Source organism: Nocardia sp. (assembly GCF_025465275.1).
Taxonomy (GTDB): Bacteria; Actinomycetota; Actinomycetes; order Mycobacteriales; family Mycobacteriaceae; genus Nocardia.
In genome coordinates this window covers 57,121-114,791 of the sequence record NZ_JAODNK010000062.1, presented here as the reverse complement: position 1 = coordinate 114,791, position 57,671 = coordinate 57,121, and the positions used below count along the sequence as shown (strand labels likewise).

51 protein-coding genes, 2 tRNA genes and 1 pseudogene (2 of these 54 only partly in view) are annotated in these 57,671 nt (G+C 66.6%); 28 read left to right on the top strand and 26 right to left on the bottom strand.

Annotated features, from left to right (window positions below):
- Window positions 1-1,361: the 3' portion of an acyl-CoA synthetase gene (locus tag JWN03_RS14050; protein ID WP_297614454.1), read on the top strand. The gene continues 82 nt to the left of window position 1, outside the view; the window shows 1,361 of its 1,443 coding nt (coding positions 83-1,443); the start codon falls outside the window, past its left edge; the stop codon is at window positions 1,359-1,361.
- A gap of 20 nt (window positions 1,362-1,381) precedes the next feature.
- On the opposite strand, the gene JWN03_RS14045 is transcribed toward JWN03_RS14050, so the two are convergent.
- Window positions 1,382-2,641: an MFS transporter gene (locus JWN03_RS14045; protein ID WP_297614452.1), complete on the bottom strand. Its 1,260-nt coding sequence runs from the start codon at window positions 2,639-2,641 to the stop codon at window positions 1,382-1,384.
- A 61-nt stretch (window positions 2,642-2,702) separates the two neighbouring features.
- Between JWN03_RS14045 and JWN03_RS14040 the strand changes: the two genes are divergently transcribed.
- From JWN03_RS14040 to JWN03_RS14030, 3 genes are all read left to right on the top strand, one after another.
- A complete protein-coding gene (locus tag JWN03_RS14040; RefSeq protein ID WP_297614450.1) occupies window positions 2,703-3,788 on the top strand; it encodes an Lrp/AsnC family transcriptional regulator in 1,086 nt (361 codons plus the stop codon).
- A 162-nt stretch (window positions 3,789-3,950) separates the two neighbouring features.
- Entirely contained in the window at window positions 3,951-5,375 is a 1,425-nt protein-coding gene (locus JWN03_RS14035; RefSeq protein WP_297614448.1) for an amidase, read from the top strand.
- A gap of 145 nt (window positions 5,376-5,520) precedes the next feature.
- Entirely contained in the window at window positions 5,521-6,351 is an 831-nt protein-coding gene (locus JWN03_RS14030) for a tyrosine-protein phosphatase (protein WP_297614446.1), read from the top strand.
- A gap of 139 nt (window positions 6,352-6,490) precedes the next feature.
- On the opposite strand, the gene JWN03_RS14025 is transcribed toward JWN03_RS14030, so the two are convergent.
- The 5 genes from JWN03_RS14025 to JWN03_RS14005 all read right to left on the bottom strand — a co-directional run bounded on the left by JWN03_RS14025 (window position 6,491) and on the right by JWN03_RS14005 (window position 13,153).
- Window positions 6,491-7,804, bottom strand: coding sequence for an MFS transporter (locus tag JWN03_RS14025; protein WP_297614445.1), 1,314 nt, complete (start codon window positions 7,802-7,804; stop codon window positions 6,491-6,493).
- An 87-nt stretch (window positions 7,805-7,891) separates the two neighbouring features.
- Window positions 7,892-9,454: a sulfatase family protein gene (locus tag JWN03_RS14020; RefSeq protein WP_297614444.1), complete on the bottom strand. Its 1,563-nt coding sequence runs from the start codon at window positions 9,452-9,454 to the stop codon at window positions 7,892-7,894.
- 58 nt (window positions 9,455-9,512) lie between these two features.
- Window positions 9,513-10,079, bottom strand: a complete 567-nt coding sequence (locus JWN03_RS14015) for a PadR family transcriptional regulator (RefSeq protein WP_297614443.1) — start codon at window positions 10,077-10,079, stop codon at window positions 9,513-9,515.
- A gap of 7 nt (window positions 10,080-10,086) precedes the next feature.
- On the bottom strand, window positions 10,087-10,695 hold the full coding sequence (locus JWN03_RS14010; RefSeq protein WP_297614442.1) for a hypothetical protein: 609 nt from the start codon (window positions 10,693-10,695) through the stop codon (window positions 10,087-10,089).
- Window positions 10,696-10,708: 13 nt separating this feature from the next.
- Entirely contained in the window at window positions 10,709-13,153 is a 2,445-nt protein-coding gene (locus JWN03_RS14005) for a beta-glucosidase family protein (protein WP_297614441.1), read from the bottom strand.
- Window positions 13,154-13,940: 787 nt separating this feature from the next.
- On the opposite strand from JWN03_RS14005, the gene JWN03_RS14000 reads away from it, so the two are divergent.
- Complete coding sequence (locus JWN03_RS14000) at window positions 13,941-14,660, top strand: hypothetical protein (RefSeq protein ID WP_297614440.1); 720 nt, start codon at window positions 13,941-13,943, stop codon at window positions 14,658-14,660.
- Window positions 14,661-14,856: 196 nt separating this feature from the next.
- On the opposite strand, the gene JWN03_RS13995 is transcribed toward JWN03_RS14000, so the two are convergent.
- Complete coding sequence (locus JWN03_RS13995; RefSeq protein WP_297614439.1) at window positions 14,857-15,696, bottom strand: formylglycine-generating enzyme family protein; 840 nt, start codon at window positions 15,694-15,696, stop codon at window positions 14,857-14,859.
- A 1,165-nt stretch (window positions 15,697-16,861) separates the two neighbouring features.
- Window positions 16,862-16,937, bottom strand: a tRNA-Ala gene (locus JWN03_RS13990).
- 125 nt (window positions 16,938-17,062) lie between these two features.
- On the opposite strand from JWN03_RS13990, the gene JWN03_RS13985 reads away from it, so the two are divergent.
- From JWN03_RS13985 to JWN03_RS13965, 5 genes are all read left to right on the top strand, one after another.
- A complete protein-coding gene (locus tag JWN03_RS13985; RefSeq protein ID WP_297614438.1) occupies window positions 17,063-17,755 on the top strand; it encodes a phosphatase PAP2 family protein in 693 nt (230 codons plus the stop codon).
- 75 nt (window positions 17,756-17,830) lie between these two features.
- Complete coding sequence (locus tag JWN03_RS13980; RefSeq protein WP_297614437.1) at window positions 17,831-18,910, top strand: serine/threonine-protein kinase; 1,080 nt, start codon at window positions 17,831-17,833, stop codon at window positions 18,908-18,910.
- A 9-nt stretch (window positions 18,911-18,919) separates the two neighbouring features.
- Complete coding sequence (locus JWN03_RS13975) at window positions 18,920-19,066, top strand: hypothetical protein (RefSeq protein ID WP_297614436.1); 147 nt, start codon at window positions 18,920-18,922, stop codon at window positions 19,064-19,066.
- A gap of 10 nt (window positions 19,067-19,076) precedes the next feature.
- Window positions 19,077-20,267 carry a hypothetical protein gene (locus JWN03_RS13970; protein ID WP_297614435.1) on the top strand — a complete coding sequence of 397 codons (1,191 nt, stop codon included), beginning with the start codon at window positions 19,077-19,079 and terminating at the stop codon, window positions 20,265-20,267.
- A complete protein-coding gene (locus JWN03_RS13965) occupies window positions 20,264-22,477 on the top strand; it encodes a GAP1-M domain-containing protein (RefSeq protein ID WP_297614434.1) in 2,214 nt (737 codons plus the stop codon). The genes JWN03_RS13970 and JWN03_RS13965 overlap by 4 nt, the downstream gene beginning before the upstream one ends.
- Before the next feature lie 76 nt (window positions 22,478-22,553).
- Here JWN03_RS13965 and JWN03_RS13960 read toward each other — a convergent pair whose 3' ends face one another.
- On the bottom strand, window positions 22,554-24,056 hold the full coding sequence (locus tag JWN03_RS13960) for a condensation domain-containing protein (protein ID WP_297614433.1): 1,503 nt from the start codon (window positions 24,054-24,056) through the stop codon (window positions 22,554-22,556).
- A gap of 395 nt (window positions 24,057-24,451) precedes the next feature.
- The gene (locus tag JWN03_RS13955; protein ID WP_297614432.1) at window positions 24,452-25,627 is read right to left on the bottom strand and encodes a cytochrome P450; all 1,176 of its coding nucleotides are present in this window, start codon (window positions 25,625-25,627) and stop codon (window positions 24,452-24,454) included.
- A 34-nt stretch (window positions 25,628-25,661) separates the two neighbouring features.
- Here JWN03_RS13955 and JWN03_RS13950 point away from each other — a divergent pair, with 34 nt between their 5' ends.
- Window positions 25,662-26,474 carry an SAM-dependent methyltransferase gene (locus JWN03_RS13950; protein ID WP_297614431.1) on the top strand — a complete coding sequence of 271 codons (813 nt, stop codon included), beginning with the start codon at window positions 25,662-25,664 and terminating at the stop codon, window positions 26,472-26,474.
- Between the two features lies 1 nt (window position 26,475).
- Here the strand turns inward: JWN03_RS13950 and JWN03_RS13945 are convergent, their stop codons facing one another.
- From JWN03_RS13945 to JWN03_RS13935, 3 genes are all read right to left on the bottom strand, one after another.
- The gene (locus JWN03_RS13945) at window positions 26,476-26,913 is read right to left on the bottom strand and encodes a hypothetical protein (protein WP_297614430.1); all 438 of its coding nucleotides are present in this window, start codon (window positions 26,911-26,913) and stop codon (window positions 26,476-26,478) included.
- The gene (locus JWN03_RS13940; RefSeq protein WP_297614429.1) at window positions 26,910-27,761 is read right to left on the bottom strand and encodes a hypothetical protein; all 852 of its coding nucleotides are present in this window, start codon (window positions 27,759-27,761) and stop codon (window positions 26,910-26,912) included. The genes JWN03_RS13945 and JWN03_RS13940 overlap by 4 nt, the downstream gene beginning before the upstream one ends.
- Window positions 27,762-28,055: 294 nt before the next feature.
- Window positions 28,056-29,129, bottom strand: coding sequence for a polyprenyl synthetase family protein (locus JWN03_RS13935; RefSeq protein ID WP_297614428.1), 1,074 nt, complete (start codon window positions 29,127-29,129; stop codon window positions 28,056-28,058).
- 419 nt (window positions 29,130-29,548) lie between these two features.
- On the opposite strand from JWN03_RS13935, the gene JWN03_RS13930 reads away from it, so the two are divergent.
- Window positions 29,549-30,757, top strand: coding sequence for a UDP-N-acetylglucosamine--N-acetylmuramyl-(pentapeptide) pyrophosphoryl-undecaprenol N-acetylglucosamine transferase (locus JWN03_RS13930; RefSeq protein ID WP_297614427.1), 1,209 nt, complete (start codon window positions 29,549-29,551; stop codon window positions 30,755-30,757).
- 32 nt (window positions 30,758-30,789) lie between these two features.
- Here the strand turns inward: JWN03_RS13930 and JWN03_RS13925 are convergent, their stop codons facing one another.
- Window positions 30,790-31,320, bottom strand: a complete 531-nt coding sequence (locus JWN03_RS13925; RefSeq protein WP_297614426.1) for a PaaI family thioesterase — start codon at window positions 31,318-31,320, stop codon at window positions 30,790-30,792.
- Between the two features lie 54 nt (window positions 31,321-31,374).
- Between JWN03_RS13925 and JWN03_RS13920 the strand changes: the two genes are divergently transcribed.
- The gene (locus JWN03_RS13920; RefSeq protein ID WP_297614425.1) at window positions 31,375-31,854 is read left to right on the top strand and encodes a winged helix-turn-helix transcriptional regulator; all 480 of its coding nucleotides are present in this window, start codon (window positions 31,375-31,377) and stop codon (window positions 31,852-31,854) included.
- A gap of 85 nt (window positions 31,855-31,939) precedes the next feature.
- Window positions 31,940-32,290, top strand: a complete 351-nt coding sequence (locus JWN03_RS13915; protein WP_297614424.1) for a ribosomal subunit interface protein — start codon at window positions 31,940-31,942, stop codon at window positions 32,288-32,290.
- 20 nt (window positions 32,291-32,310) lie between these two features.
- On the opposite strand, the gene JWN03_RS13910 is transcribed toward JWN03_RS13915, so the two are convergent.
- Complete coding sequence (locus JWN03_RS13910) at window positions 32,311-33,186, bottom strand: helix-turn-helix transcriptional regulator (RefSeq protein ID WP_297614423.1); 876 nt, start codon at window positions 33,184-33,186, stop codon at window positions 32,311-32,313.
- Window positions 33,187-33,248: 62 nt separating this feature from the next.
- Here JWN03_RS13910 and JWN03_RS13905 point away from each other — a divergent pair, with 62 nt between their 5' ends.
- The 4 genes from JWN03_RS13905 (at window position 33,249) to JWN03_RS13890 (ending at window position 37,915) form a co-directional block, all read left to right on the top strand.
- A complete protein-coding gene (locus JWN03_RS13905) occupies window positions 33,249-34,901 on the top strand; it encodes an AMP-binding protein (protein ID WP_297614422.1) in 1,653 nt (550 codons plus the stop codon).
- Entirely contained in the window at window positions 34,898-36,613 is a 1,716-nt protein-coding gene (locus JWN03_RS13900) for an AMP-binding protein (protein WP_297614421.1), read from the top strand. Before JWN03_RS13905 ends, JWN03_RS13900 begins: the two co-directional genes overlap by 4 nt.
- A gap of 45 nt (window positions 36,614-36,658) precedes the next feature.
- Entirely contained in the window at window positions 36,659-36,853 is a 195-nt protein-coding gene (locus tag JWN03_RS13895; RefSeq protein WP_297614420.1) for a hypothetical protein, read from the top strand.
- Window positions 36,854-37,198: 345 nt separating this feature from the next.
- Window positions 37,199-37,915 carry a phosphoribosyltransferase gene (locus JWN03_RS13890; protein ID WP_297614419.1) on the top strand — a complete coding sequence of 239 codons (717 nt, stop codon included), beginning with the start codon at window positions 37,199-37,201 and terminating at the stop codon, window positions 37,913-37,915.
- Window positions 37,916-38,006: 91 nt separating this feature from the next.
- On the opposite strand, the gene JWN03_RS13885 is transcribed toward JWN03_RS13890, so the two are convergent.
- Window positions 38,007-38,648 (bottom strand): TetR/AcrR family transcriptional regulator, encoded by a 642-nt coding sequence (locus JWN03_RS13885; protein ID WP_297614418.1) that lies wholly within the window; start codon window positions 38,646-38,648, stop codon window positions 38,007-38,009.
- 107 nt (window positions 38,649-38,755) lie between these two features.
- Here JWN03_RS13885 and JWN03_RS13880 point away from each other — a divergent pair, with 107 nt between their 5' ends.
- The gene (locus JWN03_RS13880; protein ID WP_297614417.1) at window positions 38,756-39,478 is read left to right on the top strand and encodes an SDR family NAD(P)-dependent oxidoreductase; all 723 of its coding nucleotides are present in this window, start codon (window positions 38,756-38,758) and stop codon (window positions 39,476-39,478) included.
- Window positions 39,479-39,512: 34 nt separating this feature from the next.
- Here the strand turns inward: JWN03_RS13880 and JWN03_RS13875 are convergent, their stop codons facing one another.
- Window positions 39,513-40,097: a TetR/AcrR family transcriptional regulator gene (locus JWN03_RS13875; RefSeq protein ID WP_297614416.1), complete on the bottom strand. Its 585-nt coding sequence runs from the start codon at window positions 40,095-40,097 to the stop codon at window positions 39,513-39,515.
- 75 nt (window positions 40,098-40,172) lie between these two features.
- Between JWN03_RS13875 and JWN03_RS13870 the strand changes: the two genes are divergently transcribed.
- Window positions 40,173-41,948 (top strand): ABC transporter ATP-binding protein, encoded by a 1,776-nt coding sequence (locus JWN03_RS13870; RefSeq protein ID WP_297614415.1) that lies wholly within the window; start codon window positions 40,173-40,175, stop codon window positions 41,946-41,948.
- Between the two features lie 162 nt (window positions 41,949-42,110).
- Here JWN03_RS13870 and JWN03_RS45480 read toward each other — a convergent pair.
- Window positions 42,111-42,369, bottom strand: a pseudogene (locus JWN03_RS45480) (DUF2306 domain-containing protein); the annotation flags it as partial.
- Window positions 42,370-42,464: 95 nt separating this feature from the next.
- Here JWN03_RS45480 and JWN03_RS13860 point away from each other — a divergent pair.
- Window positions 42,465-42,599, top strand: coding sequence for a hypothetical protein (locus JWN03_RS13860; protein ID WP_297614413.1), 135 nt, complete (start codon window positions 42,465-42,467; stop codon window positions 42,597-42,599).
- 17 nt (window positions 42,600-42,616) lie between these two features.
- Here the strand turns inward: JWN03_RS13860 and JWN03_RS13855 are convergent, their stop codons facing one another.
- From JWN03_RS13855 to JWN03_RS13840, 4 genes are all read right to left on the bottom strand, one after another.
- Window positions 42,617-43,228: a DUF6907 domain-containing protein gene (locus tag JWN03_RS13855; RefSeq protein ID WP_297614412.1), complete on the bottom strand. Its 612-nt coding sequence runs from the start codon at window positions 43,226-43,228 to the stop codon at window positions 42,617-42,619.
- 296 nt (window positions 43,229-43,524) lie between these two features.
- Entirely contained in the window at window positions 43,525-44,319 is a 795-nt protein-coding gene (locus JWN03_RS13850) for an alpha/beta fold hydrolase (RefSeq protein WP_297614410.1), read from the bottom strand.
- Window positions 44,320-44,435: 116 nt separating this feature from the next.
- Window positions 44,436-44,684: a hypothetical protein gene (locus JWN03_RS13845; RefSeq protein ID WP_297614408.1), complete on the bottom strand. Its 249-nt coding sequence runs from the start codon at window positions 44,682-44,684 to the stop codon at window positions 44,436-44,438.
- A gap of 159 nt (window positions 44,685-44,843) precedes the next feature.
- Window positions 44,844-44,916 (bottom strand) — tRNA-Ala (locus tag JWN03_RS13840).
- A 127-nt stretch (window positions 44,917-45,043) separates the two neighbouring features.
- Here JWN03_RS13840 and JWN03_RS13835 point away from each other — a divergent pair.
- The gene (locus JWN03_RS13835; RefSeq protein ID WP_297614406.1) at window positions 45,044-47,119 is read left to right on the top strand and encodes a DUF222 domain-containing protein; all 2,076 of its coding nucleotides are present in this window, start codon (window positions 45,044-45,046) and stop codon (window positions 47,117-47,119) included.
- A 367-nt stretch (window positions 47,120-47,486) separates the two neighbouring features.
- On the opposite strand, the gene JWN03_RS13830 is transcribed toward JWN03_RS13835, so the two are convergent.
- The 3 genes from JWN03_RS13830 to pgm form a co-directional block, all read right to left on the bottom strand.
- Window positions 47,487-48,224 (bottom strand): DsbA family protein, encoded by a 738-nt coding sequence (locus JWN03_RS13830; protein WP_297614404.1) that lies wholly within the window; start codon window positions 48,222-48,224, stop codon window positions 47,487-47,489.
- Between the two features lie 83 nt (window positions 48,225-48,307).
- A complete protein-coding gene (locus JWN03_RS13825) occupies window positions 48,308-49,522 on the bottom strand; it encodes an MFS transporter (RefSeq protein WP_297614402.1) in 1,215 nt (404 codons plus the stop codon).
- Window positions 49,515-51,155, bottom strand: coding sequence for a phosphoglucomutase (alpha-D-glucose-1,6-bisphosphate-dependent) (gene pgm, locus JWN03_RS13820; RefSeq protein ID WP_297614400.1), 1,641 nt, complete (start codon window positions 51,153-51,155; stop codon window positions 49,515-49,517). Before pgm ends, JWN03_RS13825 begins: the two co-directional genes overlap by 8 nt.
- A 604-nt stretch (window positions 51,156-51,759) precedes the next feature.
- Between pgm and JWN03_RS13815 the strand changes: the two genes are divergently transcribed.
- Window positions 51,760-52,932: a lipase family protein gene (locus JWN03_RS13815; protein WP_441342986.1), complete on the top strand. Its 1,173-nt coding sequence runs from the start codon at window positions 51,760-51,762 to the stop codon at window positions 52,930-52,932.
- A 148-nt stretch (window positions 52,933-53,080) separates the two neighbouring features.
- On the opposite strand, the gene JWN03_RS13810 is transcribed toward JWN03_RS13815, so the two are convergent.
- Window positions 53,081-54,583 carry an MFS transporter gene (locus tag JWN03_RS13810; RefSeq protein WP_297614396.1) on the bottom strand — a complete coding sequence of 501 codons (1,503 nt, stop codon included), beginning with the start codon at window positions 54,581-54,583 and terminating at the stop codon, window positions 53,081-53,083.
- Window positions 54,584-54,701: 118 nt separating this feature from the next.
- Between JWN03_RS13810 and JWN03_RS13805 the strand changes: the two genes are divergently transcribed.
- The 5 genes from JWN03_RS13805 to JWN03_RS13785 all read left to right on the top strand — a co-directional run.
- A complete protein-coding gene (locus JWN03_RS13805; RefSeq protein ID WP_297614394.1) occupies window positions 54,702-55,376 on the top strand; it encodes a TetR/AcrR family transcriptional regulator in 675 nt (224 codons plus the stop codon).
- 34 nt (window positions 55,377-55,410) lie between these two features.
- On the top strand, window positions 55,411-56,709 hold the full coding sequence (locus tag JWN03_RS13800; RefSeq protein ID WP_297614392.1) for a D-arabinono-1,4-lactone oxidase: 1,299 nt from the start codon (window positions 55,411-55,413) through the stop codon (window positions 56,707-56,709).
- 104 nt (window positions 56,710-56,813) lie between these two features.
- A complete protein-coding gene (locus JWN03_RS13795; protein ID WP_297614390.1) occupies window positions 56,814-57,005 on the top strand; it encodes a hypothetical protein in 192 nt (63 codons plus the stop codon).
- Window positions 57,006-57,013: 8 nt separating this feature from the next.
- Window positions 57,014-57,331, top strand: coding sequence for a hypothetical protein (locus tag JWN03_RS13790; protein ID WP_297614388.1), 318 nt, complete (start codon window positions 57,014-57,016; stop codon window positions 57,329-57,331).
- A gap of 92 nt (window positions 57,332-57,423) precedes the next feature.
- Window positions 57,424-57,671, top strand: partial view of a BCCT family transporter gene (locus JWN03_RS13785; protein ID WP_297614386.1) — the 5' portion only. Its footprint extends 1,321 nt past the window's final position; 248 of the gene's 1,569 nt are visible here — the first part of the coding sequence; its start codon is at window positions 57,424-57,426; its stop codon lies off the right edge, out of view.

Genomic DNA, 57,671 nt, shown 5'->3' with positions numbered 1-57,671 from the left:
AGCTCGAGTCGGCCGCCACGGCGCTGGCCGCACGAATCGCCGGAGCGGGGCGGGTCATGCTCTGGGCGACGCCGACCGCTGAATCCGCGGTCGCCGTCATCGGTGCGCTGCTGGCCGGAATCCCCGTCGTGCCGGTCAATCCGAAGAGCGGTGAGCGCGAACTGGCCCATATCGTCGGCGACAGCTCCCCCGACCTGATCCTGGCCGCCTCGGGCGTGCCGCTGCCCGCACCACTCTCGGCCCTGCCTCGCGTTGATATCGATATCGATGCGGGGCATCCGGAGGTGCGGAGGTTCACCGAGCCGGATCCCGAGACCCCGGCGCTGATCATCTACACCTCCGGCACCACCGGCCCGCCCAAGGGAGTCGTGCTGCCGCGCCGCGCGATTCGCGCCTCGCTGGACGGGCTCGCACAGGCGTGGCAGTGGACCGCGGCCGATGTCCTGGTGCACGCGCTGCCCCTGTTCCACGTGCACGGCCTGGTCCTCGGGATCCTGGGCCCGCTGCGGCGCGGCGGCAGCGTTCGCCATCTGGGCACATTCGACGTAGACGGGGTGGCCCGCGAATTGCGTTGCGGGGCAACGATGTTCTTCGGAGTTCCGACCATGTATCACCGGCTGGCCGATGCGGTGGCGCAGCGGCCCGAACTGGCCGAGGCGCTGGCCGGGGCGCGGCTGCTCGTCTCCGGTTCAGCGGCCCTGGCCCCGCGCGACTACGCGGCGATCAGCGCCGCGACCGGGCGCACGATCATCGAGCGCTACGGCATGACCGAGACGCTGATGAACACCAGCGTGCGCCTGGACGCCGCACCGCGCCCGGGCACTGTCGGAGTGCCACTGCCGGGCGTGGACGTGCGATTGGCCGAGGAGGACGGCCGGGTCATCGCAGGGCATGATGGCCGGACCGTCGGAGAGATTCAGGTGCGCGGGGCCAACCTGTTCACCGAATACCTGGGCCGGCCCGATGCCACGGCGGCGGCTTTCGACGGCGATTGGTTCCGCACCGGAGACATGGGCACGCTCGACGCCGACGGCACGTTGCGCATAGTCGGCCGCAAATCCACCGACCTGATCAAGAGCGGCGGCTACAAGATCGGAGCCGGCGAGATCGAGAACGTGCTACTCGAGCATCCGGGCGTCGCCGAGGCCGCCGTGACCGGCGCACCCGACAACGACCTCGGGGAACGGATCGTGGCCTGGGTGGTCCCCGTCGACCCGGTACACCCGCCGCGTACGGCGGAGCTCGCCGACCATGTCGCGAGGCGACTCGCCCCGCACAAGCGACCGCGCACAGTGCACCTGCTGAACTCGCTGCCCCGCAACGATATGGGCAAAGTGGTGAAAACAGCCCTGCGCGCGTGATCCGACGTCGAATACGGCCGTTACGAATTCTCTTGGGCAAGTGAGGAATTGGCCGGAACCCCGATGGCGGCGCGGAAGGACTCGGCGTCCTGTGGTGTCAGGATCGCCAGTGCCGCGGCGACGACGGCGCCGAGGACCAGGAAAGCGAAGGCGAACACAAACGAAAAGTGGTCGGAGAGCAGTCCGATGAGGGGCGGAGCGACGATACCCGCCAGTTGGCCTCCGACGGCGATGATCGCGCTGCCGACCCCGACGCATTCGGCAGGCAGTCCGCGCAAGGGGACAGCGAAGATCGGCATGTATGCCAGGCTGGCGGCAAAGATCGCGAGCGTGCCCAAAACCAGGAATCCGGTCACGGAGGCGGTCGCGGGCATCAGCAGCAGCGCGATCGCCGCGACGGTCATGCCCGGCACGATCACCTTGCGCTGCTGACCGCGCAGCCGGTCCGACAGTCGCCCGCCGATGACGGTGGCCAGGGCCGCGGCCACCGCCGGAATCGCGAGCAATGCACCGGCCGAGGCCAGTGACAGCCCCCGCTCCGAGGTCAGATAGGTGGGAGCCCAGGTGATCAGGCCCCAGGCGATCATGTTGTAGCCGAACATGATTCCCGCGAAGCGCCACAGCACCCACAGTCGCAGCATGTCCCGCAGCGGCGGGCGCGTGACCGGCTGCTGCGGCTCGGTCCGGGGCAGCGGCGCGGGCAGCCATCGGCGCATCAGGAATACCACGACCAGACCCAGCGCAGCGGTGGAGAAGAACGCCGAGCGCCAGCCGAACACCGCGATCAGCGGGCCGATCAGCAGCGGGCAGAGCACTGCGGCGATGGAATTGGAACTCATGACCAGGCCGTATGCGCCCATCCGCGTCGCGGGCGTGGTCCGCTCCACCAGGGTCTTCATCGCGGCGGGCGGAAACACGCCCTCGGCGACGCCGAATCCGAATCGGACCACGATCAACAGGGCGAACGACCATGCGAACCCGGTCAGTACGGTGAACAGCGTCCAAGACACCAGAGCCCAGCTCATCACCCGATGGGCGCCGAAGCGATCGGTGAGTATGCCGCCCGGAATCTGGCACAGCGCGTAAGCCAGGAAGAAGGCCGAGACCAGCAAGCCCTGCTGGCCGCGGCTCAGTGCCAGATCCGCGCCGATGCCCGGCAGGGCCAGGTTGATGATCAGGCGGTCGGCATAGTCGATGAACCAGGCGGCGAAGAGCAGCACGACCGTGATTCGAAGGGTGCGATCGGTGACGGGGATCAGGGGATTCGGCTCGGCCGACATCGGGACTCCTCTCGTTCGCGATCCAGGGCGGGTGTCGCGAACGTCCTCTACGATCTGGGAAATGAGTGATCCCACTCCTGTGACGCCAGAAAGCAGCACCGGCACGCATTCTGTGCAGGATTCCTACTTCGAGGAAGCCGACCTGGCGCTGATCGACGCTCTGCAGGCCGCGCCCCGCGCGGCATGGTCCCAGATCGGCCCGGCACTGGGGATGGACGCGACGACTGCGGCCCGGCGCTGGGAACGCCTGCGGGCGAACGGCCTGGCCTGGGTCACCGCCTACGACTCCGCTCGGACCACCACCATCGCTTTCGTCGATATCCGTTGCCTACCACAGCATCTGGATGCGGTGCAGGCGGCAGCCACCGCACTGCCCTGGGTATACAGCGTCGATGCCATTACCGGCGATTTCGACCTGATGCTCTCCGTCGCCTCGGCCGATCTGCCGACCCTCGACCGGTGGCTGCGCCGGGGCATCGGCAGCCTGCCCGGAGTCCGGTCCACCCGTACCACCGTGGGCATCACGCTGTACGGCGAGGGCAGTGAGTGGAGCATTCGCGCCATGCAGCGCGTTCGCCGCGCCGAGTTGTCCATGCCGCGTCCGCCTGGCCGGACCAGCTACAGCACTGTCGAGCACAATCGCCTCGCCCCGCCGGACCAGGCGCTGGTCGACGCGCTCGGGGCGGACGGCCGGCTCGGTTTCACCGCTCTCGCGGACGCGACGGGCATCAGTGAGCACACCGCACGCCGTCGCCTGCACCGGATGATCCGCGAAGGCCAGGTCACCCTCCGATGCGATCTCGCCTATCCGATCGCGGGCCTGCCGACCCTGGCTGTGTACCGAATGTCGGTGCCGCACAACGCACTCGAGGTCACCGGCAGCGAGCTGGCCCGGCTGGACAATGTGCGCATGTGCGCGGCGGTGAGCGGCCCGCACAATCTGCTCGTCCAAGTGCTGCTGCACGGGCTGCACGGTCTCGACGCCTTCGACACCGTGCTTGCCGAGCGGTTTCCGGCTCTGCGGGTGAAGGACCGCACGCTGGTCATGTATTCGGCCAAGCGGATCGGCTGGCTGCTGGACCGGCGGGGTCGCGCAATCGGGCGTGTCCCGTTGGGGCCGGGCGACTACACTCCGGCCACCCGGTAGGTCCGGGTCGCAGTAATCCGGCATGTGATCGCACATTTTGTCGAATTCCTGCACCTGAGTCCCTGGTTCGGTGAGCGGGCGGACGCTGTGGGCATCGCAAGCGGCACCGGTATCGATCGGCCGCTTCCGGCACCGTGCCCGCACCGACCCCGGAGAGTGTTCGTGACCGACCCGTTGCACCCAGAGATCTGTGATGCTCCCGCCACCGAACTGGCCCGCCGCCTGCGCACCCGTGAACTGTCCGCGCGCGAGGTGGTCGGCGCGCATCTGGAGCGCATCGAACAGCTCAACCCGCGGCTGAACGCGATTGTCACGCTCCGCCCCGAACAGGCCATGGCGGCGGCGGCCGCCGCCGACGAGCGCCTCGCCCGCGGTGAGCCGGTCGGCCCGCTGCACGGACTTCCGATGGCGCACAAGGACACTCACAACACCGCCGACCTGCCAACGACCCACGGCTTCCCGATGCTCGCCGACTATCGCCCCGACCACGACGATCTGAGCATCGAACGGATGCGCGCAGCCGGGGTGATCAGCGTCGGCAAAACCAATGTGCCGGAGTTCGGCGCGGGATCGCACACCTTCAACACCCTGTTCGGCGCGACCCGAAACCCGTATGACACCACGAGATCCGCGGGCGGCAGCAGCGGCGGAACCGCCGCGGCGCTGGCCGCGGGACTACAGCCGCTGGGCGAGGGCAGCGATATGGGCGGCTCCATCCGCAATCCCGCCTCGTTCAACAATGTGGTGGGGCTGCGGCCCACGCCGGGCCGGGTCCCGTTGTGGCCGAATCCGCTCGGCTGGGCCACACAGGTCGTGCAGGGCCCGATGGCGCGCTCGGTATCGGATGTGGCGCTGCTACTTTCGGTGATCGCCGGAGCCGACCCGCGCGACCCGATCTCGCTCACCGAGGATCCCCCGGCCTACGGTTCCCGGCTGACCCGCGACCCGCGCTCGCTGCGAGTGGCGTGGTCGCCGGATCTGGGCGGCGCGGTGCCGGTGGAGCCGGAGGTGGCGCAGACGGTGACGGCGGCGGCGCAGGTCTTCACGGAGCTGGGCTGCACGGTCGCACGGGACTGTCCGGACTTCACCGGCGCGGACGACGCCTTCCGGGTGCTGCGCGGCTGGCAGATGGCGACCGTGCTCGGTGCGGCGATGGGCGACCACCTCGATCAGCTCAAGCCGACGCTGCGGGGCAATGTCGAATACGGTCTCGGACTCACCGCCGCCGACCTCGGGCGCGCCGAAATCCGGCACACCGCGCTCTTTCACCGGATGCGCGAATTCTTCGCCCGCTACGACGTGCTACTCCTTCCGGTCAGCCAGCTCGCGCCGTTCCCGGTGGACATCGAGTACCCGCAGCAGATCGCGGACGTGATGATGAACGATTATCTGGATTGGATGAAGTCCGCCTACTACATCAGCGTGACGGGCTGCCCGGCGCTGGCTGTCCCCGCCGGATTCACCACCGACGGCCTGCCGGTCGGTGTCCAGCTCGTCGGCCCGCATTGCGGCGAAATGCAGGTGCTGCAAGCGGGATACGCCTTCGAGCAGGCCACCGGTCACGGCACGCGCCGACCCTCCTGGTGAGCGAACCCACCCGGCTCTACGACGCAGTGGCCCTGTCATCTGTGCGCCATTTTCGCGCCTGCCGGCGTTGTCGCGGTCCGAAACCCCGGAAGCCGTGACTTAATCAGCCTGGCAATCTGCCGGGTGCTGGAGAAAAGGAACTCTTATGATCCGACCTAGTTTGCTCGGCGCTTCGCTGATGCTGGCCTCCGCGCTGTCCTTCGGCTCGCTGCCCGCCATGGCACTGGCCGACCAGCCCGCGCCCTCGGCGGTGGTGCCGCCCGCGACCACCGGCAATGTCGTCCTTGATACGGCGGCGCGTTCGCTGAATCTGGAGAGCGTGGTGAACGCCCGTGACGCGGGCGGCTACCGGACCATCGATGGCCACACCGTGCGGACCGGCCTGGTCTATCGCACCGGAGACCTGAGCAAGGCCTCGGATTCCGATCTTGCCGACCTGGCGAGCCTCGATATGCGCGCCGTGCACGATCTACGCACCAGCTACGAGCAACAGTTCATCGGTGTGGACAAGGTTCCGGCCGGCGCCACCGAATACCACAACGACATCATCGGCCAGGCCCCACCACAGCTCTTGGTAGCATCCGCGCTGGTGGCGGGCACGGACCTGTACCGCGCGTTCATCACCGCACCGGGCGCGAGCGAGGGCTTCTCGAATGTCCTGCGCGACATCGCTTACGGCGACGGCGCTGTGCTGTTCCACTGCAGCGCGGGCAAGGACCGCACCGGCTGGGCTTCGGCTGTGCTGCTGACCATTCTGGGCGTGGACCACGACACCGTGCAGTACGACTTCCTGCTGTCGAATTACTACCGCGGCGCCAAGGACGGCGACTTGCAGAACGGCGTCACCGCCTCGTTGCTGGACGCTGCGTTCGATCAGGTGAACCAGAGCTACGGCAGCTTCGACAATTACGTGCACGCGGGCCTGAAGCTCACCGATGCGGACATCTCGGCCATGAAGGCGAAACTGCGTTCCTGACAACACCTTTCAGCATCTGACACACGCAAGCGGCCAGGCCGGAATACATATTCCAGCCTGGCCCTTCCGCTCTCCGGCCTGCTTTTGGCTTCACCGGTCACGGCGAGCACCCCCTGGTGAGCGCATCGGCAGTGCCGGGTCAGCTCCGGGGTGCGAGCCGTTCGACAGAGTGGGCGGCGCGCAGAGCCGAGGATTCCCGCAGGTAAGGCCGGTACATGACGGTCATGAATATGCCGTTGACAATGTTCAGCACCACTATCAGCCACAGGAAGGTGGTCTGCAATCCGATGCGATCACCGAGAAAGCCGATCAGCAGGGTGCTCAGCGCCCAGCCCAGCGACTCGGCGCTGATCATCAAAGAGAAGGCGGCGCCGCGTAATTCGGGTCTGGTCACTGCCATCACGATCGGGCGGTTGGTGCCCGGCACGAAGCCCTGTAGGAGGCCGAGCACCGAGAAGATGGCCGCGTAGACCCAAATCGAGGACCAGCCGATCTGCGTGGCTGCGCCAGCGGCGAGGCCCCAGCCCAGGACCGAGGTCTGCCAGACGCCCAGCCGCCCGGCACGCGGGAGCCAGCGCTGCACCCGGTCGGAGACGAATCCGCCGATTATCGTGCCCAGCACATAGGTCAGCAGGGCGAACGGGAGCACGATCGAGGCAGTGGCGGTGCTGAAGTGCCGCACGTCGACCAGGTAGACCACGCCGAAACTGGTCATTGCCAGCTGCGTGCTCGCCAGGCGCTGCACGAGGATCAGCCGCAGGGTACGTCCGGCGAGCAGCCCACGCACATCGGACCAGTTCAGCGCCTGCCGGGGGGCGACGGCGGCCTCCGATTCGGCCGCGCCGACGGCCGGTTCCTCGAAGAACCGCCAGACGATCAACCCAAATATCACGGTGATCGTCCCCGAAGCGAAGAATCCGTAGCGCCAACCATCCGGGACCCGCGAGAGCTGACCGAACAGCGGACCCAGCACCGCGCCGATCAACGCGGTGCCGCCATAGAGCCATCCGGCGGCGCGACCCCGGCGGGACTCGTCGAACAGATCGGCGAGAATGCCGTTGACCAGTGGCCCGCCCGCGGCATAACCGACCGCCGCGATGGCGTACAGCACCAGCAGCTGTGCGAAGTTCTGTGCCAGCCCGGCCGCGCACGACCACAGACCCCACACTCCGCAGAACACCACCAGGACCTTCTTACGGCCGATGCGCTGTGCGACCAACACCCAGATCGGCCCGCAGATCATCCAGATGACCTTCGAGACCGCCACCAGGACGCCCAGCGCCGACAGCGGTAGACCCAGCGCCGATCGCAACGCCGGAAAAAGCGTCGACACCACCGCGGCCTCGCTGCTGTCCATGCTGAGCAGGCCGCTCAGCAGCGCTAATTGCCGCCACCCCTTGGCCTTTGGCGCGGCGGGGAGTTCGGTACCGGGCGGCAGTACGGGCTTGGACATCGCGATGACTTCCTCGTCGAAGCAAAAGGGTATGGTTGTGCACCGCCGGTCGAGGGTGGACTCGTGCGGCGGTGCGGCGGCGATCGATCAGTGCTGTTGTGCGCCTTCGGAAAGCACCTGCATCCACCGCGCACGCAGCGCTTCGGTGCGAGGGCGGTCCGCGGGCTGCCAGGAGACCGGGATGCTCAGCGTCGCCAGCCGCTGCTCCAGGTCCTGTGCGAGATGCGCCCGGCCGGTGTCACGCAGGTGCCGGGCATAGCGGACGGGATCGTTGTAATAGGTCGGACCGGTTTGCAGGGTGGTCTGCATCGGATCCGGCAGTGCCCCCGGACGTCCGGCGTAGGTGTGCCACCATTGCGCGAGTTTGGCGCGCATCTCGGTGGCCAGTTCAGGTTCCCGGTCGAGCAGATCGGTCGTCAGATAGGGATCGGCGGTGACGTCGTAGAGCTGCTCCCACTCCGTGCGGAAGCAACCGGGATGATAGGTGCGAATGTAGAGGTGATCGCGGGTGCGCACCGCACGCTGATAGGTGTGCGCGCCGTGCCCGAAGACGAGATACTCACGGGAATCCAACGTTTCGCCGCGCACCGCGGCCGCAAACGATTCGCCCTGCCAGCCGTCCGGAATTCGGAGGCCGAGCAGCTCGCACAGGGTCGGTGCGAAGTCGATGTTGTACAGCAGTGCGTCGCTGTGGCGGGCCTCGTCGGGCAGTTCGTCGGTGAGACCGGGCCAGTAGAACACCAGGGGCAGCCGGTGCGTCGGCTCGTTGGCCAGCCCGTGCTCGGCGTAGGAACCGTTCTCCCCCAGGGATTCTCCGTGGTCGGCGCTGACGATCACCGCCGTGTCCCCTGCGATGCCCAGCTCCTCGAGCGCCGCCATCAGCTGGCCGAAGTGGTGGTCCCAGTAGGCGATGGACCCGTCGAAGCCGTTGATGAGGTGCTCGAAATCGGCACGGCCGGTGATCGCGTCGGGCATATTGTGCGGCACCGGCGATTTACCGGACCCCATCACGGTGTAATTCAGATCCAATGCGCTGCGCGGACCGTAGATTTCGGCGTGCTCGGCGATCGTGGCGGCGTCCGGCCACTCCTGTACGGGACCGGATTCGGCCATGCGCTCGGTCCATTCGACCGGCTGGATGTAATTGGTGTGCGGTTCCCAATAGGTCAGGTGCAGATACCAGTTGTCTTCCTCGGCGTGCCGGCGGATCCAATCGATCGCGGCGCGATTGACATCTGCGGCATCCTCGTCGCCCCAATTGGCGGTCGCCCGAATGGATTCCCGGAAATTGCCGTGGAAATAGTAGGCGCGATGCCGTTCGGCGAAGACCGAGACCGCGGCGGTGTAGTAGCCGCCGAATTGCAGCGCCTGCCCGAGTAGGGGCCGGTCCGGCTCCGGGGCGTGGCCCGCGTCGAGCCGGAACTGGGCAGCCGGGCCGAAATGCCCGATGACGCCGTTGGTGATGCCGAATTGGCCACTGGTGAGCGCGGTGCGCGAGGGCATGCACGGGGAGTCCGAGCAGTAGTAGCGATCGAAGACCACCGACTTGTCCGCCAGCCGTTGCAGATGCGGTGTGGTCGGACGGTGATAGCCGTAGGGGGTGGTGTGATCGGCGCGCAGCGTGTCGACGTCGACATAGATAATGCGCATGACAAAACTCCCGGGGGCGTAGGTGAGGTGAATCGAACGCCCCGGAGGGCGCGCGTGATCAGCAGGTGCGGCCGGACTCCAGCCGGACCAGCGTGAGTTGCAACCAGGCGATGTAGGCCGCGGTGGAGGCATAGCCCTGCTCGTGGGCCATGGTGTGGATGTGGCGGGCCCAATCCGGGTCGAGCTCCGGAATCTGCGGATCGTAGGTACGCGGGATCGGCGGCTCTGCCGAACCACGGTCATGCTCCAACCGGTACTCCAATTCGGTGCGCACAATGTCGATCGCGATATCGCGACCGAGCTGTCCGGCGAAGAAGAACCGCAGTTTGAAATCGGAGTCCATCGGCCGGGGCGTCGGCTCGAACGGCGAGCGCGCCCATTCCAGCAGCGCCTGCCGACCGGCCTCGGTCATCGAGTAGACCTTCGCGTCGGGCCCACCCGCACGCTGATCGACCTCGAAGTGGACCAGCCCGCGCTCGACCAGCACGCCGAGGCGGCGGTAGATCTGCGGCAACTGCACGCCGTAACCGAGATAGCGGCCCCCACCCTCCATCATCCGACGCAGGTCGTATCCGGAGCAGCGGCCGAAGGAAAGCGCGCCGAGGATCACATAGTCGAGCTGCATGAGGCCCCTATATCCGTGAGTCGGTAGTTGATGCGGAATTCGTCTCTGTGGCAAGAACATCAGCGAGTTCAGTGGCTATTGCACGGAGCTTCTCGAGGGGCATGGCGCCACGGGACACCGCCGCCAGGTCCAGCAGCGACGCCGTTCCGACCGCCTGCAGGACCTCGGAATGCGCGATGATCGGCACGTGGCGGCGTAGAATCTCACAGGCTGTCCGATCGCCCAGCAACTCGTGAATCGATGTTCGCACCGACAGCCGCCCCTCGGGGAATTCCTCCGGCCGCGGCTGCGGTTCGGTCGAGCGAGCCGCCTGGGTAGTCTGAGCCCGCACCTGCAGCTGCGCCGCGGTGACCGGACCGCGGGCGGGCAGACCGAGGCATTCGTATTGGCTGACGGGGGCGTCACTTTCGCGCATCAGCTCGACCAGATGCGTCATCATCCGCAGTTCGACCTCGTCATCCTGGATCGGATGCTGTTGCGCGGGATCGACTTCCAGATCGAACAGCAGCGTGCCGAACTGGTAGGCATCGAGCAGAGTGCGACCCGGAACCCGAATGGTGCGAACCCCTTGGTGAACGAGAACGGCTCGGTAGAACATCACCATGATCGCGCGCATCGGAGTGTCCCCCTCAGGCCGTAATGTGCAGTGGGACGGAAAGTTCGGACGCGTCGCTGTGGCGTCCGGCGTGCAACTCGTAGCGCCCGGGGACAGTCGCCCACTTGCCGGTGTGCTCGTCCCAGCGTTGAAAAGTGCGCTCCGGCAGCGCGATCGGCACTTCCACGGATTCACCGGGTGCGGCGTCGACCGTCGCGAATCCGGCGAGCCACCGGTCAGGGCGGGCCGGATCTTCATCCGCCGAGGCGGCGTACACCTGGACGATCTCACGGCCTGGACGGCTACCGATATTACGCACCCGGACATTTACCGTACCGGCAGCCGATTCGATCGACTCGTAATCCCACTCGGTGTAGCCGAGGCCGTGCCCGAAGGGGTAGGCGGGCGAGATATCGTGCCGCTGCCACGCGCGATATCCGATGTGCGGGCCCTCGGAGTACTCGAGCACACCGTGGTCGGGAACCACCTCGGTGACCGGCGCGTCGGCCAGCCGCGCGGGCCAGGTGGTCGGCAGCCGGCCGCCCGGTTCCGCCACGCCGAGCAGCACATCCGCCAGCGCGGCACCGGCCTCCTGCCCCGGGAACCAGGTCAGCAGGATTGCGGAAACCTCGGTACGCCAAGGCATTTCCACCGGGGATCCGGCATTGACCACAACGACGGTGCGCGGGTTCACCGCTGCGACCCGCCGGACCAGCTCGTCTTGGCGACCGGGCAGGCGCAGGTCGGTGCGATCGAAGCCCTCGCTCTCCACGAACTCGGTGGTCGACACCACCACGACCGCGACATCAGCCGCCGCGGCGGCGGCCACGGCCGCGTCGAGCCGCTGATCGTCGTCGACCACCGGATCACGATGGGTCAGGCCGAAACTGACACCACGCAACGCGCCGAATTCGAGCCTGGGCGCGGACGCCAACAGTCTGACCAGCACCGGCCGATCCGCCACCAGCTCGACCTGTCCGCGCGGCACGGACCTCCCGGTAATGGCGTCGATCGGGTCGACGAGCGCCGGACTCTCGACATCATCGAGCAGAGTGACCCCATCGACGATGAGGCGGAACCCGCCCGCGCCCTTGGTGCCGAAGCTGTGCGCGCCACTGCGGCGCGGGGTGAAGATTCCGATGATTTCGACCGAGGCGAGCTTCGCGTAGTCGACCCCACCGGGCAACCCATCGGCCAGCCAGCGGATCTCGCCACCGCGCTGGGCCGGTTCATCGGCCAGGATGGTGCCGCATTCATCGCGCAGGACAGTGCGCAGGACAAAATCCACACCCGCGACCCCGAGCCCGTCACCGGGATCGGCGCCCCGCTCATAGACCAGTGATGTGTTACCGGACAACGCATCTCGCAATCCGTCGAGCGGAGACACAATACGTTCCGGGAATACGGTGGCCGAACCGCCGCCGAGAATGCGGGCCTCCCGCGCCGCCGCACCGATCAACGCGATGCTTCCCGGCACCGGATCCAGCGGAAGCACCCCGCCCTCGTTGCGCAACAGCACGAACGACCGGGCGGCGATCTCACGCGCGAGGGCGCGTCCGTCGATCGGTGCGGGCAGCGCGGACGCGGGCACCGCGGGCTCGGCGCCGGCCAGCAGACCAGCCCGGGCGGCGAGCAACAGCACCCGCCGCGCCGCGTTGTCCACGAGGGCTTCCTCCACCTTTCCGGCTCGCACTGCCGCCGCGAGTGCGGGTCCGTAGATCGTCGTCGGCCCCGGCATGGCGATATCGAGGCCACCGGTGATCGCGCCGACGGTGTTGCGGGCGGCAAGCCAGTCCGAGATCACGACGCCGTCGAAATTCCATTCCCCGCGCAGCACGCCGACCTGTAGGTCCCGGTGTTCGGTCATGGTCACGCCGTTGACCCGGTTGTACGCCGACATGATCGCCCACGGTCGCGCGGCAGCGATGATGTCCTCGAAAGGGGCGAGGTAGAGCTCCCGCAGCGTCCGCTCATCAATGCGATTGTCGACGGTGAACCGCTCGGTCTCCGCGTCGTTGGCGACGAAATGCTTCACGGTCGCGCCGACGCCGCCGTCCTGCACACCACCCACATAGCTCCCGCCGATTCGCGCGGTGAGCAGCGGATCCTCCGAGTAGGACTCGAAATGCCTTCCGCCCAGCGGAGATCGGTGCAGGTTGACCGTCGGCGCGAGCAGCAGGTGGACGCCCTTGCGGCGGGACTCCTGCGCCAGCACCCGGCCGGTGCGCCGAGCGAGGCCGGTATCCCAGGTCGCGGCGAGCGCGGTCGGACTCGGCAACGTCAGCGCCGGGTCCGCGGCATTCCACGCGGGGCCGCGGACACCTACCGGGCCGTCCGACATGACCAGCGACTGCAGGCCGATCTCGGGCAGCGCGGGCAGCGACCACACGTCCTGACCTGCCAGCAGCCTGGTCTTGGCATCCAGGTCCAGGCGGGCGAGAGCCGATTCGACAACGGTGGCGTGATCTCGATTATCCATATGATGCGACTTTCGGACGACGGAATGTACTGAGCTGGAAGCAATTTGGCGTGGCAACATAGTCCGGAACGGGGGCGGACGACTCCCGGCGAACGCCGAGCGCCTGGGTCGGCGGCGGATCCACGGCGCTGCCATCGTGCTCACGCTCGGATCACGAGAGGAAGTCGGCGGCGGTCAGGCCACTGTCCTGCAGGCGACATCTTTCATAGCATCCCAGGAACATACCTTCGATGCTCTGAGGAACACACCTTGAGAATGGCATCGAATCTAGAACATGTCAACGAACTGCTCACATATCCCACACGGTGCGGCTTTGCCACGAGCTACTCAGCATTCTCTATATACATAAGCATCTAGTGTGTCGGCCTTGTATCTCTACAACCGAGACACAGAGGTCTGCGCTCACACACCCTGGTAGGCGCCCCCAACTCCGATTCGAGACGTGGAGACCGGCGTCGGCATCGCGCTGCCAGACGTATAGGCAACGGCTTTCGCCATCATCAGATTTTGTATTGGATCTTTGTGATCTCGGTCGCATTTAATCACTGGACCACGATGGTTGCTGAGCCATCTCGAACACATCAGCGGGGCCGCATCCTGCCGGTTTCACGAGGGCCATCAGGACCCGTCGGCCCCCTCGAGATCGTGCCCGGTCTCGGCACAACCCCCGCGCAGAACGCTCCACCCCCATCGTCATCTCGAAACTCCCAGGCCCGCAATTTATTTCGGTCTGGATCCCGATCACGGCTCTCCCGATTCAGGGGACGACCGACACCGAGGAGCACACATGTACAAGATCGCAACCACGGGTGCGATGATGGCGACAGCGCTCGCGCTGGCCGCCGCACCAGCGGTCGCCGCACCCGAATCGGGCCCGGCGCCGGTGAATTTCACAACCCACACCAGTGCGACGGCGACGACTATTGCGACCGACAGCGGAGCGATGGCGGCCGACAATGGCACCTTCACCATCAAGGCCCCCGATGGGACCGTGCTCGCCGGCACCGAATTGTCCTTCCGCGTAGACGATTTCGTGTTTCCGATCGCCGCCGACATCGCCGGTCGCACCGCGACCCTCACGCCGGAATTCGATCGCGAACATGCGGTCTACCAGCCGATCGCGCTGCCGTACGAAGACCAGGCGCCCTGGAAGAACTCCTACGACCGCGAGCAAGCAGCCTGGAATCGAATGGTCACCACCATGCAGATGGGCGGCACCATCGGCACCGCGGTCGGCGCCATCGGCGGAGCGGCGGTCGGGTGCGTGCTCGGCGGCATCGCCGGGGCCGCCGTTGCCTCGGCCGCGATCATCGGGCTGTTCGGCGGATTTCTTCCCGCGGCCGCCCTCGGCTGCATCGGCGGAATGATGGCACTCGGATCGCTGGGCACCATTGCGGGCAGCCTACTGATCTCGGCCCCGGTCGCGATCGCGGCGGCCGTGCAGTACTTCCTCACAATCAATGGCCCGGCCCCCGCCCCGGCCCCGGCCCCGGCCCCGGCGAAGTGAGCTGATCCGCACGCACGACACCCCCTGATCGCGGGCACGACGCGACATTGGACCAGACCCCTATCGCCGGCCCGCCGATCGCTATCGGGTAGCCCGTCGGCCGCACGAAGCCCTGCGCTCCGTGCGGCCGACGGTCGTCCGCCTCCTGCTCTATGTTCTCAAGAACCTACAGCGCTGCTATGCGGACGCATGGTTGTCACAGCGACCTCGCGCACCGAAAGCCAGTGTGGCCACTGGCGGCGTCCGGCGTGTTGGCCGAGCGCGCGGAGACCCGGTAGCGGAAGCAGTAGGAGTCGTGGCACATGTGCGAGCCGCCGCGAATCACCCTGTTACTGCCGGTTTCCGGACCACGCGGGTCGATGAGCTGACCAGCCCCGTGGCTCGTGGTCCACCAGTCGCCGCACCACTCCCAGACATTGCCGCAGGTGTTGTACAGGCCAAAACCATTGGGCGCGAACGCATTTACCGGTGCGGTCCCCCGATAGCCGTCCGCCGCGGTATTTTTGCCGGGGAAGCTGCCGCGCCAGATATTGCATCGGTACTCGCCGTCGGGATCGAGTTCGTCACCCCACGGGTAGCGGGCTCCGGCCAGTCCACCACGGGCGGCGCACTCCCATTCCGCTTCGGTCGGCAGACGCTTACCCGCCCAGGCGCTGTACGCCTGCGCGTCGTTCCATGACACGTGCACCACTGGATGGTCACCACGCGCGCCGAGCTCGCTGCCCGGCCCCTCCGGATGCTCCCAGCTCGCACCCTCCACCCCGCACCACCAGGGCGCACTCTCCGGACGTGCGGCGATCCGGCGCACCGCGGCAGGCAGGAACCCCGCGAACACGTAGGACCAGCCGATCCGCTCGGCCTCGGTGCGATACCCGGTACCGGCGGCGAACCGGCCGAACTGATCATTGGTCACCGCGCAGGCATCGATCAGGAACGGCGACAGCGATACAGCCCGGATCGGACCCTCGCCGTCCGCCGCGTAGCCCGCCGGCTCATGCCCTCCCATCAGGAATTCGCCGCCGGCGACAACAACCATGTCCTCGGCTCCGATCGATCCCGACCGAGGCAACGGCGAGATCGGCAGTGCAAGAGACGCCCCACGCTTCGGCGCGCAGCAATGCGCTGGTCCCTCGACACCGTACACAGCGACCTCCTATGCGCTTTCCGTTCGGATACTATATTCTAGAGTACATAGTGCATGCGGTCGCGCCGCAGCGCACCAAAGGATCGTTCGCGGGCTCGCCGAAGCGGTGACTGCGAACCGTTTCACGGTCGCGCACTGCCGATGAAGCCCCTATCGGCGAGGCCGACCAGGACCGATTTCCGTTCACACATAACCCGGTGGACGACCAGCCGCACCTGTCACCGTGCCGATGTTCCCCACGATCGTGTGGGCTGATGGCACAGTTCAGTGCCGATCCTCAGGGAGTCTCACACACTGCGATACAACGTCCGCAGCTCAACACCCTCCGCGCCAGCACATTCGGCCGCTCGGCCTGACCAGATCAATTACAGAATCCCGGGCCCAGGGATCGCGGGTTCGTTCCCTGCCGACGAATCGAACCTGCGACCACAGCGGCCATCCCCAATTCCCCGTCGACACCAGCCCGCACGACACACGCTGGACCACCCGAGGAATCCTTACTCGGCACATCAATCACCTCTACCCAGCGACAATCTCACGCGCTCGACCACGCAACGAGTCAGGCCGGGTTCCACGTCCGTTCCAACAGCCAGCGCGTGGATCCACCCGAACTCGACTCACAAGCAAAATCGAACTCCTTTGCAGGAGAGCGATTCCGGGATCTCGACGACTCCCTATGAAGGCGCCCGGAGACAACCGGGACGCGCCGAGCGACAGCACACGACACCGCCCCGGCCGAAGCCCTCACCGAAACCGAGGCGTAGCCGCCGAACCCGTTGTCCAACAACGCATTCGAACCGCATGTCCAACCGCACCGGACTCCGCCGCTACAACACGACCCCGGCAGACTGAATCTCCATGTCCGCAAAGGGACTAAGGGGACCGACACCAGCACCTCCTCCGGAATGCAGCAAGAAAGTCCAGATCAGAAGGCTGAGCACGGATCCCATCCACCGCAAGTCGATCAAGGTACTGACGGCGTCAACAGCAAAGGGGAACGAATAAGGTTTCAGACATGAGAAAACAGGCTGCAACCAGCTGTTATAGCCAAATAATATGGTGGAGCTAAGGGGATTCGAACCCCTGACCCCCTCACTGCCAGTGAGGTGCGCTACCAGCTGCGCCATAGCCCCGTGCTCGTTGGACGAGCGACTGGATGAAGTTACCGAGGGTGGGGTGGGAACTGCAAATCGGGTGGGTGGGCGACACGCCTGGGTGGCGGGGCCTTTGGGGGTGGGGGTTCGGTGAGGATGGCGGCATGGGCCGGATGCTGCGGGGGTGTGCGGGGGGTTTGGGCTGGATGGCCGTTGTGGTGAGCGGGCTGTATTTGCTGCTCACCTGGCAGGTTTGGGTCATGGGCAGGGCGGTTGACGGGGATGTGGAGGTGTGGGATTGGTTTGTGGGGCATCGGACTGCGGGGTGGACGACTGTGGTGCGGGAGTACACGTTTTTCGGGGATCCGGGGCGGACGAGCCTGATTGCGATCGTCGTCGCGGGGGTTGCCTGGTGGCGGAGGCGGAGTTTCGGGGTGGGCTTGCTGGTGGTGGGGACTGTGCTGATTGCTACCGGGTTGAGCACTCTCACCAAGTATTTGGTCGGGCGGGAGCGGCCGCCGGTGGCGATGCGGTTGGTGGGGGCGCTGCATCCGTCGTATCCGTCGGGGCATGCGACCGCTACGACGGCGCTGGTGGGGGTGATGCTGCTGGTGTATCTCGGGTCGCGGCCGGGACGTGGGCGGGCTCGGGGTGCAACGGTATCGGCGGTGCTGCTGGTGGTTGCCATGTGTGCGACGCGGTTGTATCTGGGTGTGCACTGGTTCACCGATGTGGTCGGCGGGGTGTTGCTCGGGGCCGCGGTGGTGTTGGGTGCGGAGGTTGTGCAGATCCGGTGGCAAGTTGGTAACGAACCGACTGCCCGTTCACTGAATGCTCAGCAGGGCAAGGAAATATAGGGAGGCGCGGCGGCGCGGCGCGCGTACACTCGGCGGTGATTTGGAGTCCGTCGGGCTTGGAGGGATCGCACGCGCTTGAGGCTGATCAATGGCCGCTACGAGCTTCGGGAACTCGTCGGCAGAGGGGGAATGGCCGAGGTCTGGGACGCGTGGGACAGGCAGTTGCGTCGCCGGGTCGCGGTGAAGGTGCTCGATTCCGGGAGTCTGCTACCGCTGGAACAGGATGAGCGGATTCAGCAGGAGCGGTTCGAGCGCGAGGCGCATATTGCCGCGCAGATGAACTGCGGGAATATCGTTATGGTGCACGATGCTGGCGTATTCATCGAAAACCGCAGGCGCTACCCGTTCTTGGTGATGGAGTTCATTCCGGGCGAGAACCTACGCCAGCATCTGCGCCACCCGGAGAACTGGTCGCTACCGAGTCTGCTCAGAATTCTCACCGATGCACTCAGCGGCCTCGTGTACGCGCATTCCAAGCACATTGTGCACCGGGATATCAAGCCCGAGAACATTATGATCGGCCCGGACGGCACCGCGAAACTCGCCGATTTCGGCATTGCCATCGAGATGCGCGAGAATATCCAGCGCCTCACCCAGGCCCAGCACGCACTGGGCACACAACACTATTCGGCCCCGGAGTATCTGCACCACGGGCAGATCACCCATCTCAGCGATGTGTATTCCTTCGCCGTGGTCTGCTCCGAGATACTCCCCCGCGCCTACGGCCCGGCCGGCATTCCGGAGGAACTCAAAGTTGTGCTGGATCGGTCACTTTCACCGGATCCGGCGCAGCGGCACCGGTCGGCGGCGGAGTTCCAGCACTACTTCAGCGAAGCGATCGAACGGGTATCGAACGCCACCCGGACCACACGCCCGGACCAACTGCGACAGACCCAGACCTCGGTGCTGACCCCCGGTGCGCTCCGCGAGCCGGAGGTGGAAAGCCCTGACCCGCTGGTCTATTCGTCGACCTGGAATTTCTTCCTGATTCCAGCGCTGGCCTCGCGGCAGCGGCTGCTAGCCGGGCTGTCCAAGGACGACTACCGCTATGTCGCCGCATTGTTCGCGGTCGCCGCGACTGCCGGAATCCTGCTCGGCGGCCTCGTCTTCCTGCTGCTCGCCTGGTTGCTCGTGCAGGCCGGGAAGTTCGTGTGAGGTGAAGTGGTGAGAAATCGACAGGTGGGAATGGCATGGCAGCGCTATGTGTACCCGGGATCGCGTGCGTCGTACTGGCTTTGGACGGCATTCCGGGTGGGCGCGGTGTGCTTCGCGTGCACACTCGCGGTATTCACCCTGGCGGTGCTCACGTGAGGCATCCAGCGTGAGAACCGTCTGCCTGAACTGCCTGAACGAATTCACCTACGACCGCGAGCGCAATCGCTGGTACACCGTCATCCGCCAGCGCAACGGCGGCCACGCCAAGCAGATCGAAACCTATTTCGACAAGCTGAATCTGCGCTGCCCGAACGGATGTGAGATCGATCCGGTCATACTCGACCATCCGACGAAGGTGATCGGCTTCGTCGGCGAATCGGCGTCCTCCAAGAGCCACCTGATCGTCTCCATGATCCACTCGATGATGAACGATCCGACGCTCGCCGCCCGGTTTTCCTTCATCGTCTCCCCCAAATCGGCGAGCCTCTGGACCGCCCTGGAGGCCCGCCTCCTGGAACGCCGCGCGCTCGACGCCACCGGGCCGCGACGCATGGCAATGGAGCAGACCCGCCTTGTCGACGGCATCTCCACCTCGACGCAGCGGCATACGCAGGGTCATACCTGGGCCGGGTTGGAGCAGCGCAAACCCCTGCTGGTGACGGTGTATTCGGTGCACACCGCGAGCGCCGTCAATCTCGCCTTCATCGATGTGGCGGGTGAGGATATTGCCGACGGCGCGGTCGCCGCCCGGGTGAGTCCGCACTTGGCGGTCGCTGATTTCCTGTGGTTCGTGGTGCCCTCGACGCTGAACAAGCAGTATCTGGCGCTCATGCGGGAACAGGCCGATCCCGACGATCAGGAGAGCCTGGCAAATGTCGTCGAACATTCGCAGACCGTCGGCCGCACCACGCTCATGATCGATCAGATCGCCAAGCTCTGGCGGGCGGCCAACAGCTACCCCATCCAGCTGCCGATCGAACCGCCACGGGTGCACGTCTCGACCATTGTCGCCAAGACCGATCTGCTGTCTCTGATCGATCTGCCCGATCTGAATATGGTTGCACCACCGTCGAATTGGTCGGACAGCCCGGTGAGCAGCAATGGCTCGGGCAACTCCTACGATCCGGTCCAGATCGTGCAGCGCAGCGAGATCACCAGAAACCTGGTGCGGCGGCTGTTTCCGGCCGTCGATTCGGCGCTGTCCATCCACTTCCCCTGGAATATGTACTTCCCGGTCTCGGCGGTGGGCTGCGGAAAGCGAAGCAATGGCACGTATCCGGTATTCAAGCCGTACGGCGCCGCCGATCCGGTGGTCTACATGCTGGACATGATCGAGGAACTACGGGCGTACCGATGACAGGATTTCCGCAACTGCTGTGCGGGTGGGCACTGGTCAATCTCGAATCATCCGGCGCCGGAGTCGGTGTCGTGGCGCGGTCCGGAAACTGGCCTGCCGCACTGGGTTCGACTGTGCGCGAGCTCGGCTCGCTGGTGACACTGCCCGACGGCGAATACTCGGCGGCACCCGAATCTTTTGTACTGGAATTCCGGATCGCCCGCGGTCTGGCGGTCGCGGGTCTGAAGACGCCGTCGGATGTGCGTCCGGGCACCTGCATCACGCATCTCATTGCGGGTGAATGCGGTGCGCTGGACGGGATTACGGCCTTGTGGCTGCACGAGTCCGGCGAATTGCGGACGTCGTTGAACGGGTCGGATTCCCCGAACGAGCACTGGCCACCGGCCGACCCCGCACCGGAACCGGACGAGCAGATCTTCGCCGCCGCGACCGCGGCCGCGCTCGTGGACCCGTGGCTGCCGGTGCTCGTCGGCTCGGTGCTCGCACACCTCGCGGGCCAGGGTCCGGGAATCACCCTGCATGTCGCCGGCGCCCGGGACGCCGTCACCATGATGAAGGCGCTGTACGGGATCCTCCCGCGAGATGCCTTGCGGGAGTTGACATTCTCGACCGGACCCGGCCAGCCGTCCGAAGCCCTGTCGATCGTGACCGCCATCGGCCGCGACACCCCGCCGCCCGATCGCGTCACCATCAACCCGGACAGCTCCGCCGAAGAACCCGGGGACACCTACCAGAACCTCGGCCGGACCATTGTCGAGCACCGCCGCGCCGGTATAGCGCTGCCCTCCGAACTCGCGACCGTGCACGAAATCCGGCAGTGGTGCTACCAGCAGCACCTGCGCACGGTCGATCCCGCACTGCTCGACGATGCCCAGCTGGTGCAGGTGATCACCGACCCCGGCCTGGCCCCGGAGTGGTTCGACGACACCACGATCGCCCGGCGCGCGATCCATCTGGCTCTCGACAAGACCGGTGTCACCTCAGCATTGGCGCATATGGACCACCTGCCGAGTGTGCGTACCGCTTTCGAACAGACGCTGATCGAGTGCGTCATGAACGACAATCGCCGCCGCAACCGCGCCACACAGGTCGCCCATCAGCTCGGCTTCGATATCAGCGAAGTCGTGACCGCCTCGGCATTTCAGCGGCTCGAGACCGGCACGCTCACCGCGAGCGATGCGAAAACCGTATGGCCGCAGCTACAGCACGACTGGACCACCGGCGAAGCCGCCGATCGGAGCCTGGTTGTCGAACGGCTGCAACAACATCGCGCCCTGCGCGAGTTCACCATCGGATCCCGCGATCGAGCCCTGGTGTACGAGACGGTACGCGCCGAGATCAATGATCCGGCCGTGCACACCGGCAGCAGTCAGCTGCTGCGCAGCGCCATGTACACCCATCTGCCGATCGTCGCGCAGCTCATGGTGAACGCCTCCTGCACCAGCCGCGACCGCTATCTCCTCGAACAGCTCATGGCCTGTGCGCCGGCTGATCGCCTGGCGCCGTTGATCACCGAGTGCATGCGCTATACGGGCGTTGACGCCTTCGAACTCATGAAGGCCGTCACCATTGTGCGCGCGGAACCGGCGGAGCTGGTCGAAGCGCTACAACCCGCATGGCCCGCACTGCGGCGAACTCTCGGCCTGCCGCAGGCATTGGAGACCCTGACCGTGCTCGATGCCGAGCAGCCGGAACCGACGCGTTCTCGGCTGCGCCACAGTATGTTCCAGCGCAGCCGGAACAGGGGCAGTTGGACGAAGGCCGAGGTGTCCGGCATCATCCACGCCGCCGACGACGACCCGCTGATAATCGAGGAGAACTTCGAGATCCTGCGCGCCGCAATCGATTCCGATATGGAGTTCGTCGCCGCCTGTATGTCGGGCCGATCCACCACCGCCGGTGGCGCGCCGGTGCTGCAGCAGATTCTCGGATGCGTATCGCGCGAGCAGCTGCCCGCCCTGATTACGACCTGCGCCCGGCAGCGCGATCTCGAACCGCTCACCCTGCTGCATGCGGTCTGCGCGCTGGAACCGGCCACGGAAGAGCTGGTCACCGTCCTCGCAGGCGGATGGCCCTACCTGCGTATCCATTTCGACCTACCGCGCCGCATCGCCAATCTGGTGAGCCTGGACCCCACCGCGGCCCATCCCCCGCGACTACAGCCACTCGAACGGCCGAAGAAAGCGCGGCGCACGCTGTTCGGGCGCTGAAGTAGTTCGTGTGGATCCCGGCCAAAAGCATGCCGGCATGACGAGGGGCTACAGCACGCATGCTCAGAGATGCTGTTCAGCAGGAGGTGGGGCGGGGGCGGCCGGCGCGGCGGCTGCGGCGGCGCGGGGCGCTGTCCAGTAGCGGGGTGAGGGGGCCGTCATAGCCTGTGGCGATCAATCGCACTGTGGCGTGGAACTTTTCGACGAAGCGCTCGGCGGTCTCGCGGTCGAACAGTGCGATCGGGTAGAGGAAGGGGCCGTCGATGCCGGTGGGCGCACCGGTGTGGTCGTAATGCTCGGTGAGCCCGAACTCCAGATCGTGTTTGGCGCGCACCACGCCGGTCGGCACCTCGGTCACCGTCAGCCCGCGGCCTGCCACCGCTCCGGGCGTATCGGCCTCGGCGCGCTGCAGGATCAGGGTGGCTTGGAAGAGCGGGTGGCTCGGGTCCTGCGGGAGGCAGCGCAGCAGCCGGGGATTGGAGGTATCCGGATTCGCGAAGGCCGCCAGCGCAACCCGGCGGACCTGCTCGAGCAGTTCGGTCATATCGGCGGCGCGGTCCAGGCGGATGCGCATGAGGACGTCGTCGGCCAGATTGCCGACAATATCGGCGAGCAGCGGATCATCCCGACCGGAGACCGCGGTCGCCACCGTGACATCCGACGATTTCGCGAGAGCCGCCACACTCACCGCGAAGGCGGTCTGCAGCATCATGAAGACACTCGAACCCGCCCGCCGTGCGCGGCACAGCAGATCCCGGTGGATATCGGCGTCGAGCCGCACCTGAACGAGATCCCCGGCGGCCTCGCGGTGGACTGAACATGTTCTGTCATAGGGCAATTCGAGCGGCATGGGGCGACCGACAAGATTATTGGCCCAGTACCGCAGCTGGGTGCTGGCCCGGCTGCACGGATCCTCGTACGCGCCCAGGTACTCGTGCTTCCACAGCGTGTAGTCGATGTAATCCACCGGCAGCGGCGGCCAGGCGGGCTCCTGCCGCGCGGTCCTGGCCCCATACGCGGTGACCAGATCCCGCAGCAGCGGCCCGATCGAGGCGCCGTCCAAGGAGATGTGGTGAATCACCAGGGCCAGCACCACATCCCGCGCGCCGAGCCGATAGACGCGAGCCCGGATCGGCACCTCGGTGGCGAGATCGAAGGCGTCGCCGCTGAATTCGGCGAGCCGCTCGGTGAGCTCCCCCGCGAAGCTGTCGACCACGGCCACCTCGATCCGCGCCACATCGGCATCCATGACCACCTGGATGGGCCCGCGCGCGGTGGCCGGATAGCAGGTGCGCAGCGGCGCGTGCCGCCGCATCACATCGTCGAGGGCTGCCACCAGCGCGGCAATATTTACCGCCTGTCCACGAATACGAAACGCACGAGCAACATTCCAGTCAGCCGAGTAGCCGGCGGCGGCCGCATGCCACATGCGTTCCTGGGCCGGAGCCAATGGGATTTTCGGTGCGCGTGGCATGCGCCGCAAAGGCTTCGGCTCTGCCACAATTTCCAGGAATTCAGCGACGTCAGCGGGTTTACGACGCACCACCGGGCTCGTCCAGGCAGCAACCGGTAGGGACATTGACGCCGTCCTCTCAGCTGCCGTGCATGCAGATCACCGCCGCCCCAAATATCCGGCAGCACTGCAGGACGACGGTTCGGCCACCGTAGCAAAGGCGAGGCTATTCCGGGCGGTCAGAAAAGAGACACAGACCACTAGGGGATGAACGTTTAGCAAGCCCCCGGAAACCTGGGCCCGCGTACAGAACTGAGCGCTTGCCCGAGAACGCCCTGTCATCCCGGCATGGTGTGGCCGGAATCCATGGTGGATCCCGGCCAAAAGCATGCCGGGATGGCGAGAGGTGCCGCAGTGCACGCGCTCAACGTTTTGCGAAATCCTTGTGCCGGAGCGCTACCCGAGCCCCATCCCGAGCCCCATCCCGAGACCGAGCCCGCGCCTGAGCTCGGGGGCCGCGCTCAGCGGAGGGTGACGGTGGTCGGCAGGCTTGCGAAACCGCGATTGTTCGAGGAGTGGATGCGGCGCAGGCCCGCCTCGTCGATCTCGTAGTCGGAGACGGCGGCGGCGACCTCCTGCAAGGCGATACGCAGTTCCAGCAGCGCCAGATTCGAGCCGAGGCAGCGATGGCGGCCGCTGCCGAAGACCAGCGAGGCAGTGGTGTCGCGATCCAGATCGAAGGCGTCCGGATCGGCGAACACCTCCGGATCGCGATTGGCCGCACCGGTGAGCAGCAGCATGCGGGCGCCCGCCGGGATATCCGTCCCGTGCAGCGAAATGGCTTCGGTGGTGGTGCGCAGCGCGCTCTGCGTCGACGGATCCCAGCGCATGGCCTCATCGATCCAGTCCTCGACGCGCCCGTCCAGGGCGAGGCGGCGCTGATCCGGGTGCAGCCAGGCCGCATGCCAGGCATTGCCGAAGGTCAGCATGCTGGTCTCGATACCGGCCCCCACGAGCAGGATGAGAACGCCGACAATCTCCTCCGGCGTCAGCCGGTCGTCACCGTCGGCGGCATCGAGCAGCCCGGAGAGCAGATCGTCCCGGCGCTCCTTACTGCGTTCGATGGTGAGCTCGGTGTAGTAGCCGACAAGTGCGCCGATGGCCTGCATGGCCTCGGGCCGCAGATCGGCAGACTCCTCATCGGTGTACATGATCTCCATGCCGAGCTTGCGAATCATTTCGCGATCGGCCTCGGGCACGCCGACCAGTTCGGAGATCACATCGGTCGGGAACGGGCCCGCGAAATCGGCCATGAGATCGAAGCTGCCGCGCTCGAGCAGCGGGTCCAGCACGCCGCGCGCGATCTCCCGTAGTCGCGGGGCCAGCGACTGCACCCGGTGTGCGGTGAAGGCGCGGGCCACCAGACCGCGCAGCCGGGTGTGCTTGGGCGGATCCATGGCGACGAAGGAGAAGAAGTGCTCCGCCTGCGGCCCCCAGAAGGCGGGCTCCATCCGCAGCCCGTTCACGCTGGAGAAACGCTCCGAATCCCGGAGCGCGGCCAGCACGTCGGCATGCCGGGAGAGCGCCCAGAAATCGTCGGTATCGCTGCGGTAGACGGGAGACTCGGTACGCAGCCTGGCATAGTGGGGATACGGATCGGCGTGAACTTCGAAGTCGTATGGGCTGTAGCGCGACATGAGCAAACACTAATCGAATTGGATTGGGAGCGTAGTGAACTCGGAATCGGCAGCGGAGCGGATCGACACCACCAAACCGCATCCGGCCCGTCGTTACGACTATTGGCTCGGCGGTAAGGACAATTTCGCCGCCGACCGCGAGTCCGCCGACGCGGTCGCCGAGGCCTTCCCGACCGTCCGGCTGGCCGCGGTGGAGAACCGCAACTTCCTGCGCCGAGTGGCCGCGTACCTGACCGCCGAAACCGGCATCCGCCAGTTCCTGGACATCGGCGCGGGCCTGCCCACCGCGGGCAATGTGCACGAGATCGCCCAGGGCATCGCCCCCGAATCGCGCATCGTCTACGTGGACAACGACCCCATCGTGCTGGTGCACGCGCGCACCCTGCTCGACAGCTCCCCCGAGGGCGCGACCGCCTACCTGGACGCCGACCTCCGCGATCCGGAGCGGATTCTGTCCCATCCGGATCTGCTGGCCACTCTGGATCTGAACAAGCCGGTGGCGCTGATGCTGGTCGCCATCATGCACTTCTTCACCGACGACACCCGCCCCTACGAGCTGGTGCGCACGCTCTGCGACGCGCTGCCGCCGGGCAGCCACCTGGTCATGTCGCATGCCACCAACGACTTCCTCGACGATGAGGACCTGGCGCGCACCAGCGAGGCCAATCTGCGCAGCGGAGTTCCCTTCCAGCTCCGCTCCAGCGCCGAGTTCGCGAAATTCTTCACCGGATTCGAAATGGTCGCGCCGGGCATCACCTCGGTGACGGCATGGCGGCCGGATGAATGGCGGCCGCATCCGCGCGCGGAGGCCGTCTCCATGCTCGGCGGCGTCGCGCATATCTCGTAGCTCAGAGCCGGCCGACGTCTTTCAGTACGCGCCGGGCTTGCGCGAACAGCATGCCGACATTCACGGTTTTGCGGCAGACGACGACGATGACCACATCTTCGCGACTCTCCGTGCGTACGAACAGGTGCGTCAGGTTATCGCTGTTGACCAGAATCTCCTGGAAATAGTGCCGATCCAATCGGACTCCGCGGCGCTCCTTCCAAATGTCCTCGATCATCACCACATTGCGGCCCTGGAACAGATCCAGGGTTGCCGCGGCGAGCAGATCGAGTACCTCCTGCGGATGATTGTCGACGGTCTCGACGGCCAGCAGCATTCCGGTGGTCATATCGATCGCACCGGCGGCCAGGCACTCCGGGACTTCCGATCGCAGGGTCTTGACCAGAACTCCGATTCGGTCGGACAGACTTCCAGGACCTGTCGCGTTCGAGGTATTCATTGTGTCCTTTCTGATTTCCGCACGATGGCGGTCCGTTGATAGGCACGGGTGGCGGGCTGCGGCGGGCGGGGCGGCAGTGTGTCATTGATGCCGCTGGCCCCGCGGCGGCGGCGCGGCAGCATCGATCTGACGGCGCCGCCGCGCGCGGACTCGGCCGCCTGGGGTTGCGCGCGCTCCAGGGCGGTGATGCCGATGAGGTCGGCATCGAGCATGCGGACGACCTCGACCGTCACCGCATACAGGCTGCGGCACAGCAGCATTGCGATATCCCGGCAGCTGCGGCGGCCGTTCACCCACAGCAGGATCTCCTGCCGCTGTGCGTGACCGGGGACTTCGAGAGCGCTGCCCGGACCGCTGAGCACCGCGCGACCGCTGTCGGTGAGCACCAGGTGATTGCGATGCGGGGACACTCGGCCGTGTGCCAGCGCGATCAGCCGCCGATCGGTCTCCTGCAGCAGCCAGGCCGGCTCGACCCCGGGTTCCCGGTCGCCGGGCTGATCGGCGGCTTCGGGCAGGTCGTGCCAGCTACAGTCGGCGACCCAACCGGCGGTAATGGCGAATGCGCCGTCGAGCGCCGCCATGAGGGCGACCACGCGCAGGTCGGCCGCACCGGCGCAGACGCGACCGGGCCGCGAAAGTAGTTCGCGCACACCGGGTGCGCCGGGCGAATCGACCGCGACAATGTGGCCCTGCCGGAAATGCAGATCGCCGCCCGGTTCACCGGCCACGCGCAATAGTCCGGTATGTGCGGATGTTGCGGCATTCACCAATTCCCGCACCAATTCTCGGGTGGATTCCCGACCGAGCGCCGGCAATGGCCCGGACTCGGCGAGAGGCCCCGTCGTCATGGTGGAACTCCTGAGAAAATGCAGCACGAATAGCGAAAAACACACGCCCGGTACGTATTTAGACGGCGACTCGTATCGTGCCGAGTTACCGCGTGCTGGATATCCTGACAGTCCAGTAGTTTTGGAGCAACGGAATCCGGTGAATTGATTACTAAAGTCCCATGGCGAAGTGTCAAGCGGGCTTACTGCAAAAGTTTGCGGAAAAGCCTTGTCCAGCAACAAATACCGCCCGGTCGAATTCTCGACCGGGCGGTAAATGGAACAAATAGGACACTGCCGCGTGTGCGCTATCGATCAGTGGTCGCGCTCGACCACACAATCCGCGAGCTGCATCAGATCCTTCGCACCGCCGCCGTACCCGGCGATACACGATTTGGCCGCCCGCACATGGCGGATCGATTCGGCCTGCGCCCAGCGCCTGCCACCGGCCCGAGCGATCAGATCGGCGGCGCGCACGGCGGACCGGCCGTCGAGCGGCTCGTCCGAGCAGTACAGCTCGGCGAATTCGCGCCCGGCGGCGGTACCCGATTCGAGCGCCACCACCACCGGCAGACTTCGCTTGTGCCGCAACAGGTCATTGCCGACCGGCTTACCGGTGCGTGCCGGATCGCCCCAGATGCCCATGAGATCGTCCACCAGCTGGAACGCCACGCCCAGTTCGCGGCCGAAGTGATCCATCGCCTCGACCTCCTCCGGCCGGGCACCGGCGCAGAGCGCACCCATGGCACAGGCGCAGCCGAGTAGCGCGCCGGTCTTGTGCTGCAGGGTCTCCAGGCATTCGTCCAGTGTCACTTCAGTTTTCGTCTCGGCGGCACAGTCGGAGTGCTGACCCAGGCACAGTTCGATGACGGCCTCCTCCAGCCGGGCGATACCGGTCAGCGCAGCGACCGGAGCTCCCGCGAGCGTCCAGATCGCCAAGCCGTGCATGGCATCACCGGCGAGTACGGCATCGTCGATGCCCCAGACCCGCCACACCGTGGGGCGGCCGCGCCGCATGTCATCGCCGTCCATCACGTCGTCGTGGATGAGCGTGAAGTTGTGCACCAGTTCGATGGCGGCCGCGGCATGCACGGCCCCTGCCGACCACTCCGAATCCCCCCGCTGACCGGCGGCCCGGGCGGAGGCCAGCACCAACGCGGGCCGCAGCCCCTTACCCGATTCGGCGACCGCCGCGACGCCGCCGGCATTCCACCAGCCGAGGTGATACCCGATCGGAAGCCGTAGCTCCGCGGGCAGCGTATCCACCGCCGCCCGCAGCAGCGGTTTCGTCAATTGGTGTGCACGAGAAAGGATCTGCGCCGCCCCGTCGCCCCCTTCCCAGGGCATTCCGGTATCGAATGCGGGATCTGCCGCTGCCGACGAAGTCATGGCCACCTCCGGTTACTCTTCGAAAACGTTGTCGCCGAATTGATCTCGTGGTCAACGAGTCGGGGATTCCTGGGGCGAAAGGCGAGGGGATCGCTCGAGGTGCGGAGGAGCCGGCGGGGACCACGTGCAGGCCTTCATGCGCGGGCCCTCTCGCTGGACGGATTGCACTGCTTACTGCACCACCATGATCCGAATCACATTCATGGTAAAGGCCCATTGGCTGATAGCCAACACCTCGCAATCTCCGCAGACCGACCAGTACCTGCACGAGCGACCATCGGAACCGGCATCGGGATAACCTGAGCCGGACGTGGCACCGGCCCCGCAACGGCGGAAGTCACCGCTCCGACAGCACATCGTTGCGCCGCGCACCCTTTCGGGTGTATTGCACAGCAACCCACATTCAGGAGGCTCGACACATGCCCGATCCCGCACTCGACCGCGCCACAATTTTGCGGCGTGTCGGCGCGCACCGCGCCGTTCGCGTGATTGTCGCCGGCGGCGGCACGGGCGGGCACACCTATCCGGCGGTGGCGGCCGTTCGGGCGCTGCGCGATCTGGTCGCGGAGGCGGGTGCGACGGCAACCGTGCTGTGGGTCGGTACACCGGACAGTCTCGAGCAGCGGGTAGCCGGCGAGAACGAGATCGCCTTCACCGGAATCAAAGCCGGGAAGCTGCGGCGTGATCGCAATCCGCTGCGCATGCTGAACGCCGCCAATGCCAAGGATGCCGCGCGGGTGCCGTTGAGCGTGCTCACCGCTCAATCGGTCGTGCGGCAATTTCGCCCGGATGCGGTGCTGTGCACCGGCGGTTATGTCTGCGCGCCCATCGGCATGGCCGCGGCGCTGCGGCGACGGCCGCTGGTGATTCACGAACAGACCACCGGCATCGGCAAGGCGAATCAGTTGCTGGCACGCGCGGCCGATCGCATTGCGCTCAGCTCCGCAGCCTCCGTCGCACTGTTGCCCGCGAAGGCCCGCACCCGGGCGCTGGTCACCGGCAACCCCATTCGGCCCGAGCTCACCACCGGCGATCCGAAGGCAGCCGCACCCGCACTGGAGTGGACCGGCTACTCCCCCGAGCTGCCCACCGTGTACATCACCGGTGGCGCACAGGGTGCGGTGCAGATCAATGACCTCATCGCGGAAATCCTGCCGGAACTGCTGACCGTCGCCAATGTGATCCACCAGTGCGGACGGCTCTCCTACGATCAGGTGCGTGAGCGCGCCGCCGCGCTTCCGGCAGAGCTGCGCGACCGGTATCTGGTCCGTGATTTCCTCGGCGCCGAGCTCCCCGATGTGCTGGCCCTGGCCGATGTGGTCGTATCACGTTCCGGTGCAGGTACTCTCGCCGAGCTGACCACCCTCGGCAAGCCCTCGGTACTGATCCCCTACCCACATTCCGTCGGCGGTGAGCAGATCCGCAATGCCCGTATTCTCGCCGAGCAGGGCGCGGCGCGGGCGCTCATCGGCGAGGAAGCCACCGCCGCCGGGCTGCGCACGGCGCTGTTCGGATTGCTCACCGAAACCGATTCGCGGAGCGCGGTTTCCGCCGCCGCTCGCGCCATGGGACATCCCGACGCCGCCGAACACCTCGCGCTGGCGGTGCTGGACCTGGCCACCCGCTGACCCGAAACCTGCTCAGCGACAACGCCGGTGGATCAGCCGCCGAGAATGAGGCAGGTGCTGGTGGCGGTGGCCAGGACGGCGCCGTCCGCATCGCGGACATCCGCTTCGGCGAAGGCGACTCGCCGGCCCGGCTTGGTGACCCAGCCGCGCACGATCAGCTCACCGGTGTGGGCATGGATGGGGCGCAGATAGTTCACCTTGATCTCGATCGAGGTGTAGCCGACATTCGCGGGCAGCGTCGTATGCACGGCGCAACCCGCCGCGGAGTCGAGCAGGGTGCACGCGACGCCGCCGTGCACCAGGCCGATCGGGTTGTACATGGATTCGTCCGGGGTGCAGGCGAAGACGATCTCGCCGGCGCTCGCGCTGACGGCCCGCATACCCAGCAGGCCGCCGATGGGTGCGCCCGGGATTTCGCCGTTCGCCATGGCGGTGAGGTACTCCAGCCCGGTGCGACCTGGGGCTGCCTCGAGCGCGACCTTCGGGTCGTGCCAGTACACGGTCTTGCTGCGCAACTCACCCCAGGACTCGGAGGTGGCGGCCGGTTCGGTCGTGATCGTCATGGACTCGACCCTAACACCCTGAGTTCATAATGCGAATGCAGATATACTCGGCGCATGGCACGGAACTGTTCGGTGGCGGCCGCACTACAGGTGATCGGCGAGCAATGGGCGCTGCTCGCATTGCGTGAGGTCTTTCTCGGCGTTCGCCGGTTCGACGCCATCCAGGAGGCCACGGGCGCGCCGCGCGCCGTACTCGTCCGCCGGCTGCGCACACTCGTCGATGCCGGCGTGCTGGAACTGCACGACTACCGCGAACCCGGCTCCCGCACTCGGCAGGAGTACCGCCTCACCGAAGCGGGCCGGGAGCTGCAACCGGTCCTCACCTCACTCATGCAATGGGGCGACAAGCACCTCGCCGGACCCGGCGGACCGCCGCTGTCGGTCACGCACACCGAATGCGGGGCCCCCGTGCGCGCGGTGCTCTGCTGCGCCGACGGCCACCAACTCTCCGATACCGGCCGGGACCTCAGTCCTGTTGTCAACCGGCAAAACCCGCTGCGCACAATACCTTCCGGCAGTGTTGTTGACGAGTGACGTTCACAACCGACTGATCGGCCCGAAAACAGGTAGTGTCGGAGACGTCAGCAAGTACTCGGCTATTCCAGAGTTTGGAGATGCCATGCAAATCCAGGTCTTCGCCGACAAGCACATCGGCGGCAGCGCGCCCCTCATCGAGCAGGCGCAGGACACCATCGGATCGATCCTGACCTATTACGCGGACCATCTCACCCGCGTCGAGGCCCACATCACGGATGTGAACGGCCACAAGGGCGGATCGGAAGACAAACAGTGCAATCTCGAGGCGCGGCCCAAGGGGCAGCCTCCGGTGGCGGTCCGGCACCGCGCGGCGACCGTCGAAGAGGCGTATATCGGCGCCGCCGAAAGCATGGCTCACCTGCTCGACAGCCGATTCGGCCGGCTACACCACACCAAGGGCGGGGAAACCATCCGCCACATGGCCGCCCGCTGAGATTCCGGGCACACCGAAACTCACGGCAATAGGCCCAGGCGGCGAGCTCGTACCACCGCTTCGTGCCGGGTATGCGCGCCGAGTTTGGTCATGGCACTGCGCAAGTAGCTCTTGACCGTCTCGGCGCGCAACGAAAGCCGCAGCGCCGCTTCGAGATTCGTGCAGCCCAGGGCGACCTGGGCCAGCACGTCGAGCTCCCGGGGCGCGAGCGTCACCTCTTGATCGGGGTCCGCCACACCGGACACCAGTCGCGCCAACCGCTCCGTGACATCCCGTAATTTGTTGCGCGCCTGCGCATCGGAGACAGTGGGGGTGATGCCACGCAATTCCGCGTGCAGATCCCGGAGCTGTTCGGCGACCATCACATCCGCACCGGACAGCAGCTGTGCCTGCGCCACCTCGTGCGCCAGGCGCAACCGCACCCGCCGATCCACCTCGTCGCGGATCGCGAGCTCCACGCTCAGTCGACGACCGGCCTGCACCATTTCATCGGCGATCCGGTCCCCGATCGGACCGGACTCCCGATTCGCGACGTACAGCACCGCGCGCGCCTCACCACTCACCACCACCGGCACCGCGACCACCGCGCGCAAACCCTCACCGAGCACCGCGCCGTCGTACTGGTGGGTGATCGTCGAGGCCGATCGATAGTCCGCCACCGAGCGGGGCTTACCGGTGGCGACCGCGCTCCCGCCCAGTCCGGAACTCGGCGCCACCGCCAAGCCCCGCATACGGTTCGTTCGCGTCCCCACGAACTCGCTGAGCACCAGCGTGCCCGCGTGCACCGCACCGCCGAACACCACCGGCGCGCTGGACAGCGCGGCGAGCTGCCGCAGCTCGGACCGCAAGGCGTCGCCGTCACGCGGACGCAACAGCCCCTCGGGGGTCTGACTCATCGGGTACCCCTTTCCGGGGGTAGTCGGCGCTTGAGTGTGACGTGAATCCTAGCCAAGTGAGCATGAGCATGGACCGGCTCCCGCCGGTGAGCTATTCCTTCGGGGTCTGGGACGCGCCGCTGCTCGGCGATACCATCGGCGCGAACCTGGACCGCACGGTCGCCAGGTTCCCGGACCGCGAGGCCCTGATCGACTACAGCACCGGCATCCGGTGGACCTATCGCGAGTTCGCGGCGGAGGTGAACGCACTGGCACTGGGGCTGCTGGCGACCGGGCTCGGCAAGGGCGACCGGGTCGGCATCTGGGCGCCGAACTGCCCCCAGTGGACGCTGACGCAGTACGCCGCAGCCAAGATCGGCGCGATCCTGGTGAACATCAATCCCGCCTATCGTGCGCACGAGCTGCGGTATGTGCTGGGACAAGCCGGAGTTCACACGCTGATCGCCGCACCCGTCTTCAAGAGCTCCGACTATGCGGCCATGATCGGCGAGGTGCGACCGGACTGCCCGGAACTGGAACAGGTGGTGCTGCTCGACAGCCCGCAGTGGCGGCGGCTCTTCGATACCGGCCGGGCAGATGATCCGGAGCAGTTGACGCTCGCGCAGTCGGCGCTGTCGGCCGACGATCCGATCAATATCCAGTACACCTCGGGCACAACGGGATTCCCGAAGGGCGCCACGCTCAGCCACCACAATATTCTGAATAACGGCTACTTCGTCGGCGAGCTGTGCGGCTATACCGAACAGGACCGCATCTGCATTCCGGTGCCGTTCTACCACTGCTTCGGCATGGTGATGGGGAATCTGGCCGCCACCAGTCACGGTGCGGCCATGATCATTCCGGCGCCCTCGTTCGAGCCGCGCGCCACGCTGGAAGCCGTTGCCGCCGAACGCTGCACCTCGCTGTACGGCGTGCCGACCATGTTCATCGCCGAGCTCGCCGATCCGGAATTCGACACCTACGATCTGTCCTCGCTGCGCACCGGGATCATGGCCGGATCACCCTGCCCGATCGAGGTGATGAAGCAGGTCATCGATCGAATGGGCATGCGCGAGGTGAGCATCTGCTACGGAATGACCGAAACCTCACCGGTCTCCACCCAGACCCGCACCGACGACACCGTCGAACAGCGCACCGCCACCGTCGGCCAGGCCGGACCGCATCTGGAGATCAAGATCGTCGACCCCGTGACGGGGCAGACCGTACCGCGCGGCACCACGGGTGAGCTGTGCACACGCGGCTACTCCGTCATGCTCGGCTACTGGAACGATCCGGAGAAGACCACGGAGGCCATCGATTCCGCCCGCTGGATGCACACCGGCGACCTCGGCACCATGGATTCGGACGGGTATATCGCGGTCACCGGCCGCATCAAGGACATGGTCATTCGCGGCGGCGAGAACATCTACCCGCGCGAGATCGAGGAGTTCCTCTACAGCCATCCCGACATTCTCGACGCCCAGGTGATCGGCGTGCCCGACGCCAAATACGGCGAGGAACTGATGGTGTGGATTCACATGCGCGAGAACGCGACCCCACTCACCCCCGAGACGCTGCGCGAGTTCTGCGCCGGACAGCTGGCCCACTACAAGATCCCCCGGTATGTGCATGTCGTGGACGAATTCCCGATGACGGTGACCGGCAAGGTCCGCAAGATAGAGATGCGCGAAGTCGCCATTCGACTGCTCGAGCAGTCCACAGAGGAGCAGGCATGACCGAGTCATCGGGCGCCAATACCCAGGCCTACCGGGCCGCCCGCGACCAGCTCGTCGCGGCCGCGACCGATTACGGCACGGCGGTGGACACCTTCGAATGGCCGCAGCTGACCGGCCTCTTCAACTGGGCCACCGACTGGTTCGACGTCATCGCCCGCGGCAATGACCGCCCCGCGCTGTGGATCGTCGAGGAGAACGGCGACGAGCAGCGCATCACCTTCGACGACATGGCCACGCGCTCGGATCGAGTGGCGACCTGGCTGGCCGGGCTCGGCGTCGGCAAGGGCAACCGGGTGATGCTCATGCTCGGCAATCAGGCGGAACTCTGGGAGACCATGCTGGCGGTGGCCAAGCTCGGCGCGGTCATCATGCCGACCACCGCCGCACTCGGCCCGGAGGATCTCACCGACCGGATCGGCCGGGGCGGTGCGGGATTCGTCATCGTCAATACCGGCGACACCGCCAAGTTCGACGAGGTGCCCGGGGAGTACGTTCGAATCGCGGTGGGAGAGACGGTATCCGGCTGGCACTCCTACAGCGGTGCCGCGACGGTCGAGTCGAGCGGTCCGTTCACCGCCGTCACCGCGGTGGACGATCCGCTGCTGGTGTACTTCACCTCCGGCACCACCAGCAAGCCGAAGATGGTGCAGCACTCACAGATCAGCTATCCGGTCGGCCATCTGACCACCATGTACTGGATCGGGGTGCGCCCCGGCGATGTCCATCTGGCCATCAGCGCACCCGGCTGGGCCAAGCACGCCTGGAGCTGTTTCTTCGCTCCCTGGGTCGCCGAGGCGACCGTATTCGTCTACAACTACGCCCGTTTCGACGCCGCGGCCCTACTGGATCAGCTGCGCCGGGCCGAGGTGAACACGTTCTGCGCCCCGCCGACGGTGTGGCGCATGCTGATTCAAGCCGATCTCGGCGAGCGACCGGCCGGTCTGCGCGAAATCCTCGGCGCCGGTGAGCCTCTCAACCCGGATGTCATCACCCAGGTCGAGAAGGCGTGGGGACTGACTATTCGTGACGGCTTCGGACAGACCGAGACCACGCTGCAGGTGGGCAATATGCCCGGACAGCAGGTCAAGCCCGGTTCCATGGGCCGACCGGCCCCGGGTGTGCCCGTCATACTGGTCGACCCCCTCACCGGAGAACTCGCTGATGAGGGCGAAATCTGCCTCGACCTGGGCTACACTCCGGTCAACCTGATGACCGGATATTTGGGCGATCCGGAACGCAATGCCGCTGTCACGGCGGGGGGCTTCTACCACTCCGGTGATGTCGCCTCACGCGACGACGACGGGTACATCACCTATATCGGCCGTACCGACGACGTCTTCAAGTCCTCCGACTACAAGGTGTCGCCGTTCGAGCTGGAAAGCGTGCTCATCGAGCACCCAGCCGTGGTCGAAGCAGCGGTCGTCCCGCAACCCGACAACACTCGCCTCGCGGTACCCAAGGCGTATGTTTCGCTGGCCGCTGGTTGGGAACCCGATCGCGAAACCGCCCGCGCCATCCTCGAATACGCCCGCGACCACCTCGCGCCCTACCTCCGGGTGCGCCGCGTGGAGTTCACCGAGCTACCGAAAACCATCTCCGGCAAGATCCGCCGCGTCGACCTGCGCCACCGCGAGGAGCAGGCACACGCGACGGGGACAGCCATACCCACCGAGTACCGATACGAGGACATTCTCTCCGATCCGAAGCCGTAGTCCCTTATACCGCAACCTCATTCCGACGACCGATTGGAGCCTTGCGTGCTGCCCCACAGTGTGGAGACCGCCACCGCATACGTCATCGCCGCCCTCGAGGACAAGGGCACTGCTACCCGCGACGATTTCGACGTATCCGGCATCGTCAGCGCGACACATCAAATCGCCGAGACGTGGGATTTCCATTCGGTGGACCGCGACCGGTTCTGGGGGATCGCAGCCACCTTCCTGAAACCGTGAACTGATCCGACTGGGCCGCTGTGCACCAACCGGATTCGGCCGGCGCCCCCTGCAAGGTCGCCGGCCGATCCCGCGGTGAATGCCGAGGGCCGGTAGTCGATCGGGCGTACACTGGGGCTCTGCCCTGTATGAGCCTGTTTACCCAGCTCACGAACCGTGGCAGCTCACTGGAGAGGGCATCTGATGACGACGGTTCCTGAGCAGATCGCCCGCTTCCAGCAAGTGCTGCCCACGGCCGCTGTCCGGCCGAATCACCCTGGCGTGCACAGTCATCGAATACCCCTCCTGCGATCGCCGTCGAGCACGGGCTGACATTCACAGTCGGGGAAACGAATGCCGCCGTTCATGGACCGCAACGACGCGGGCCGGCAGTTGGCCGGACTGCTGTCGGCCTTTCGCGGCCATGATGTGGTGGTACTCGCCCTGCCCGGCGGCGGGGTCCGCGTCGCAAGCGAACTCGCCGCCCGGCTGCACGTACTCCTGGATGTGATCCTGGTACTGCCGCTGGCCGTGGCCCGCTGCCCCGATCTTGTCTACGGGCTGCTCGGCGAGGACCACACCCTGCTGATCGACACCGCCGCCGTGGCGCGCGGTGAGCTCGGCGATCCGGAACGCGAACACACGCAGCAGGCGCAATGGAAGATCCTGCGCCACAATGCTTTCAGCTACCGCGGCGAAGATCCGCGGGTGCGCCTGGAGAATCGCACCGTTGTCATCGTGGACGACTGTCTCACCGAGGCGGGCGCCGTGCGCGATGCCTGCCGGATGGCGCGCATGCACGGAGCCATTCGCGTCGCCGTTGCGGTCCCGGTGGCAGGGCGGCAGGCGCTGAGCGGCCTGTCCCCCTATGCGGACAAGATCGTCTGCCTCAATGCTCCGGCGCAACCGCCGACCGCCGACAAGTGGTATCGCGATTCCGCACCGACCACCAGCACCGACATCGCGTCGATGCTGGGCACGAATCATTCGGCCGCTGCATCCGATTCGCCGGTGGGCTTCGACGGGGCCAGCCGGATTACGCCGGCATCCAGATCGACATCCATGCGCGGGCGATGGCCCTGACCGTCGCTGTCGCCACTGCCCTCGTCGTCCAGTTTCTTGCCTGGGAATAGTTCACCGATGACACCCACCTACCCACCATAGCCCGCAATGGTCAGGACGGCTCCGAGCCTGCTCCGAGCGCGTCCATGAGCTGCTCCTCGGTAATCGGCGGGACCGGCAGCGGGTGCGCGGCCGAGGCGCGCAGGCCGTCGAAGACGAAGGCCAGATGGCGACGCCAGGCGTCCGGAGCCAGCGTCCCGGTCGCCTCGACGATCCGGGTGTGCGCCCAGGTGATGAAGGCGATGTCCTCCAGCACCCAGTCCGGGCGCAGGGCTCCGGCTTGCTGTGCACGGGTGACGATTTCGCGCATCTTCCGGTGGCCGTCCTCGCGGGCGCGAGCGATCGCGGCGCTGGGGGCGGCACGAACCGCGAGTTCATTGAGCAGGCGGTCGCCGGCTTGCACTTCACAGACCTTCTCGACCAGGTAGGTGAAGGACTCCCACGGGTCGTCGATCAGCATGGCCTGCTCGGCAATTCGGCCACCGGACTCGATGCGGTCCTCGACGGCGGCGGCGATGAGCTCGTCGCGGGTGGGGAAGCGGTTGTAGAGGGTACCGATGGCCACGCCCGCGCGGGCGGCGATCTCTTTCACCGGGGCGTCGAGGCCGCGTTCGGCGAATACCTCGCGGGCCGCGGTCACCAGCGCATCGCGATTGCGGCGCGCGTCGAGGCGGAGCGGCTTGTTCGAGGACATTCGCCGATCCTACAAATCCGGGGCTCGAAATATCTTGAGCATGGGTTCAACTTAATGCTAGCGTCGAGTAGTAACTTGAACCACTGCTCAACTTAGCGAGGCACCACATGAGCAAGACCATCGCGATCTTCGGCTTCGGACCCGGACTCGGCATGGGCACCGCACGTGTATTCGGCCGGGAGGGGTTCCAGGTGGCGGTCGTCGGGCGTCGACCCGACAAGGCCGAACAACACGTCAAGGACCTGCAGGCCGAGGGGATCGAGGCCGTGGCGTTTCCCGCCGATGTCACCGACGCGACCCAGATGCGCGACACCGTCGGCGCGATTCGCGCGGACTTCGGCGAGATCGATGTCGCCGTGCACGGCGCGACCGGGGATATGGCCGACCGCATTCCGTCCACACTCGACCTGGACGTATCCGGACTGAGCGTGCCCATGGCGCTCAAACTGCACTCGCCGATTCTCATGACGCGCGCCCTGGCGCCCGCCATGATCGCTCGCGGCGACGGTGCGCTGCTCTTCTCCTCCGGCTCCTCACCGCACGTGGCGTGGCCGCACCTCGCCAATTTCGGTGTGGCCCTGGCCGCCCAGCGCGGTTATGTGCAGCAGCTCGCGGCGGAGCTGAACGGCACGGGGGTTTACGCGGGCGTACTGAATATCGGCGTTCTCATCGGAAGCAGCTTCGCGGAGGAGCTCATCGACAACCATCCGGAACTGGTTCCCGCCGGCATCGAGATCAATCGCCTGTCGAATGATGAACTGGGTGAACACTATTGGCGCATGTACCTCGAACGCGACAGCGTCGAGGTAGACGTCGGCTTTCCCGAATAGCGGCGAACCGGATCTGCGCCGCGGCCGGGTTCGGTTATGCGGGTTCAGGTTCGGAGAGGACGCCGCGGGTGAGGGTGGTCATGATGGCGTCCACCAATTCGTGGCGGGGCGTGCCGTCCTCCTTGGCCGCCTCCCAGCCCGCGTAGAGCAGGGCCCAGAACGTGCGGCGGATCCAGGGCAGTGGGAGGGCGGAGCCGGTGGCTTCGCGCACTCTGACCAGGACCGCGTCCACCGGATCATCGCCGCGTTCGAGTTCGTCCCAGAGTGCGCTGTCACCGGCGAGGGTCGGCTCGGTGTAGACGAACAGCAGGATCGGGCCGAGGGCGAACTGGCCTTCCACCACCCGGCGCAGCGCCGCGAGCGGCGTGCCGCCCGTCGGTTCGGCGCGCACGATGGCCTGACTGCTGAGGTCGGTGACGTGCCGGGCGAGCGCGCGCAGCAGATCGATTCGCTCGGGGAAGTAGCGGTGCAGGGTGGTGCGGCCGACCTCGGCGGCGGTGGCGATCTGACCCAGCGAGGCCGTCGGCGTCGCCGTGAGGACCTCGGCCGCCGCATCCAGGATGGCCGCGCGGGTGCGGGCTCGGACGCCGGTTCGCGCGGCGGGAGCGGTGGCAGTCATAGCCGGAACGGTATCAGGTGACCCTAAAGGGTTCATCATTTGACTGTAATGGAACAATAGTGTTCCATTACAGGAATGCGAGATACCGCAACCACTGTGTCCACCACTGCCGGACGCGGACAGCACCTGCAGGTGCTGTGGTCTTTCGTGCGCCCACATCGGCGACGGCTGCTGCTTGCCCTGTTCCTCGGATTCGGCTATACGGCAGCGGCTCTGGCCACACCGCTCGCCACCAAATGGATCCTCGACTCGGTCGGTGCGGCGGGTTCGCTGGTGCCGCCGATCTCGCTGCTCGCCGCTCTGCTGGTAGTCGGCGCGGGCTTCGGACTGGCCGAGTGGATTCTGCTGGGACGCATTGCCGAGCACATCGTGCTCGACGCACGGGCCAGTCTGGTGCGCCGGTTCTTCCGCGGGGTGCTGCCGGATCTGCAGTTCCGCCCGCCCGGTGAGCTGGTCACCCGGGTCACCTCGGACACCCTGCTGCTGCGTGAGGCCGCATCCTCCAGTCTGATTCATCTCATCAACGGCGCCATCTCGCTGGTCGGCACGCTGATCCTGATGGCCTTTTTGGATGTGCCGCTACTGCTGTGCACGCTGGCCGCGGTGCTGATCATCGCGGTGCTCGCGGGCTGGCTCATGCCCGCCATCGCCATCGCGCAGCGGCAGGCCCAGGAATCCGTGGGCAGGCTCGGAGGGATTCTCGAAGGCGGCATCCGGGCGGTGCGCACGGTGAAATCCAGTGGCTCCGAGGAGCGGGAGAGCCGGCGGGTGATCGCCGAAGCGCGGACCTCGGCGCGGCATGCCGTGCGGGCCGTGCGCATCGAGGCGGTCGCGTGGACGGTCGCGGGCAGCGGTATCCAGCTGGGCATTATCGTCATTCTCGCCTACGGCGCATGGCGGGTCGGACAGGGCGAGCTCGCGGTCTCCACCCTGGTTGCCTTCCTGCTGTACGCATTTCAGCTCGCGGACCCTGTCGGTGAGATGACCACGCAGGTGGCGCAACTCCAGTCCGGGGTCGCCGCGGCGGCACGGCTGCGGGAGGCGGAATCTATTCGCACCGAAGACCTTTCCGCCGGAAGCGCCGACTCAACCAGTAGGACGGGTCGCAATGTGCTGACTTTCGAGGATGTTTCGGTGACTTATCCGGGCGGCACTCAGCCCGCGCTCAGTCATCTCACCGCGGCCGTGCCACGGCGCGGGCACACCGCCGTTGTCGGGCCGTCCGGAGCGGGCAAGACCACGCTGTTCTCGCTCATGCTGCGGTTCTACGGACCGGACAGTGGGAGAATCATGTTGGACGACACGGATTATGACACCTTGCGCATCGACAGCATCCGCGCGCGCATCAGCTATGTCGAGCAGGAGACGCCGCTGCTGGCCGGGACCGTGCGAGACAATGTGATCTACCGCTATCCGGACGCCACCGATGCGGAAGCCTGGGCGGCATTGGAGGCTGTCGGACTGGCCGACACCGTGCGGCGCCTGTCCGGCGGATTGGATGAGCCGGTGGCGCACACCAGCCTTTCCGGCGGTCAGCGCCAGCGCATTGCCTTGGCGCGCGCCATTGTCCGGCGACCCGACGTGCTGCTGCTGGACGAGGCGACCGCACAGCTCGACGGCCGCACCGAGGCGGCGGTTCAGGACATCATCCACGACATCGCACGGGACAGCGCCGTCGTCACCATCGCGCACCGGCTCTCCACGGTGATCGATGCCGACACCATCTGGCTGATGGAGGACGGCGCGCTCCGTGCCACCGGAACCCATGCGGAACTCCTCGCGGGAGACACGCTCTACCGCGAACTCGTCAGCGCCTTGCGCATCGCCACGCCACCGCTCGCCTCCGTCTGAGAAGCGGCCTCCTGCACCGTTATTCGAAGGGCGGGCAGGCCGCGGCGGCGGATCATGAACTCGGCGATGACCAGGTTGGGCAGCCACCGCCAAGAAGGCCAGCGGCGCGTACGCATTGGTGGAGATGGCGGTAAACGCGTCCGGCCCGTGCACAAACGGCAGCTGCACCAAAATCAGTGCGCCGAACCACAATCGGAGCGTCACCGCGGCATAGGTGAGTGCGAAATTGCGGATCGCCCAGGCCTGGTGGCCGGCGAAATCACGCGAGCGGGCGGCGCGATAGGCACGCCAGGCCGTCCACCCCCAGGATGGCCAGGGTGCCGAAGCCGAAGAATCCCAGCAGTGCGACCGAGCTGAACATCGACATGACGAATGCCGCGATCGCGCCCACCGCAACGGTACTCAGATAGACCCTGCCCATGCCGCGATGGACTCGCCGGTGCCGGGTGCGCAGCCATCGGGAGAACTGCCAGGGGCCCAGAGGAGATCCTCGCCCCGTCCACCCCGCCCGAACTCATGGCCAGGTCCATCTGGGCCACGCTGCACGGCCTTTCGGAACTCGTACTGCGACCGACACCCGAATACTTCGGCCTGGACCAGCCCCCGGAAGACCTCGCCGCGAGCACGCGCACGGCGCTGCTCAGGCTGTAGCGACCCGGATCCGGCGGCTACCGAGCACCGGCGATCTCATCGGCGGCATCGAGTAGTGCGGCAGCCATCCGGCGGGCCTCGGCGGCGGTGAGCTCGGGCGTATCGTCGTCCTGCACGATCAGGCCGATCACAACTCGACGGCCGAGACCGGAGTCCTTGGCGCACAATCGAACTCGAACCTCGGTGCCCGACAGCCACGGGCCCGTCACCGGGACCACCCGCGCACAGCCGTAGTGCCACCGATCGACCAGCGGATCGACCGCTCGCGCCTCCTCGTGCTGCTTGCACCACAAGGGACACGAATGCGGCTGCAGCAGAGCGCCTGCCGGCATGCGCGCATCCCAGCAGTCGGCTCCGGCAATGAGTGCGGCGGCGACCTCGCGGGCCTGCGGCACGGTCATCTCCGCATGCACGCGGCTCGGTACGATCAGATCAATCCAGCTGTGCCGCAACCCATTACAGTCGTGCGCATTCAGCTGTACGAACATCGCGGGCAGTACCTGGCGCGTCGAAACACCGACCGGCACCGATATCTCCTGACCGCAGTGGCGGCCGCCGTCGCAGGGGTCGAACGGGTCCGGCTCCTCATGATCGACGCACCATGCCGGACAAGGTAGAACGGTTGTCATCTCGAGCAACCCCTGAGTAAATCGAGCCGAACCGATACTGCGGACTCGGAGCGACTCCCCGTCGCGAGGACTGCGCCCCCTTTCGCGCAGCCCTCGCAGCAGGTCCCCGCACTCCGATGGACGGGGAGAACATGAGGCCGCGCACGAGCCGGGAGCAATCAGAACATGTCGCGATCACGGCCGTAAAGGTTCTCCGCAACCGCTGGCCAGAGGTACCTCTGGCCAGAGGTACCCCCCGATGCCGATGCGCCGTTCCAGCGGTTCATCGGCATCGAACAGCCGTCCGGCGAGTCTGCTCAGCGCGTGAGGAACTCGTCGATCACGGCATTGACCAGGTCCGGAGCCGTCCAGTTCGGCGCATGACCGGCGCCCGGGATCGTCACCACCGGACCGGCCGCGGGCAGGCCGGAAGCCAGCGCTTCGGACTTGTCCGCGGTGCTCGACCGGTCGAGCTCACCGCGCAGGACCAGCACCGGACAGTTGATTTCGCCGAGGCGATCCGCCAGGGACTCCCGTTCGATCAGGCATAACGCCGCCTGCCGGATCGCAGGGCGGTCACTGGCCGCCCACTTGCCTCGCCACGGCGCTTGATCGGCGAGAGTGCCGCCGATCAATTGTGCTGCGAGCCCGGGTGCCAGCTCGTTCAGCGGCACGTCCGGATTGGTCCACGCATCGAACAGGCCGCGGTAGTCCGCCTGCTCGGCCGGGGTCGAAGCTCCGGCCTCGGTATCGAACAGCATCAGCGCATCCGTGCGCTCCGGCGCGAGCAGTGCCGCGCGCAGGGCCACATAGCCGCCCTGGGACATGCCGCCCAGGATCGCGTGCTCCACTTCGGCGGCATCCATTACGGCGAGCAGGTCGCGGGCCGAATCCCAATAGCTGAAAGGGCTCTCCGGATCGGCGGTGGTGCCGCCGTGGCCACGCGCATCCCAGCACAGCACCCGGAAACCGGCGGATTCCAGGAACTCCACCTGCGGCGCGAACATCGACAGATCCATGAAGAATCCGTGACCCAGCACCACGGTCGGCAGGCCTCGGCGGCCGGAGTCGGTGTAGAAGACCCGGGCCCCATCAGTACTGACGTACGGCATGGCGGTAGCGTAACCGCGCCGCCGTGCGGTGTCGCGAACCGAACACACGCTGTTCAGAGGTCATTCGGGCGGTGTGAGCTTCTCGCAGTTCCGAATATCTTGGAGCACAGAACTTTTCATGCCTCGGGAGCGGTCCGGGGGGCGTGTTCGGCAGCGAGATGTGCGGCTATCGCCGCCTCGACGAGCTGTCGCCATCCCGGATTGTCCTGGGTGGTGTTCTCGTCGTGAAACCATCGGCAATCGGGGACAGGGCAGACGAACCGGTAGGTGCCGTAGTCGTCGATGCGACCCCCGGGGCTGAAGGGTCTCTCGTCCGCCGGCCTGATATCGCGGTGTTCGGCGAAGGCGCCAGGTTCGTCTCCCACAGGAGTACTCGATCACATACTGGTGCGCTGGTACCACTCACGAACCAAGCGGTACGCGATCCTGTGACCGTGGCCACTGTCGAGCCGGTGGCCTCACTCGCCCCCGGAAACACGAAAACCGCCCTCGAGAGGACGGTTTCGGTGAGGAAAACATTCGAGTGGAGCTAAGGGGATTCGAACCCCTGACCCCCACACTGCCAGTGTGGTGCGCTACCAGCTGCGCCATAGCCCCATGTTCAGTTCTTGTTCGCGGGGCGTGCCCCGCTTGCTTGAAAGAAGTTACACGACCTGCACGGAACAAACCAAATCGCCTGCACAAATGCTGGCGGCGGCGATCTTCGCGGCGTAGTGTCGAACACATGTTCGATAGCGGAGAGGCGGAGGCGATGGGCGATGCGGAGCTGATCGAAGCGCTGCGACGGGCACACGGGGCAGCGGCGTTCGCGCAGGCAGCGGAGATCACGGCCATTCGGGAGGTGTATCGCCGGCATCGCGCCGGAAATGCCGAACCCGGACCGGGCGGGATCCGGGCCGGTGAGTTCGCCGCCGCTGAAGTGGCGGTCGCGGTGCAGGTGTCCGAGGCGGTGGCGGCGGCGCTCATCGATATCGGGCTGGCGCTGGACTCACTACCGCAGACCAGCCTGGCATTCGCGGCGGGGCGGATAGATCTGTCGCGGGTGCAGGTCATTACCGAGGCCATGCGCGGGCTCTCGCGTGAGGTGCGAGAAGCCTTGGAGCCCAAGCTCATCGAGGCCGCTACCCGCTCCGATCCGGGCCGGCTGCGGCAAACGGCGCGGCGCTGGGTGATTCGCCTGGACTCCGAGGGTGAACAGCGCCGGCGCGAGGCGCGCGAGTCCGACCGCGATGTGCGAATCCGCGCGGTGCACGACGGTATGGCGGTCTTCGACGGCCTGCTCCCCGCCGCGGGCGCGCAAACCGTCGCCATGCGGCTGCGTGAGATGAGTCTGCAAGTGTGCGAAGACGATCCGCGCACCATGCCGCAGCGCCGCGCCGATGCGCTGGTCGCGCTCGCGGACGGCACCGGCCGCCTCACCTGCGGCTGCACCCACGGTAAGAACTGCCCGCAGGCCGGTGCACCCGCCACACCACGCCGCCCGCTCATCCAGGTCGGCATGTCCGCCGAAACCCTTCTCGGCCTCCGCGACGATCCGGCCTTCCTCTCCGGCTTCGGCCCCGTCGACGCCGCCCTGGCCCGCACCCTCGCCGAACACGCCCGCTTCCAAGTGATTCCCGAATACTTCGCCGCCCCCGAGCCCGCACTCGCCGCCGACCCGAGTCGATCGGTGGCATCTGCCGGCAGCGACCCGAGCCGATCGATCGCACCCATCACCAGCGACCCGAGCCCGTCCGCAACAACCGCGACGCGCGACCCGCGCCGAGCGGCAACACCCGCCATCGGCGACCGCAGCCCTTCCGTAGCACCTGCCGCTTCTGACCTGAACTCACCGGTGACACCTGCCATCGCGGACCCGAACTCATCGACGGCAACTGCCGACGACGACCAGAGTCCTTTTACAGCAATGGCGACTCCCGACTTGCGTCCTTCCGCGGCAACCGCGGCTCGCGACCAGAGTCCTTCCGCGGCAACCGCGGCCGGCGACCAGAGTCCTTCTGCGGCAACCGCGGCCGGCGACCAGAGTCCTTCTGCGGCACCGGCGACTCCCGACCCGAGCTCGTCGGCGGTACCTCGGATCGGGGGGCCGCGCTCCTCGGCAGTGCGGCGGAATCCGACCGCTCCGATGGCGCCCTGGGAACGTTCAGCGGGGCTGTACGAAGTTCCCGCCGATTCGGTTGCGCCCGAGGCACTTCGCGCGGCGGCGCGCCAGGCCGCGGGTTCCGGAGCGCCGGGAGCTCATCCCGCGGGCTCGAAGCGCAACTCCGCGGCCGCGAAAGTCGAGGTGTCACCCCCGTTCTCGGCCGCTCCCCCACGCGAGGTGCGCGCCTTCGACGGGCTGTGCCGCTTCCCCGGCTGCACCATGCCCGCCGCCGAAACCCTGCTCTCCCAGTTCGATTCGCTACGGATGCGCCGCGCACCCCAGGCCAGCGCGGCACCCCGCGCCGTCCTCTGCTCCCACCACCACCGCCTGAAAGTCCTGGCCGACAGCGGAAAACAACCCTGGCGCGTCTACCTCGCCGACACCGACCGCATGCGCTGGATCGACCCCAGCGGCGAATCACACGAAACCATCCGCGAAGGCGCGCGATACCTCTTCCCCCACACCGATATCGACGCCCCCGCCAAACCACCCCACCGCCCCTACCGCCTCCCCGAAGAACCGGCTACCCTCTCCGCCCCGGCGACAACCGACATCGCCTACCCCCTGGACACCCACGTCCTACTCCACCCCCAGCTCTCCCGCTCCACCCCGGAGAACGACATCCCCACCATCCCGGCTCGCCCCGCACCGCGGTGATCCCCGCACCCGCCCTGGGCCACCGGTCCGGCCCACGCACCCCGAGTTCCATGCCGCACGGTCCGAGCCACCCCCGGCCCGACCCGGCAGGACCACGACACGAGCGCGGCCCCGCGCGACCCGCAACTCGATGAGCCCCAGCCCTTCCCACCCCTGACCACGGAGCCGTGCTGCCAGCCCGGTTCCCTGCCCGGGGTGCGGCTCTCCTGAGGCCCCGATGGGCCGCACCCCACCAATTCCTGCACACCCGATTCCCGGGAGCCGCGACTGGCACGCGACTCCCGCCCGGGGTGCGGCCGCCCCGGCGCCCTCGACCGGCCGCACCCCACCCCATCCCACCCCAACGAAATGGGAGGTGGGGGCGGGATTACTTGGTGGCGTTGAGGACCCAGTCGTTTTTGGTGACGTCGATCTTTTTGTCGTTGATGAAGACAGAGGGGGTGGCTGCGCCGCCGCCGGAGGCGGCGGTCAGGGCCTTCATGGCTGCCTCGGCGTGGTTGCGGGCGGAGTCGAGGCGGTCGGCGGTGGTGATGCATTTCAGGGTGTCGTCGGTGGCGCCTGCGTCTTTGGCGATGGTGGCGAGGTCCTGGTTGCTGTGGTCGGGGCCGCCCTCCTCGGGCTGCTTGGTGGTGAAGAGGAGGGTGTGGAATTTGCCGTAGGCGGGGCCGTCACCGGCCTGGGCTACGCATTCGCTGGCGGCGACGGCGCGGGTGGAGTAGTCCTTGCTGCGCGAGCGCGAGTCCAGGAAGTTGACGAGGCGGTAGCGCACCGCGAGCTTGCCCTCGTCGACCTGCTTGGCGATCTCCTGGCCGTAGGTCTTCTCCAGTTGCCCGCAGGCGGGGCACAGCGGATCCTCGTAGACGTCAATGGTTTTGACCCCGGACTTGCCCAGCACGATCGCGCCGTCGGAGTCCATGGCCACCGTCACGTCGGGATTGTGCACCGGGCCGTACCCGTCATCGCGCACCGCGACGGTGCCGCCGCTGTTCCACTGGTACAGCGCGAAGATGACCAAGACGACCACCGCCAGCGCCACGCCGGCTAGGGCGTACGTGGTCTTGCTCGATACCGGCTGCGGGGTGTGTTTCGAGGACGGTGCGCTCACGCGCCACACTCTGCCGCACCGGCGTCGAACGCGCCCACTCACCCCCGCAACTCATATCCGGCGCGGGCCCACTGTGGCGCCCGCTACGCCGGGGCCGGTTCCCTGCGGCGCAACGTTTCCGGCACCACCATCCAGGCCGCCGAGGCGGTGGCGAGAATGACGCCGGTAACCCCGAGCGCTACCCCGTAGGAGACCTGGTCGGCGAGCGTACCGATCAGATACGGCCCGAGGAAGGTGCCGAGATCCGCGGACATCTGATAACCCGCGAGCACCGGCCCACCGCGCACACCCGGGCCCACGATGTCCGCCACCGCGGCTTGCAGCGCGGGCGAGAACATGCCGGAGCCGATCCCCGCGATACAGGACGCGACCAGCAGCCACGGGAAGGTCTGCGCGAGACCCAGTCCCGTGGTGCCGATCGCACAGATCAGCGTGCCCGCGATCAGGAAGGGCCTGCGGCCCAGGCGATCCGACCAGCGCCCGGACAGGAACAGCACCGACGCATTTCCGGCCGCGAAAACGGTCAGGGCAATGCCGGCCAGCGCCGCATCCTCCTTCAGCACCTCCACCACGATGAGCGGCACCAAGGCCATCCGCACCCCGAATACGGCCGCGCCATTGCCGAAGTTGGACCACAGCGCCGCGCGATACTGCGGCTTGGCCAGCCCCTCCCGGAAGGTCATGACCGCCGTACCACTGGCGGCCTCCGGCACCGCCAGATGTGAATCCCGCAGCGCCACATACACGATCAGACTGGCCACCAGCAGCGCGAAGCAATAGATGATGAACGGCGCGCGCAGCCCGAGGAACGAGAGCGCACCGCCCACCAGCGGCCCACTGATCGAGCCGATGAGGAAGCTGGTCGAGTACACCCCCGACACCCGCCCCCGCTCCAGCGGCGGCGAGATACGGATCACCAGCGCCAGCGAGGACACCGTGAACATGGTGGACCCGATACCGCCGAGCGACCGCAATACCAGCAGCTGCCAATAGGTCTGGGCGAACGCGCACGCGCCGGTGGAGATCGCGACGATGATCAGCCCGGTCAGATACACCGGCCGCTCCCCCAGCTTCTGCACCATGCGCCCACCCAGCGGCGCGAACAGCAGGCGCATCAGGGCGAACGCACTGACGATGAAGGAGGCCGCCGCGACTCCGACCCCGAAGCTTCGGGCGAACTGCGGCAGCGCGGGAGCGACGAGTCCGAATCCGATGGCAATGGTGAAGGCGGCCCCCACCAGTACCCAGATCTCTACCGGCAGGGGCTTAAGGCGCGGGGAGGAGGAGCCGCTACTCACCTGAGAGTGCCTGTCCCACCATCTCTTCAGCGGCCGCCTGCACCTGCGCGAGATGCTCGGGGCCTTGGAACGATTCCGCGTAGATCTTGTACTTGTCCTCGGTGCCGGAGGGCCGGGCCGCGAACCAGGCGTTCTCGGTGGTGACCTTCACCCCGCCCAGCGCCGCGCCATTGCCGCGCGCGCGGGTCTGGATTCCGGTGACGGGCTCCCCGGCGATCTCGGTCGCAGTGATCATGTCCGGCGTCAACGCCGCCAGCCGGGCCTTCTGTTCCACGGTGGCAGGCGCGTCGATCCGGTTGTAAGCCGGGCTGCCGTAGCGCTTCTCGAGTTCGGAGTAGCGGGTGGACGGACTCTGGCCGGTGACGGCGGTGATCTCCGCGGCCAGCAGCGAGAGCAGAATGCCGTCCTTGTCGGTGGTCCAGACGGTGCCGTCCTGGCGCAGGAACGACGCACCGGCGCTCTCCTCGCCGCCGAATGCCAGGCTGCCGCTGAACAATCCGGGCACGAACCATTTGAACCCGACCGGCACCTCGTAGACATCGCGCCCCAGCACACTGACCACGCGGTCGATCATGGACGAGGTCACCACCGTCTTGCCGATCTTGGTCAGGGCGTCCCAGCCCATCCGATTGGCGATCAGGTATTCGATCGCCACGGCCAGGTAGTGGTTCGGATTCATCAGGCCCGCATCGGGAGTCACGATCCCGTGCCGGTCGGCATCGGCATCGTTGGCCGTGGAAATGTCGTAATCGTCGCGAATCGCCACGAGCGAGGCCATGGCGTACCGCGAGGACGGATCCATCCGAATCCGGCCGTCGGCATCGAGCGTCATGAACCGCCAGGTCGGATCGACGAACGGATTGACCACCTCGAGTTCGAGGTCGTACCGCTGCCCGATCTCCTCCCAGTAGTCGACGCTCGCGCCGCCCATAGGATCGGCGCCCAGCCGAATCCCCGCGCCGCGAATGGCATCCAGGTTCAGCACATTGGGTAGGTCGCCGATATAGCGATCGAGATAGTCGTAGCGTTCGACCTTGGTGGCCAGCGCATGCGCCAGACTGGTGCGCCGCACCTCCGCGAGACCGCCGCGCAGCAGCTCGTTGGCGCGCGCCGCAATGGCATCGGTGGCGACGGTATCGGCCGGGCCGCCGTGCGGCGGATTGTATTTGAATCCACCGTCACGCGGCGGATTGTGCGAGGGCGTGACCACGATGCCATCGGCCTGATGCCGGGTGCCGCCGCGATTGTGGCGCAGCACGGCATGACTCAAAGCCGGTGTGGGCGTGTACCTGTCGCGCGAATCGATCATGGCGGTGACGTCATTGGCGGCGAGCACCTCGAGCGCGGTGGTCCATGCGGGTTCGGACAGCGCATGCGTATCGCGGGCCAGATATACCGGACCGGTAATGCCGCGGGTGGCGCGATACTCCACGATGGCCTGCGTAATGGCGAGGATGTGTGACTCGTTGAAAGCGCAGTCGAGGCTGGAGCCGCGGTGCCCGGAAGTTCCGAAGGACACCAGCTGCGACGGATCCTCCGGATCCGGAATTCGGCTGTAGTACGCCGTCACCAGATGCGCGATGTCCTCGAGGTCTGCGGCGCGTGCCGGTCGCCCGGCTCGATCGTGCGCCATGCTCGCGGCTCCCTTCCGTACGGCCTGTGCCCGGCTGGTCATCAGCATCACGACCTCACCCACTGCCTCGGCGAGGTGTGGGTGTGCTGCCTCGGCGAGGCGATCACGACGTTCGCCACCGCATAGCTGTCAACGCCCTCCTCAGCCCGTCGAACCGTTGGGCAGCCGAACGTACTGAACGGGGTCAGCATCCGGGTGCCCAGTGTGAAGACACTATCGAATCGACTGCCCACCGCGCGATCCGACGGTTGCCAGCGTGCTCCCGTCTCATTCATCGCCTGCCCCCAATCGTCGAATCGTCGCCGTTCCACCGAAGTCGCCGAGCGCGATAACGCCCGCTTCACGGTGTGCCCATTTCCGGCCCGATCCAAGCAGTCTACGAACTTCCGCCGCCGACGTGGAGAGGGTCGCGAGGCTACCGCGCTCAACACCGCCGACGCTGGGACCCACCACCCTCCTCTCCAGTTTGCTAAATCGTTGCTATTCGGCGTGTTGCTGAGGCCGAACAGCACCCGGGAACTGCGAGGATAGTGCCGCTTGCCCGGTGTTGTCCCATCGGCCTCAGAGGAGAGCCAAGTTGGCGGTGCGGCAGTTGATCAGAAGCATGCTGGTCCGGAGCTGCGGCATAGCCGCAGCAGCGATCGCCGTGATGGCGACCGCTCCGGCAGCTCACGCAGGTGCCGTGTACCCGATCGCGGAACCCGACGGGTTCTACTATGCCCCAGCAAATCTCGGGGACAGTGCACCCGGGGACGTACTGCGCTCTCGCCTGATGCCGGCCAACCCGTGGCCCGGTGCGACGGTGTGGCAGTTGCTCTTCCACTCCACGAACTCCTCCGGCGGGCCCATTGCCGCGGTCACCACCCTCATCGTGCCCGGCCCCGGCCCGCACCCCTTGGTCTCGTACCAGCCGTTCGTGAATTCACTGGGCATGCAATGCGCTCCGTCGCATGCGCTGTTCGACGGCGGCCTCAAGGAATCGGGTGCGCTCGAATTGCTGCTGGCGCGTGGCTGGGCGGTTGCTGTACCGGATCACCTAGGCCCGACCAGTGCCTACGGCGCGGCCCGACTAGGCGGCCAGATCACCCTCGACGGCATTCGCGCGGCCGAACGCTTCGCCCCTGCGGGACTGGGTAATTCCCCGGTCGGCATGGTCGGATACTCCGGCGGCGCCATGGCCACCGGATTCGCCGCCGCACTGGCGCCCGAATACGCGCCCGAACTGCCCATCGTCGGTTTCGCGGACGGCGGCGTGCCGGTGAATCCGGGCAAGATCGCCATCGATGTCGGCGATGTCCCGCATCCGCTGTTCGGGCTCGGCTTCGCGGTCGCGGTCGGGATGGAGCGCGAGTACCCCGACGCACTTCCGCTCGATAATGCGCTGACCCCGGCAGGGTTCGCGCTGCGTGACCGGATCGCCAATTCCTGTGTGGACGACATCATCTCGGCCGGCGCGGGGCACACCATCGGTGAGATGTTCCACCGCGGCATCGAGAGCGATCCGACCCTCATCGGCGCCTTCCACGACAATGCCCTCGAGATCTACCCGGGCGTCCCCCGGGTCCCCATGTACGAATGGCACGGCGGCAATGACCAGGTGCCGCTGGATCTCGCGCTCAATACCGCGGGGCGCTATTGCGCGGCAGGCACTCCGGTGCAGTTCGACATCATTCCGGGCGCCGATCACGGCACGGCGATCTTCCCCGGCGCGGTCAAGGCCGTCAGCTATCTGGCGGACCGGTTCGCGGGTGTGCCGCCACCGTCCAACTGCCGCTGACGATTCGGCGCAGGTTCAGCTGTAAACACCGCAGCCCCACTCATTTCGATGAGTGGGGCTGCGCTTTTCCTGGGCCCGGAAAGCACCGCACCCCACCCGCGCGAGCGGATGGGGTGCAGGTTTTCCAGGCAAATCTCAGAGTGGGATCTCAGTGCGCCAGAACGGGTTCGCCCTCGGAGGGGACCGGAACCTTGTTCGGCATGATGAGGCCGGTGACCACGGCACCCACCACGAAGATCGCGGCAGCCCACCAGAAGGCGGTGGTGTAGCTCTGCACCGCGGCCTCGGCCAGCGCCGCCGGTGACGCGCCATGGTCGGACACATAGTTTCCGAGGGCCGTGGCGGCCAGCGTGCTCAGCAGCGCGGTACCGATGGAACCGCCGACCTGCTGGCTGGTGTTCACCATCGCCGAGGCGACACCGGCATCGCTGTGCTGCACCCCGGAGGTGGCGCCGATGAAGGCGGTCGACATCGCGGTACCGAGGCCGACACCCATCAGGATGAGGCTGGGCAGGATGTGACTGGCGTACGCGGTGTCCACGCCGATCCGGGTCAGCAGCGCCATACCCAGTGCGGCGAGCAGGAATCCGGTCACGACGGTCACCCGCGGGCCGACCTTCGGCACCAGCAACGACGGCACGGTCGTGGAGGACAGCACCATGCCCGCGACCATCGGCAGGAAGGCCACGCCGGTCATGATCGGCGAGAAGCCCAGCGACTGCTGCATGTAGTAGGTCAGGAACAGGAACATCGCGAACATGCCGATGCCGATGGCGAACACGGTCAGGTAGGACGCGGCACGAGTGCGATCGAGGATCACGCGCAGCGGCAGCAGCGGATGCGCGACCCGCGTTTCCAGCCAGACGAATACCGCGAGCAGCACCACGCCGCCGATGAGGAAGGACAGCGTCGTCGAGTTGGTCCAGCCGTCGGACTCGGCCTTGGAGAAGCCGTACACGATGGCGAACAATGCGGCGCTCACCGACAGGGTGCCGGGCAGGTCCAGCTTGGGCCGCTGAGTGGCGGTGTGCTTGGCGAGCAGCATGATCGCACCGACCAGCGCGATGGCGGCGAAGACCAGGTTCACGTACATGACCCAGCGCCACGAGGCCCATTCGGTGAGCGCGCCGCCGAGCAGCAGCCCGAGCGCACCGCCCGCACCGGCGATGGCGCCGAAGATACCGAAGGCCTTGGCACGTTCCTTGGGCTCGGTGAAGGTCACGGTCAGCAGTGACAGTGCGGCGGGGGCCAGCAGTGCGCCGAAGACGCCCTGCGCCACGCGAGCGCCGACCAGCACCTCGAAGCTACCGGCGGCACCGCCGATGGCCGAAGCGCCGGCGAAGCCGATCAGACCCACGATGAAGGTGGTCCGGCGGCCGAAGAGATCGGAGAGTCGTCCGCCGAGCAGCAGCAGGCTGCCGAAGGCGAGGGCATAGCCGGTGACCACCCATTGCCGGTCACCGTTGGAGAAGTGCAGATCGGCCTGAGCGGCCGGCAGCGCGATGTTCACGACGGTCGCGTCGAGCACCACCATCAGCTGCGCCACGCCGAGTACCGCGAGCACCCACCAGCGCAGGGCATGCGAGCCACGGCGACCGTCTCCGGTCGTCGGCGCGGCCGCTGCCTTCTCTTTCTCGAGAGCTGTCGTCATGGTCGTTTTCCTTGTCCCCTAGGATTAGCGGAGAGGCCGTCTCCGTTTACCGGTTAAAGCTATCATCTAAACGGAGATATACCCTCCGGATAATCCCGGCCCCTGTTAGGATTACGGTGTGAATCACGTCACCACCGCGCCCCCACCGCGTCGTTTGCGCGCGGACGCCGCGCGCAATCAGCAACGCATCATCGCGGCAGCACGCGAACTCTTCGCCGATCGCGGCCTGGAGGTCACCCTGGACGATGTGGCCGAAAGAGCGGGCGTCGGCGTCGGTACCGTCTACCGCCGCTTCGCGAACAAGCAGGAACTCATCCTGGAAGTTTTCGATGCCATGGTCACCGAGCTGGCCGCCGCGGTCGAGCTCGCCCTGCACCACCCCGACCCATGGCTGGGCCTGGTGGAACTGTTCGAGTACTCCTGCCGCCATATGGCGCTGAACCGCGGTTTCGGCGAGGTCGTGCTGGAAATGCACGACAGCATGGACCGATTCGTCTGCATGAAGGAGCGCGTCCAGCCCGGCATGCAGGCCGTCATCCGCCGCGCCAAGGAGGCGGGCGCACTGCATCCCAGCGTCGAATCGGGCGATTTCTTCGCCATGGTGAACATGGTCGACGGCGTGGCCGGCTTCGCCCGTTCGGTCAATACCGACGTATGGGAGCGGTACATGACCATCGTCCTGAACGGAGTCCGCGGCGACGGCGTCCCCCGCCTGCCCCTCACCCAGCGCGCCCTCACCGACAGTGAGGTCGAACGCGCCAAAGAAGCGATGTGCAACGGCAGGAAACGGTAGCGCTTCTCACACCTCTCGGTTTAAAGTTGGTCGCATGACCAACTCTTGGGCGAACTGGGCCGGGGATCAGGGCTGTGCTCCGGCGTCCATCGCCGACCCGGGCACGCCCGAGGAAGTCGCCGCGGTGCTGGCACGCGCCGAGGCAGCCGGGCATACTGTGCGCGTCGCCGGATCGGGGCATTCCTTCACCGATACCGTGCTGACCGACGGGACGCTCATGCGCCTGAACAAGCTCGACAAGATCCTGGCGGTGGACCGCGCCACCGGTCGGGTCCGGGTCGAGGCCGGTGCCACCCTGAACGCCGTCAGCAATGCCCTGCACCCGATGGGCCTGGCATTCCCCAATCTCGGCGATATCGATGTGCAGTCCGTCGCGGGCGCGACCGCCACCGGCACGCACGGCACCGGGGCGAAGTTGCAGAACCTCTCCGCCGCACTGCAATCGGTGGAGCTCATGCTCGCCGACGGCAGCCGGGTCGAACTCAATGAGCAGACCGATCCGGACGGCTGGCGCGCGGCGCGCGTGAATGTGGGCGCGCTCGGCGTGATCACCGCCGCCACCCTGCAGATGGTGCCGTCCTTCGTCCTCGAAGGTGTGGAACGACCGGTGCCCGTCGAGGAGGTCCTCGAGGACCTCGACACCTATGTCGACGGCAATGAGCACTTCGAGTTCTACATGTTCGCGCACAGTCCGCTGGCAATGACCAAGCGCAACAATCAGGTCCAGCTGCCGGAGCAGCCGCGCGGCAAGGCCGTCGACTGGTTCTCCGACATCCTCATGACCAACTACACCTTCGACGCGCTGTGCAAGCTGACCCGGCGCAATCCGAGCCTCATTCCGTATGTGCAGCGCGCGGCGGCCTTTGCGGGCAGTTACCGCCGCCAGGTGGAGCGTTCCTATCGAGTCTTCGCCACCACCAGGCTCTTCCGCTTCACCGAGATGGAGTACGCCATCCCGCGCGAGCATTCGGTGGATGCGATTCGCGAGATCAGGGATGTCGCCAAGCATTTCGATACCGTCATGCCGATCGAGGTGCGGTGGGTCGCGCCCGATGACGCCTTCCTGTCCCCCGCCGGTGGCCGCGACACCTGCTACATCGCCGTGCATCAGTACCAGGGCATGGACTATGAGCCGTACTTCCGCGCCTGCGAACGCGTTTTCGACCGGTACAACGGCCGCCCGCACTGGGGTAAGCGACATTTCCAGACCGCCGAGACGCTGAGCCAGCGTTATCCGGAGTGGGAAAAGTTCGCCGAGGTCCGCAAGCGCTTCGACCCACAGGGCCGATTCACGAATGCTTACATCGAGCGCGTGCTGGGCCCTATCGGCTGAGTTATGATCGGTTGCTGAAAGATCGCTGTATTTAGCGGTTCTGCTCGTCGAACTGTCCTGGATGTACGCCCGACCCGGGCGTGACCCACACGTAGGAGGTTTCGATGTCCGATTTCAACGACAAGATCAACGATGCGACCGATCAGGCCGAGGATGCCGCGAAAGACGCCGCTGACAAGGCCGAGGGCATGGGCGATCAGATGAAGGACCGCCTCGAACACGCGAGCGAGGACGTCAAGGAGAAGGTCGGCGGCTTTGTCGACAAGATGAAGGAAAAGCTCGGCGGCTCGAAGTAACGGGCACGATGCCGACACCTGACGAACTCGGCGATTCCGCCGAGGGTCTGGCCGATAAGGCCGGAGCCGCCGCCGGGCAACTCGCCGAAAGGGCCAGTGGCGCAGCCGCCGAACTCGCCGACCGCGCGAGCACCGCGGCGGCCGACCTCGCCGATATGGCGAAGGCGTTCGCCGACAAGCTCAATACCGAGGATATTCGCTCCATCAGCCTGCGCTTGGGCACCCTAGAACAGGTGCGCGCCAATCTCGACCATGCGGCGCAGGACGTCATGGCGGCGGTCAACGAGATCGTCAATGCCATGAAGGACAAGGTCAGCGGCAAGTAATACGAGACAACCCCGATCCCGGGCTGCGGCCGGGGTCGGGGTTGTTCCGCATCGGAGTCCGATTCGCCCGAACTCGACAGAGGACACTCCACGTGAGCGCACCGAGCAAATCATCCGGCTCGACTCCGGTTCATTCGCGAGCAGCAGTGGCGCCCAGGGTGTTCTGGCCGTCGGCCATCGTGGTCACGGCATTCACGGTGTACGCCATCGTCTTCCGCGATACCGCCGCCCGCCAGGCGAAAGCCCTGCAGAACAATGTGATCGGCGGCTTCGGCTGGTACTACATCGTCATCGTCTCGCTGTTCGTGGTCTTCGCCATCTGGCTGGGCGTGGGACGCTT

Coding starts and splice junctions, on each gene's coding strand:
- JWN03_RS14045 (WP_297614452.1), bottom strand. CDS start 2,641: ATGTCGGCCGAGCCGAATCCCCTGATCCCCGTCACCGATCGCACCCTT.
- JWN03_RS14040 (WP_297614450.1), top strand. CDS start 2,703: ATGAGTGATCCCACTCCTGTGACGCCAGAAAGCAGCACCGGCACGCAT.
- JWN03_RS14030 (WP_297614446.1), top strand. CDS start 5,521: ATGATCCGACCTAGTTTGCTCGGCGCTTCGCTGATGCTGGCCTCCGCG.
- JWN03_RS14025 (WP_297614445.1), bottom strand. CDS start 7,804: ATGTCCAAGCCCGTACTGCCGCCCGGTACCGAACTCCCCGCCGCGCCA.
- JWN03_RS14020 (WP_297614444.1), bottom strand. CDS start 9,454: ATGCGCATTATCTATGTCGACGTCGACACGCTGCGCGCCGATCACACC.
- JWN03_RS14015 (WP_297614443.1), bottom strand. CDS start 10,079: ATGCAGCTCGACTATGTGATCCTCGGCGCGCTTTCCTTCGGCCGCTGC.
- JWN03_RS14010 (WP_297614442.1), bottom strand. CDS start 10,695: ATGCGCGCGATCATGGTGATGTTCTACCGAGCCGTTCTCGTTCACCAA.
- JWN03_RS14005 (WP_297614441.1), bottom strand. CDS start 13,153: ATGGATAATCGAGATCACGCCACCGTTGTCGAATCGGCTCTCGCCCGC.
- JWN03_RS14000 (WP_297614440.1), top strand. CDS start 13,941: ATGTACAAGATCGCAACCACGGGTGCGATGATGGCGACAGCGCTCGCG.
- JWN03_RS13995 (WP_297614439.1), bottom strand. CDS start 15,696: ATGGTTGTTGTCGCCGGCGGCGAATTCCTGATGGGAGGGCATGAGCCG.
- JWN03_RS13985 (WP_297614438.1), top strand. CDS start 17,063: ATGGGCCGGATGCTGCGGGGGTGTGCGGGGGGTTTGGGCTGGATGGCC.
- JWN03_RS13965 (WP_297614434.1), top strand. CDS start 20,264: ATGACAGGATTTCCGCAACTGCTGTGCGGGTGGGCACTGGTCAATCTC.
- JWN03_RS13960 (WP_297614433.1), bottom strand. CDS start 24,056: ATGTCCCTACCGGTTGCTGCCTGGACGAGCCCGGTGGTGCGTCGTAAA.
- JWN03_RS13955 (WP_297614432.1), bottom strand. CDS start 25,627: ATGTCGCGCTACAGCCCATACGACTTCGAAGTTCACGCCGATCCGTAT.
- JWN03_RS13945 (WP_297614430.1), bottom strand. CDS start 26,913: ATGAATACCTCGAACGCGACAGGTCCTGGAAGTCTGTCCGACCGAATC.
- JWN03_RS13940 (WP_297614429.1), bottom strand. CDS start 27,761: ATGACGACGGGGCCTCTCGCCGAGTCCGGGCCATTGCCGGCGCTCGGT.
- JWN03_RS13935 (WP_297614428.1), bottom strand. CDS start 29,129: ATGACTTCGTCGGCAGCGGCAGATCCCGCATTCGATACCGGAATGCCC.
- JWN03_RS13930 (WP_297614427.1), top strand. CDS start 29,549: ATGCCCGATCCCGCACTCGACCGCGCCACAATTTTGCGGCGTGTCGGC.
- JWN03_RS13925 (WP_297614426.1), bottom strand. CDS start 31,320: ATGACGATCACGACCGAACCGGCCGCCACCTCCGAGTCCTGGGGTGAG.
- JWN03_RS13920 (WP_297614425.1), top strand. CDS start 31,375: ATGGCACGGAACTGTTCGGTGGCGGCCGCACTACAGGTGATCGGCGAG.
- JWN03_RS13915 (WP_297614424.1), top strand. CDS start 31,940: ATGCAAATCCAGGTCTTCGCCGACAAGCACATCGGCGGCAGCGCGCCC.
- JWN03_RS13910 (WP_297614423.1), bottom strand. CDS start 33,186: ATGAGTCAGACCCCCGAGGGGCTGTTGCGTCCGCGTGACGGCGACGCC.
- JWN03_RS13905 (WP_297614422.1), top strand. CDS start 33,249: ATGAGCATGGACCGGCTCCCGCCGGTGAGCTATTCCTTCGGGGTCTGG.
- JWN03_RS13900 (WP_297614421.1), top strand. CDS start 34,898: ATGACCGAGTCATCGGGCGCCAATACCCAGGCCTACCGGGCCGCCCGC.
- JWN03_RS13890 (WP_297614419.1), top strand. CDS start 37,199: ATGGACCGCAACGACGCGGGCCGGCAGTTGGCCGGACTGCTGTCGGCC.
- JWN03_RS13885 (WP_297614418.1), bottom strand. CDS start 38,648: ATGTCCTCGAACAAGCCGCTCCGCCTCGACGCGCGCCGCAATCGCGAT.
- JWN03_RS13880 (WP_297614417.1), top strand. CDS start 38,756: ATGAGCAAGACCATCGCGATCTTCGGCTTCGGACCCGGACTCGGCATG.
- JWN03_RS13875 (WP_297614416.1), bottom strand. CDS start 40,097: ATGACTGCCACCGCTCCCGCCGCGCGAACCGGCGTCCGAGCCCGCACC.
- JWN03_RS13870 (WP_297614415.1), top strand. CDS start 40,173: ATGCGAGATACCGCAACCACTGTGTCCACCACTGCCGGACGCGGACAG.
- JWN03_RS13860 (WP_297614413.1), top strand. CDS start 42,465: ATGGCCAGGTCCATCTGGGCCACGCTGCACGGCCTTTCGGAACTCGTA.
- JWN03_RS13855 (WP_297614412.1), bottom strand. CDS start 43,228: ATGACAACCGTTCTACCTTGTCCGGCATGGTGCGTCGATCATGAGGAG.
- JWN03_RS13850 (WP_297614410.1), bottom strand. CDS start 44,319: ATGCCGTACGTCAGTACTGATGGGGCCCGGGTCTTCTACACCGACTCC.
- JWN03_RS13835 (WP_297614406.1), top strand. CDS start 45,044: ATGTTCGATAGCGGAGAGGCGGAGGCGATGGGCGATGCGGAGCTGATC.
- pgm (WP_297614400.1), bottom strand. CDS start 51,155: ATGGCGCACGATCGAGCCGGGCGACCGGCACGCGCCGCAGACCTCGAG.
- JWN03_RS13815 (WP_441342986.1), top strand. CDS start 51,760: ATGCTGGTCCGGAGCTGCGGCATAGCCGCAGCAGCGATCGCCGTGATG.
- JWN03_RS13810 (WP_297614396.1), bottom strand. CDS start 54,583: ATGACGACAGCTCTCGAGAAAGAGAAGGCAGCGGCCGCGCCGACGACC.
- JWN03_RS13800 (WP_297614392.1), top strand. CDS start 55,411: ATGACCAACTCTTGGGCGAACTGGGCCGGGGATCAGGGCTGTGCTCCG.
- JWN03_RS13795 (WP_297614390.1), top strand. CDS start 56,814: ATGTCCGATTTCAACGACAAGATCAACGATGCGACCGATCAGGCCGAG.
- JWN03_RS13790 (WP_297614388.1), top strand. CDS start 57,014: ATGCCGACACCTGACGAACTCGGCGATTCCGCCGAGGGTCTGGCCGAT.